At 71.4% G+C, this 55272-nt stretch carries 59 protein-coding genes and 1 pseudogene (2 of these 60 cut by a window edge); 37 read left to right on the top strand and 23 right to left on the bottom strand.

Going from position 1 to position 55272, the window contains the following annotated elements:
• Positions 1-724, top strand: the 3' portion of a protein-coding gene (gene larC / locus Aiant_RS40680; protein WP_229829960.1) for a nickel pincer cofactor biosynthesis protein LarC. The gene continues 746 nt to the left of window position 1, outside the view; only the last 724 of its 1470 coding nucleotides appear in the window; the start codon falls outside the window, past its left edge; the stop codon is at positions 722-724.
• A gap of 647 nt (positions 725-1371) precedes the next feature.
• On the opposite strand, the gene Aiant_RS40675 is transcribed toward larC, so the two are convergent.
• Entirely contained in the window at positions 1372-1905 is a 534-nt protein-coding gene (locus tag Aiant_RS40675) for a VHL beta domain-containing protein (protein ID WP_189329972.1), read from the bottom strand.
• Positions 1906-2442: 537 nt separating this feature from the next.
• Between Aiant_RS40675 and Aiant_RS40670 the strand changes: the two genes are divergently transcribed.
• The 9 genes from Aiant_RS40670 to pabB all read left to right on the top strand — a co-directional run bounded on the left by Aiant_RS40670 (position 2443) and on the right by pabB (position 11327).
• Positions 2443-3117: a DivIVA domain-containing protein gene (locus Aiant_RS40670; protein WP_189329971.1), complete on the top strand. Its 675-nt coding sequence runs from the start codon at positions 2443-2445 to the stop codon at positions 3115-3117.
• A 223-nt stretch (positions 3118-3340) separates the two neighbouring features.
• Positions 3341-4114, top strand: a complete 774-nt coding sequence (locus tag Aiant_RS40665) for an AbfB domain-containing protein (protein WP_212846733.1) — start codon at positions 3341-3343, stop codon at positions 4112-4114.
• Between the two features lie 71 nt (positions 4115-4185).
• Positions 4186-4800, top strand: a complete 615-nt coding sequence (locus Aiant_RS40660) for a DivIVA domain-containing protein (RefSeq protein ID WP_189329970.1) — start codon at positions 4186-4188, stop codon at positions 4798-4800.
• A 123-nt stretch (positions 4801-4923) separates the two neighbouring features.
• Positions 4924-6525, top strand: coding sequence for a cellulase family glycosylhydrolase (locus Aiant_RS40655; RefSeq protein WP_189329969.1), 1602 nt, complete (start codon positions 4924-4926; stop codon positions 6523-6525).
• 295 nt (positions 6526-6820) lie between these two features.
• The gene (locus tag Aiant_RS46780) at positions 6821-7891 is read left to right on the top strand and encodes an AraC family transcriptional regulator (protein WP_189329968.1); all 1071 of its coding nucleotides are present in this window, start codon (positions 6821-6823) and stop codon (positions 7889-7891) included.
• Complete coding sequence (locus Aiant_RS40645; RefSeq protein ID WP_189329967.1) at positions 7822-8757, top strand: helix-turn-helix transcriptional regulator; 936 nt, start codon at positions 7822-7824, stop codon at positions 8755-8757. The genes Aiant_RS46780 and Aiant_RS40645 overlap by 70 nt, the downstream gene beginning before the upstream one ends.
• A 442-nt stretch (positions 8758-9199) precedes the next feature.
• The gene (locus Aiant_RS46250; protein ID WP_229829958.1) at positions 9200-9319 is read left to right on the top strand and encodes an SDR family oxidoreductase; all 120 of its coding nucleotides are present in this window, start codon (positions 9200-9202) and stop codon (positions 9317-9319) included.
• Between the two features lie 11 nt (positions 9320-9330).
• Positions 9331-9909: an anthranilate synthase component II gene (locus Aiant_RS40635; RefSeq protein WP_189329966.1), complete on the top strand. Its 579-nt coding sequence runs from the start codon at positions 9331-9333 to the stop codon at positions 9907-9909.
• Between the two features lie 5 nt (positions 9910-9914).
• On the top strand, positions 9915-11327 hold the full coding sequence (pabB, locus tag Aiant_RS40630; protein ID WP_212846732.1) for an aminodeoxychorismate synthase component I: 1413 nt from the start codon (positions 9915-9917) through the stop codon (positions 11325-11327).
• 44 nt (positions 11328-11371) lie between these two features.
• On the opposite strand, the pseudogene Aiant_RS40625 reads toward pabB, so the two are convergent.
• A pseudogene (locus tag Aiant_RS40625) lies at positions 11372-12289 on the bottom strand (Ppx/GppA family phosphatase); the annotation flags it as partial.
• Positions 12290-12420: 131 nt separating this feature from the next.
• Between Aiant_RS40625 and Aiant_RS40620 the strand changes: the two are divergent.
• Together Aiant_RS40620 and Aiant_RS40615 are read left to right on the top strand one after the other, a co-directional pair.
• On the top strand, positions 12421-12921 hold the full coding sequence (locus Aiant_RS40620) for a P-loop nucleotide/nucleoside kinase family protein (protein ID WP_189329963.1): 501 nt from the start codon (positions 12421-12423) through the stop codon (positions 12919-12921).
• A 55-nt stretch (positions 12922-12976) separates the two neighbouring features.
• Positions 12977-13162, top strand: coding sequence for a hypothetical protein (locus tag Aiant_RS40615; RefSeq protein WP_189329962.1), 186 nt, complete (start codon positions 12977-12979; stop codon positions 13160-13162).
• Between the two features lie 21 nt (positions 13163-13183).
• On the opposite strand, the gene Aiant_RS40610 is transcribed toward Aiant_RS40615, so the two are convergent.
• From Aiant_RS40610 to Aiant_RS40595, 4 genes are read right to left on the bottom strand one after another with little or no spacing between them, the layout of a single operon-like run.
• Positions 13184-14122, bottom strand: coding sequence for a PfkB family carbohydrate kinase (locus Aiant_RS40610; protein ID WP_189329961.1), 939 nt, complete (start codon positions 14120-14122; stop codon positions 13184-13186).
• Between the two features lie 7 nt (positions 14123-14129).
• Complete coding sequence (locus tag Aiant_RS40605; protein ID WP_212847326.1) at positions 14130-14900, bottom strand: ATP-binding cassette domain-containing protein; 771 nt, start codon at positions 14898-14900, stop codon at positions 14130-14132.
• A gap of 5 nt (positions 14901-14905) precedes the next feature.
• The gene (locus Aiant_RS40600) at positions 14906-15967 is read right to left on the bottom strand and encodes an ABC transporter permease (protein ID WP_189329959.1); all 1062 of its coding nucleotides are present in this window, start codon (positions 15965-15967) and stop codon (positions 14906-14908) included.
• 39 nt (positions 15968-16006) lie between these two features.
• Positions 16007-17083, bottom strand: a complete 1077-nt coding sequence (locus Aiant_RS40595; RefSeq protein ID WP_229829957.1) for a sugar ABC transporter substrate-binding protein — start codon at positions 17081-17083, stop codon at positions 16007-16009.
• Between the two features lie 210 nt (positions 17084-17293).
• On the opposite strand from Aiant_RS40595, the gene Aiant_RS40590 reads away from it, so the two are divergent.
• The 4 genes from Aiant_RS40590 (at position 17294) to Aiant_RS40575 (ending at position 21694) form a co-directional block, all read left to right on the top strand.
• Complete coding sequence (locus tag Aiant_RS40590) at positions 17294-18358, top strand: LacI family DNA-binding transcriptional regulator (RefSeq protein WP_229829956.1); 1065 nt, start codon at positions 17294-17296, stop codon at positions 18356-18358.
• 50 nt (positions 18359-18408) lie between these two features.
• The gene (locus Aiant_RS40585; RefSeq protein WP_189329958.1) at positions 18409-19488 is read left to right on the top strand and encodes a tetratricopeptide repeat protein; all 1080 of its coding nucleotides are present in this window, start codon (positions 18409-18411) and stop codon (positions 19486-19488) included.
• Positions 19489-19571: 83 nt separating this feature from the next.
• Positions 19572-21002, top strand: coding sequence for a hypothetical protein (locus tag Aiant_RS40580; protein WP_189329957.1), 1431 nt, complete (start codon positions 19572-19574; stop codon positions 21000-21002).
• 83 nt (positions 21003-21085) lie between these two features.
• Entirely contained in the window at positions 21086-21694 is a 609-nt protein-coding gene (locus tag Aiant_RS40575; protein ID WP_189329956.1) for a response regulator transcription factor, read from the top strand.
• Positions 21695-21760: 66 nt separating this feature from the next.
• Here the strand turns inward: Aiant_RS40575 and Aiant_RS40570 are convergent, their stop codons facing one another.
• On the bottom strand, positions 21761-22309 hold the full coding sequence (locus Aiant_RS40570) for a hypothetical protein (protein ID WP_189329955.1): 549 nt from the start codon (positions 22307-22309) through the stop codon (positions 21761-21763).
• 243 nt (positions 22310-22552) lie between these two features.
• Here Aiant_RS40570 and Aiant_RS40565 point away from each other — a divergent pair, with 243 nt between their 5' ends.
• The 5 genes from Aiant_RS40565 to Aiant_RS40545 all read left to right on the top strand — a co-directional run bounded on the left by Aiant_RS40565 (position 22553) and on the right by Aiant_RS40545 (position 26368).
• On the top strand, positions 22553-23464 hold the full coding sequence (locus Aiant_RS40565) for a LysR family transcriptional regulator (RefSeq protein ID WP_189329954.1): 912 nt from the start codon (positions 22553-22555) through the stop codon (positions 23462-23464).
• Positions 23465-23568: 104 nt separating this feature from the next.
• Positions 23569-24708 (top strand): LLM class flavin-dependent oxidoreductase, encoded by a 1140-nt coding sequence (locus Aiant_RS40560; RefSeq protein WP_189329953.1) that lies wholly within the window; start codon positions 23569-23571, stop codon positions 24706-24708.
• A 2-nt stretch (positions 24709-24710) separates the two neighbouring features.
• Complete coding sequence (gene sfnG, locus Aiant_RS40555; protein WP_212846731.1) at positions 24711-25490, top strand: dimethylsulfone monooxygenase SfnG; 780 nt, start codon at positions 24711-24713, stop codon at positions 25488-25490.
• 102 nt (positions 25491-25592) lie between these two features.
• Positions 25593-25859, top strand: a complete 267-nt coding sequence (locus Aiant_RS40550) for a hypothetical protein (RefSeq protein ID WP_212846730.1) — start codon at positions 25593-25595, stop codon at positions 25857-25859.
• Between the two features lie 2 nt (positions 25860-25861).
• Positions 25862-26368: a flavin reductase family protein gene (locus Aiant_RS40545; RefSeq protein ID WP_212846729.1), complete on the top strand. Its 507-nt coding sequence runs from the start codon at positions 25862-25864 to the stop codon at positions 26366-26368.
• On the opposite strand, the gene Aiant_RS40540 is transcribed toward Aiant_RS40545, so the two are convergent.
• Positions 26349-27047, bottom strand: a complete 699-nt coding sequence (locus Aiant_RS40540; protein ID WP_189329952.1) for a carbonic anhydrase family protein — start codon at positions 27045-27047, stop codon at positions 26349-26351. The genes Aiant_RS40545 and Aiant_RS40540 overlap by 20 nt on opposite strands.
• A gap of 112 nt (positions 27048-27159) precedes the next feature.
• On the opposite strand from Aiant_RS40540, the gene Aiant_RS40535 reads away from it, so the two are divergent.
• Positions 27160-28623 (top strand): DUF2252 domain-containing protein, encoded by a 1464-nt coding sequence (locus tag Aiant_RS40535; RefSeq protein WP_189329951.1) that lies wholly within the window; start codon positions 27160-27162, stop codon positions 28621-28623.
• Positions 28624-28700: 77 nt separating this feature from the next.
• Entirely contained in the window at positions 28701-29684 is a 984-nt protein-coding gene (gene ligD / locus Aiant_RS40530) for a non-homologous end-joining DNA ligase (RefSeq protein WP_189329950.1), read from the top strand.
• A gap of 1 nt (position 29685) precedes the next feature.
• Here the strand turns inward: ligD and Aiant_RS40525 are convergent, their stop codons facing one another.
• Positions 29686-30285, bottom strand: coding sequence for a chemotaxis protein CheB (locus Aiant_RS40525; protein ID WP_212846728.1), 600 nt, complete (start codon positions 30283-30285; stop codon positions 29686-29688).
• 240 nt (positions 30286-30525) lie between these two features.
• On the opposite strand from Aiant_RS40525, the gene Aiant_RS40520 reads away from it, so the two are divergent.
• Positions 30526-30987, top strand: a complete 462-nt coding sequence (locus Aiant_RS40520; protein WP_189329949.1) for a DUF6232 family protein — start codon at positions 30526-30528, stop codon at positions 30985-30987.
• 6 nt (positions 30988-30993) lie between these two features.
• On the opposite strand, the gene Aiant_RS40515 is transcribed toward Aiant_RS40520, so the two are convergent.
• Together Aiant_RS40515 and Aiant_RS40510 are read right to left on the bottom strand one after the other, a co-directional pair.
• Entirely contained in the window at positions 30994-32403 is a 1410-nt protein-coding gene (locus Aiant_RS40515; protein ID WP_189329948.1) for a hypothetical protein, read from the bottom strand.
• Positions 32400-32747 carry a PadR family transcriptional regulator gene (locus tag Aiant_RS40510; protein ID WP_189329947.1) on the bottom strand — a complete coding sequence of 116 codons (348 nt, stop codon included), beginning with the start codon at positions 32745-32747 and terminating at the stop codon, positions 32400-32402. Before Aiant_RS40510 ends, Aiant_RS40515 begins: the two co-directional genes overlap by 4 nt.
• A 127-nt stretch (positions 32748-32874) precedes the next feature.
• On the opposite strand from Aiant_RS40510, the gene Aiant_RS40505 reads away from it, so the two are divergent.
• On the top strand, positions 32875-33300 hold the full coding sequence (locus Aiant_RS40505) for a VOC family protein (RefSeq protein ID WP_189329946.1): 426 nt from the start codon (positions 32875-32877) through the stop codon (positions 33298-33300).
• Here Aiant_RS40505 and Aiant_RS40500 read toward each other — a convergent pair.
• Genes Aiant_RS40500 through Aiant_RS40485 form a run of 4 tightly spaced genes read right to left on the bottom strand, consistent with a single transcriptional unit; the run spans position 33272 to position 35300 of the window.
• Entirely contained in the window at positions 33272-33742 is a 471-nt protein-coding gene (locus Aiant_RS40500) for an MmyB family transcriptional regulator (protein WP_189329945.1), read from the bottom strand. The genes Aiant_RS40505 and Aiant_RS40500 overlap by 29 nt on opposite strands.
• Positions 33739-33885 carry a hypothetical protein gene (locus Aiant_RS40495; RefSeq protein WP_212846727.1) on the bottom strand — a complete coding sequence of 49 codons (147 nt, stop codon included), beginning with the start codon at positions 33883-33885 and terminating at the stop codon, positions 33739-33741. The genes Aiant_RS40500 and Aiant_RS40495 overlap by 4 nt, the downstream gene beginning before the upstream one ends.
• Before the next feature lie 42 nt (positions 33886-33927).
• The gene (locus Aiant_RS40490; RefSeq protein ID WP_212846726.1) at positions 33928-34728 is read right to left on the bottom strand and encodes a hypothetical protein; all 801 of its coding nucleotides are present in this window, start codon (positions 34726-34728) and stop codon (positions 33928-33930) included.
• Positions 34725-35300 carry a potassium channel family protein gene (locus Aiant_RS40485; RefSeq protein ID WP_189329944.1) on the bottom strand — a complete coding sequence of 192 codons (576 nt, stop codon included), beginning with the start codon at positions 35298-35300 and terminating at the stop codon, positions 34725-34727. Before Aiant_RS40485 ends, Aiant_RS40490 begins: the two co-directional genes overlap by 4 nt.
• A 220-nt stretch (positions 35301-35520) precedes the next feature.
• Between Aiant_RS40485 and Aiant_RS40480 the strand changes: the two genes are divergently transcribed.
• The 3 genes from Aiant_RS40480 to Aiant_RS40470 are packed head-to-tail and all read left to right on the top strand — an operon-like array spanning position 35521 to position 37604.
• Positions 35521-36537 carry an LLM class flavin-dependent oxidoreductase gene (locus tag Aiant_RS40480; RefSeq protein WP_189329943.1) on the top strand — a complete coding sequence of 339 codons (1017 nt, stop codon included), beginning with the start codon at positions 35521-35523 and terminating at the stop codon, positions 36535-36537.
• 54 nt (positions 36538-36591) lie between these two features.
• Positions 36592-37080 carry a hypothetical protein gene (locus Aiant_RS40475; RefSeq protein WP_189329942.1) on the top strand — a complete coding sequence of 163 codons (489 nt, stop codon included), beginning with the start codon at positions 36592-36594 and terminating at the stop codon, positions 37078-37080.
• A 56-nt stretch (positions 37081-37136) separates the two neighbouring features.
• Positions 37137-37604, top strand: coding sequence for a hypothetical protein (locus Aiant_RS40470; protein WP_189329941.1), 468 nt, complete (start codon positions 37137-37139; stop codon positions 37602-37604).
• 164 nt (positions 37605-37768) lie between these two features.
• Here Aiant_RS40470 and Aiant_RS40465 read toward each other — a convergent pair whose 3' ends face one another.
• Positions 37769-38407 carry a DUF6301 family protein gene (locus tag Aiant_RS40465; protein WP_229829955.1) on the bottom strand — a complete coding sequence of 213 codons (639 nt, stop codon included), beginning with the start codon at positions 38405-38407 and terminating at the stop codon, positions 37769-37771.
• A 263-nt stretch (positions 38408-38670) separates the two neighbouring features.
• Between Aiant_RS40465 and Aiant_RS40460 the strand changes: the two genes are divergently transcribed.
• Positions 38671-39318 (top strand): redoxin domain-containing protein, encoded by a 648-nt coding sequence (locus Aiant_RS40460; protein WP_189329940.1) that lies wholly within the window; start codon positions 38671-38673, stop codon positions 39316-39318.
• A gap of 171 nt (positions 39319-39489) precedes the next feature.
• Positions 39490-39972 carry an NADPH-dependent FMN reductase gene (locus tag Aiant_RS40455; protein WP_189329939.1) on the top strand — a complete coding sequence of 161 codons (483 nt, stop codon included), beginning with the start codon at positions 39490-39492 and terminating at the stop codon, positions 39970-39972.
• 3 nt (positions 39973-39975) lie between these two features.
• On the opposite strand, the gene Aiant_RS40450 is transcribed toward Aiant_RS40455, so the two are convergent.
• Genes Aiant_RS40450 through Aiant_RS40430 form a run of 5 tightly spaced genes read right to left on the bottom strand, consistent with a single transcriptional unit; the run spans position 39976 to position 42463 of the window.
• Entirely contained in the window at positions 39976-41064 is a 1089-nt protein-coding gene (locus tag Aiant_RS40450; protein ID WP_189329938.1) for an acyl-CoA dehydrogenase family protein, read from the bottom strand.
• Between the two features lie 57 nt (positions 41065-41121).
• The gene (locus Aiant_RS40445; RefSeq protein WP_189329937.1) at positions 41122-41460 is read right to left on the bottom strand and encodes a YnfA family protein; all 339 of its coding nucleotides are present in this window, start codon (positions 41458-41460) and stop codon (positions 41122-41124) included.
• Between the two features lie 16 nt (positions 41461-41476).
• Entirely contained in the window at positions 41477-41728 is a 252-nt protein-coding gene (locus Aiant_RS40440; RefSeq protein ID WP_189329936.1) for a hypothetical protein, read from the bottom strand.
• A complete protein-coding gene (locus tag Aiant_RS40435) occupies positions 41712-42152 on the bottom strand; it encodes a MerR family transcriptional regulator (RefSeq protein WP_189329935.1) in 441 nt (146 codons plus the stop codon). Before Aiant_RS40435 ends, Aiant_RS40440 begins: the two co-directional genes overlap by 17 nt.
• Positions 42149-42463, bottom strand: coding sequence for a hypothetical protein (locus Aiant_RS40430; RefSeq protein WP_189329934.1), 315 nt, complete (start codon positions 42461-42463; stop codon positions 42149-42151). The genes Aiant_RS40435 and Aiant_RS40430 overlap by 4 nt, the downstream gene beginning before the upstream one ends.
• Before the next feature lie 136 nt (positions 42464-42599).
• On the opposite strand from Aiant_RS40430, the gene Aiant_RS40425 reads away from it, so the two are divergent.
• Entirely contained in the window at positions 42600-44201 is a 1602-nt protein-coding gene (locus Aiant_RS40425) for a sensor histidine kinase (RefSeq protein ID WP_189329933.1), read from the top strand.
• Here Aiant_RS40425 and Aiant_RS40420 read toward each other — a convergent pair.
• Positions 44182-46455 carry a putative bifunctional diguanylate cyclase/phosphodiesterase gene (locus tag Aiant_RS40420; protein WP_189329932.1) on the bottom strand — a complete coding sequence of 758 codons (2274 nt, stop codon included), beginning with the start codon at positions 46453-46455 and terminating at the stop codon, positions 44182-44184. The genes Aiant_RS40425 and Aiant_RS40420 overlap by 20 nt on opposite strands.
• A 195-nt stretch (positions 46456-46650) precedes the next feature.
• On the opposite strand from Aiant_RS40420, the gene Aiant_RS40415 reads away from it, so the two are divergent.
• Positions 46651-47718 carry an ATP-binding protein gene (locus tag Aiant_RS40415; RefSeq protein WP_189329931.1) on the top strand — a complete coding sequence of 356 codons (1068 nt, stop codon included), beginning with the start codon at positions 46651-46653 and terminating at the stop codon, positions 47716-47718.
• On the opposite strand, the gene Aiant_RS40410 is transcribed toward Aiant_RS40415, so the two are convergent.
• The gene (locus tag Aiant_RS40410) at positions 47711-49735 is read right to left on the bottom strand and encodes a SpoIIE family protein phosphatase (RefSeq protein WP_189329930.1); all 2025 of its coding nucleotides are present in this window, start codon (positions 49733-49735) and stop codon (positions 47711-47713) included. The two genes, Aiant_RS40415 and Aiant_RS40410, sit on opposite strands and share 8 nt — an antisense overlap.
• A gap of 122 nt (positions 49736-49857) precedes the next feature.
• Between Aiant_RS40410 and Aiant_RS40405 the strand changes: the two genes are divergently transcribed.
• The 5 genes from Aiant_RS40405 to Aiant_RS40385 all read left to right on the top strand — a co-directional run.
• The gene (locus tag Aiant_RS40405; RefSeq protein ID WP_189329929.1) at positions 49858-50697 is read left to right on the top strand and encodes an MEDS domain-containing protein; all 840 of its coding nucleotides are present in this window, start codon (positions 49858-49860) and stop codon (positions 50695-50697) included.
• Entirely contained in the window at positions 50694-51662 is a 969-nt protein-coding gene (locus Aiant_RS40400) for an anti-sigma factor RsbA family regulatory protein (protein WP_189329928.1), read from the top strand. The genes Aiant_RS40405 and Aiant_RS40400 overlap by 4 nt, the downstream gene beginning before the upstream one ends.
• Positions 51663-51727: 65 nt before the next feature.
• Entirely contained in the window at positions 51728-54244 is a 2517-nt protein-coding gene (locus tag Aiant_RS46770) for a helix-turn-helix transcriptional regulator (protein WP_280528244.1), read from the top strand.
• A 65-nt stretch (positions 54245-54309) separates the two neighbouring features.
• Positions 54310-54756, top strand: a complete 447-nt coding sequence (locus Aiant_RS40390) for a cupin domain-containing protein (protein WP_189329926.1) — start codon at positions 54310-54312, stop codon at positions 54754-54756.
• Between the two features lie 87 nt (positions 54757-54843).
• Positions 54844-55272 carry the 5' end (the start) of a chemotaxis protein CheB gene (locus Aiant_RS40385; protein WP_212846725.1) on the top strand. It continues 3936 nt past the right edge of the window, so only the first 429 of its 4365 coding nucleotides appear in the window; it begins with the start codon at positions 54844-54846; its stop codon lies beyond the right edge, outside the window.

Here is a 55272-nt window from a genome sequence, read left to right as displayed (position 1 = left end):
GGGCGCGCACGGCCGGCTCCCGGTCCCGGTCCCGGCCGTCACCGAACTCGCGCTCGGCTGGACGGTGCTCGCGGGCGGCCCCGGCGAGCTGGCCACCCCGACCGGCATGGCGCTGATCCGGAGCCTGGCCGCCACCTGCGAGGATCTGCCACCGACGACGCTCCACGCGGTCGGGGTCGGCGCGGGTGGGCGCGACCGGCCGGACCGCGCCAACGTCGTCCGGGTACTGATCGGCGCCGCCCGGGCCACGACCACCCAGGACGCCCTGCTGCTGGAGGCAAACGTCGACGACCTCGACCCGCGGCTGTGGCCGGGCGTGCTGACCGGCCTCCTGGAGCTCGGCGCCGACGATGCCTGGCTGGTACCGATCCTGATGAAGAAGGGCCGCCCGGCACACACCCTGAGCGTGCTGTGCGCCCCGGACCGCGCCCCAGCGCTGCGCACGTTCGTCTTCGAGCACACCAGCACACTGGGCGTCCGGGAGTCCCCGCGGCGCAAGACCCCGCTCGACCGCCAATTCGTGCCGGTCACCGTTGACGGCGTCCGGGTCAGTTTCAAGATCGGCTGCCACGAGGGCAGGATCGTGCAGGTCATGCCCGAGTTCGAGGAGGTCGCGGCCCTGGCCCGCCGTCTCGGCCGCCCGGAGCGGGTGGTGCTTCAGGAGGCGCTGTCGGCCGCAGCCGCCGCCGGCCTGGTGCCCGGCCGCCGCAAGCCGACGAACTGAGCCCGACCACCCCAAGCCGACGAACCGCACGGGCCAGCGAGATCCGCCGGCCAAGTCCGGTGGCGTGGAGTCTGAGGTGGCCGGTCAGGTTCCCAGGGGCTCGCCGGATGCCGTCGTCAGGCCGGCGGTCCTCGGCCCGATCAGGCCCCGCAGGGCCAGCTGTGGTTGTCGGGCTGGCGTCCACGGCCCTGTCCCGGGCTCGGATAGGGCCACCAGAGCCAGCTGCGATCGTCGGGCTGGCGCCCACCGCCCTGTACCCGGCACGGATAGGGCCACCAGGGCCAGCTGCGATCGACGGGCTGGCACCCACGGCCCTGTACCAGGCTCGGATAGGGCCACCAGGGCCAGCTGCGATCGTCGGGCTGGCGCCCACGGCCCCGTACCGGGCCCGGATAGGGCCACCAGAGCCAGCTGCGGTTGTCGGGCTGGCGCCCACGGCCCTGTCCCGGGCTCGGATAGGGCCACCAGGGCCAGCTGGAGAGTGGTCGGCGGACCGGAAACCCTCGACAGTCCGCAGGGGCTGTGGCGACGGGCTGGTCAGCGACGCGGAGATTCCGCCGGGGGCGACAGCTGAGATCGTCTTCCCGGACGGCCGGCGGATCGCGGCAGGCACCGGCCGCCATCGCGGGTGGCAGCGTCCGCGTCCCTCACGTGATCGTCGCCCGGGCGGGCCGGCTCGCGGGCAGGAAGATCGTCAGGGCGCGGCCGGCCAGGTCGGTGATCACCCACGGGTGGCTGACGAAGGTCGGCTGCTGACGTGTGCCTCCGCTGTGGAGGACCGCATAACGTCGTCGCGCGCCGCGATAGTCGAGCCAGTAGATGACGACGGGTTCGCGCCGGTCGTTGACGAACTGGATCTCGGTGCTGCGATCGTCGGCGAGTGACTTCACCTGTCCCTCTCGCTGAGCGGGGACGACGACGACCCGCGGAGCACCGGCCGGGGAGGGCCGGGTGCCGGCGGTCGGTGACGAGGACGTGTGAGGCGACTGCTCCGACCGGCGGGTGGTGGCCGAGGACGCGGGGGCCGTGCCGGCGGGACTCCGGTCCACTCCGGCCGGAGCGGGGAGTGCGGCATCGGCGCGAGACGCGGTCGAACGGGTGCCCGGCCGCACCAGCACCGCCGAGGTCAGGGCGACGGCGAGGCTGATGCTGCCCGCGGCGAACAGTCGCCGTCGCGACACCCGGAGAGTCCGGCGCCCGTGCCTGGCCGGCCGGCATTCACCTCGCGGCTCCCGGGCGGAGACCGGTTCGCGGTGAGCGGGGGCGGCCGGATCGGCCCGGTGCCGCGCCACGGCGTCTGGCGTCGTGTCGGGCAGGTCGGGCAGGTCGGGCAACCATCGGCCGATACGCAGGCCGGGCTCAGGCACTGAATCGTCGACGGGAGTCACGACGCGTACTCGAACAATGGGAACCTCGGGCCGGTGTCTCGGGGGAAGGGACTTCGCATTAAGGCACACGAATGACGACACCGTCAACGCCGGATAATGGATTGTCACCGCCTGAGCAGAAGGGGCTTCAACGTACCTTTTAATCGATTCAATCCGACGCCGGCTGACCGCATTCCTGGCCGCGAAACAATGCTTGATGTTGCGGCGCTTGCGCCGGCGACGTCCTTGATCCGAAGCGGGATGCACCACGTATGCCCTGTCGAAATCCCTGGTGCAGGCACCGCCCAGGGACCTGACGACCATTCCGCATACGAGCTGGGAGCCGCCACGGTGAAGCTGAGGAGTGACAATGGCAACAGCGACAAAGAAAAGAAAGCTTCATTTAGTGAGTGGCATTTTCGGCACGCGGTCTTCAGCCCTTCGACCTCACGCCGGCGCAGTTACGACGGCGACGAGGTCGACGCATTCCTGACCGTGGCGGAGGCGGAGTTCGCGCGCTTGCAGGCGGAGAACCGGAGGATGCGCGAGCAGCTGCACGAGCCCGTTCCCACGGTCGGGGATCTCGAGGAACAGCTCGCACGGCTCACCGTGGAGCTGACGCGAAGCGAGCAGCACACTCGTGAGGTCCGGCTGGCGCTGGACCACGCCACAGCAGCGGCGGCGCCGGCAACCGGGCCGTTCGTCACCATGGCGCAGCGATTCGCCGACTCTTACATCCGCGACGCCGAGCGGGACGCGCAAGCGCTGCTGAGCACGGCCCGCGGCACAGCGGAGAAGATCGTCAGCGAGGCGCACCTGCTGGCCTCGACCATCGACAGCGACGCCCGCGCACGCCATCACCAGGCGATCGGCAGGCTCTCCGGTGAGCGAGCCGCCACGCTGGAGGAGATCGCGCGACTCAGCGGACGGGTGGACGCCCTCCGCCATGCGCTGCACGAGCAGATGTCGCGGAAGGTCCCCCGGATCATCACCGCTCCGGGCAGCGTGGAGCACCTGCCGGACTGAGGCGCGGCGGCACGACAGTCCACAGAGGATTTCTTCGTGCGCGAAGTAATGGCAATAAACCTACGAGATACTTGACTTGACAAATTGTTTTCCGCCGCGTTCACTCCCTTCACCACACGATCTTGAACGTTCGCACACCTTTCAACACGATCCCCCCGTACGCGGACTCGCGTCGCGCACCAGCGCCGGCGCGCGCTGCGTCGTTCGTCAGGAGTCATCAGCAATGCCGGAGACCAGGGGTCCCGAAAGACCAGGCCGGCCGCTGCTGGTGCTCGCCGCGACGTCCGTGTTCGGCGTGCTGGGTTACGCCACCATGGCGACGGTGCTGCTGACCGACTCGCGGTCCCTACCCAACCCGCCGGCTCCCCCGCTGACCTGGGCACTGCCGGTGGTATCGGCACCGGTGTCGATCGAGCCGGCGCCCAGCACCACTCCCCTCGCTTCCCGGCCGCGACTGACCGCGCCTCGAACGAACCAGGCCGGGGCCGGCACGCACCACGGATCCCCGACCCGCCACGCCGTCGCCCCCACCCGGAGTTCCGCGACGCCCGCGCCTCAGGGCACACCCATCGGCCTCGCCATCGGCACCACGGTCGGGCTCGGCCTGCCGGCCATGCCCGGATACCGGCTCCGGCATCGGGATTTCGTCGCCCGCGTCGACGCCATCACGGCGGCGAGCAGCCTGACGGACCGGATGGACACCAGGTTCGTCGTCAGGGCGGGACGGGCGGACCCCGGCTGCGTGTCGTTCGAGTCGGACAACTTCCCGGGCTTCTTCCTGCGGCACCGCGACTTCGCACTGCGCCTGGACCAGGCTTCCGGAACGGCTCTTTTCGATCGGGATGCCACCTTCTGCCCGGTGGCGGTGAACGGCGGAACAGCACTGCGGTCGGTCAACTACCCCGACCGTTACCTGGTGGTGGCCGCCGGCCGCATCCGGCTCGAGCAAACCCCGGTTCAGCAAGCGACCGTGTTCCAGGTGCTTGCCCCGCTGTGAGATCCAGACCCGCGTTGCGGGCGAGAGAAACGGGAACCCACGTGCCCCTCACCCCATCGGACGTCCGTGACATGGCGTTCCGCCGGCCTCCGCTGGGCAAGCGCGGCTACGACGAGACTCAGGTCGATGACTTCCTGGACGCGATCCAGCAGACCTTCACCGAACTGGCCATGCAGAACAAGAGCCTGCGGCGACAGCTGCGGTACGCCAGCGGCACCCTGGAGCCGCGCCTCGCCGCCCTCACCCGGCGGCTGCGCAGTCTGGAGAGCGAGCACGCGGCGGCGGAGCAGCACGCCCGGCACCTTCGGATCGAGTTGGACCGCGCCCGGGCGGAGCTGGTCCCCCACCCGGCCGCGGAGGCCGCCGGGATGGCCGCGATGGCCCGGCGCACCGCGGACGAACACCTGCGCGACGCCGAGCGTGCGGCCGAGGAACTGATGACCGCGGCCCGCGCCGAAGCGGACCGGCTGACCAGCGAGGCGGCGATCAAGGCATCGACCATCGACAGCGACGCCCGCCACCGGCACCGGGAGGCGATGAACAGCCTCGCCGCCTTGCGTGCCGCCACGCTGGAGGACATCGATCGCCTGGAGGCGGCCGCGGCGACGCTCAAGAAGAAGCTGTACGACCAGGTCAGCCAGCGGCTGCTCGGCCTGCTCCAGCCGCCTGGCCCGGCCCGTTCGTGAGGTGACAAAACATCGATGAGCCGTGATGATGGGAGCGCTCCCGAACTGACCCCGCGATCCGGCTCTCCCCCGCGCTCCCAGCGTGAGCCGGCGCTCGCGCCCGAGAACCACGGAGGACCATCGATGAGCTCGCGACCAAGAAAGGCCCGGTTCGCACTGCTGGCCGCCGCCCTGGCCGTCACCGGAGCGGCGTACGGCGTGACCTCGGCGTCGGCCGAAGTCACCACCCAGCTGACCGCCGCTCAGCTGGTGACCGACATGGGCGCCGGCTGGAATCTCGGCAACCAGCTGGAGGCGAGCAACAACGGCATCCCCAGCGAGACGGCCTGGGGCAACCCGGTCATCACGCAGGCATTGATCAACAAGGTGAAGGCGTCGGGCTTCAAGACGATCCGGATCCCGGTCTCCTACCTCGGCAAGATCGGAGCCGGCCCGAACTACACGGTGGACGCCGCCTGGCTGAACCGGATCCAGGAGGTCGTGAACTACGCGTACAACCAGGGCCTGTACGTCGTGGTCAACATGCACGGCGACGGCTACAAGTCCGTCGGCGGCTCCTGGCTGATCTGCGACGCGGCCGACCAGACCACCGTCAAGGCGAAGTATCAGAAGGTGTGGCAGCAGGTCGCGACCAAGTTCGCGAACTACAACGACCACCTCATCCTCGAGTCGATGAACGAGGAGTTCGACGGCCAGTACGGCAACCCGACCCAGCCGTGTTACTCGAACATCAACGCCTACAACCAGATCTTCGTCGACACCGTACGCCAGACCGGCGGCACCAACGCCTCCCGCTGGCTGCTCGTCCCCGGCTGGAACACCAACATCGACTACACCGTCGGCAACTACGGGTTCACGCTGCCGACCGACCGGTATCGAGCGTCGTCGGTCCCCAGCACCGAACAGCGAATCATGATCTCCGTCCACTACTACGACCCGTGGGACTTCACCGGCCAGGAGGACGGCGCCGTCACCCAGTGGGGCCCGAACGCGACCAACGCCGCGAAGAAGTCGACCTGGGGACAGGAGGACTACCTGGACGGCCAGCTGAAGAAGGTCCGCGACACCTTCATCGCACGCGGATACCCGGTCCTCGTCGGTGAGTACGGCTCGATCGACAAGACGGCGTACGACTCGGCCAGCAACAGGTACCGCGCGGACTACGCCCGCGCCCTGGTGTCCGCCGCGAAGAAGTACGGCGCGGCCACCGCGTACTGGGACAACGGCTACAACGGCCAGCACGGTTTCGGCCTGTTCGACCGCGGCTCCGCCACGGTGACCCAGCAGGGCATCATCGACGCCATCATGACCGCTGCCGGCGGCAGCCAGCCGTCCAGCTCACCGACGACGTCACCGTCCACCTCGCCGTCCGCGTCACCCTCCACGTCCCCGTCGACCGGTCCCGGCGGCACCGCGAGCTGCCGGGTGACCAGTGCGGTCAACGCGTGGAACACCGGGCTGACCACGACCGTCACCATCACCAACACCGGCGCCACCGCCGTCAACGGCTGGACGCTGACCTTCACCCTGGCATCCGGGCAGAGCATCGTCTCGGGCTGGAACGCCACCTACTCACCGGCCGGCGGCAGGGTCACCGCGACCAACGTCAGCTACAACGGCACCCTCGCGCCGGGTGGCTCGGCCGGCATCGGATACCAGGCGAGCCACACCGGCAACGCGGCCGCCCCGACCGGCTTCACACTCAACGGCGCCGCTTGCAGCTGACCTGGGTCAGCTCGTCCCGGGGGACCCGGAACTCGACCTCGGTGTGCTGGGTCCCCCAACCGGCCGGCCGGGCCGCCTCCTCCAGGCGCCCGGGCCGGAACCGTCCGCGTCGGAGCCGGATCGATGAGCGGCTTGCCGGCGAGCGACCGGGCAGGTGCGCGGTCACCGGGTCGGCGTAACCGGCATGCTGTTCTCTTCCGATGTTCGCGGCGTGCGGTATAGCGTTCGCAAAACGCACCGTCACACCCCGCACGATCCCGCGGCGGCTGCCGGGCGGTGCCCCGAGGGGGTCGTCATGACGCCCACACCAGCGCTGGTGCCCGTCGAGCGGGCCGTGTTGCGCTCGATCGACCCGGGCGAGGTGCACGAGATACAGCGTCGGCGCTACGTCGAATACCGGTCCCGCGTGGTGAACGGCGCCGACAGGTTCGTGTTCCGATCCCAGTCGGCAAGCGCCGGGCTGCTGACCGTCGATCAGATCACCTATGCCGCGACCATGGCCAACGTGGCGGAACCGTTCACGACCATGCTGATCGTCAGCGTGCTGGACGGCCGGTTCGACGTGACCGCCGGGCGCCGGCATGCCCGCGTGGTCCGCGGTGACTCCCTGCTCTACCCGGCCCACGTCAGGTTGCGGCTGCTGATGGACCGGATGACCTTCCAGGTGGCCCGGTTCCCGATCGCGGCGGTGAGCCGGGGCGCCGAACGCGCCGGTGTGCCGGCACCGGACTTGCGGTTCGAGGCGATGACGGCCGTGTCGCCGGCCGCCGGCCGGCAGTGGCTGGCCACCGTCGCCTACCTCACCCGGCTGCTGTCCGGCCCGCAGATCACGGTGCCTGCGCTGCTGCTGGCCGCGGCGATGGACACCGCGGCGGCCGCGGCGCTGAGCGTGTTCCCGAACACCACCATGACCCTGGACTACACGCCCGGCCCCGGCCAGGCACCACCCGCCGTGGTACGCCGGGCGATCGCCTACATCGACGCGCACGCCGCCCGGCCGATCACCGTCGAGGACATCGCCACGGCCGCCGGCATCGGCGTCCGCGGCCTGCAGGCCGCGTTCGCCCGCCACCGCGACACCACCCCCACCGGCTACCTGCGCCAGGTACGCCTCGAGCACGCCCACCACGACCTGCAAGCCGCCGACCCCACCCGCGGCGACACCGTCACCACCATCGCCCGCAAATGGGGCTTTACCACCCCCAGCCGATTCGCCACCACCTACCACACCGCCTACGGCAGCCGCCCAGCCACACGCTACGCGCTTGAACAGGGGTGCCCATGGTGCACACGGACGTGTATGAGACCCGCGACGCCGAGGCCGCCGAACAGGTGCTCACGAACCTCTACGCCCGCATGTGGCTGAACGTGAGCGGCCCCGCGGTCTCCCTGCGCATCGTCACGACCGGCCTCGATCCTCAGGTCATGCTGGGCCGGTTGACCTTCGGGATGCGGTTCACCGCGCAGGGCATCCCCCTCGGGACCATCCCGATCGGGCGGGTGCGCGCGGGCACCGCCTCCTGGACCACCGGCGAGCCGGGGTCCACCACCGGGCCCGGCGACGTGCTGGTCGCCATGCCACCCGACCGCGACTGGCGCAGCACCCTCGACGGCCTCGACATGGAGCTCGCCTACCTGGACCCGGCCCTGCTCGCCCAGGTCGCCGACGGCCCGCCGCGCAGCGGGCCGGCCCTGCGATTCACCGACTGCCGGCCGGTGCCCCCGGCCGCCGCGCGCCGCTGGACCGACACCCACGACTACGTCACGAGGACGGTCGCGGACCTGCCCCCGGACACGGTGCCGCTGCTCACCGGCAGCCTGGCCCGGCTGCTGGCCGCCACCGCCCTGACCGTCTTCCCCAACAACGTGCTCACCGACCCGACCATCGAGGACCGGCACGACGCCCACCCCGCGACCCTGCGCCGCGCGGTCGCGTTCATCGACGACAACTGCCACCGCGACCTCAGCGCCGCCGACATCGCCGCGGCCTGTCACGTCACGATCCGCACCGTGCAGCTGGCATTCCGCCGCCATCTGGACACCACCCCGATGGCCTACCTGCGACGCGTCCGGCTGGCCGCCGCCCACCAAGACCTCCGTAACGCCCAGCCCGGCACCACCACCGTCAGCGCGATCGCCGCGACCCGGGGCTTCCACGACCACAGCCGCTTCGCCGCCACCTACCGCGCCGCTTACGGCGTCACCCCTTCCCACACCCTGCGACGCGACTGACCGCACCCACGACTCCGACGTGGCCGCGCTGCTGGCGCGTGCTGATCGCGTACCGGAAACCGAAGTTGATTTGCGGTCTTTCGCCGAACGGCTCGACGCGCGGGTGCGGCGGGCGCCGGAGGCGGCTTGAGGAGATCGAAGAACAAGAAGCAGACCCGATTTCGGTACGCCCGGAGTCGCTCGCCTACGTCATGTACACCTCCGGGTCCACCGGTATGCCGAAGGGCGTGCGGATCCCCCATCGGCCTGCCGGAGCGGCCCGTGCCGGTGGCGGAGCTGCGCGCGTTCCTCCAGGACCGGCTGCCCGTCCATATGGCGCCGGACACGTTCGTCCGCCTCGACGCGATGCCCCTGCTGCCGAACGGCAAGATGAACCGCCGGGCGCTGCTGGAAAACCGCGGCGACGTGCAGCGAACCGGCTCCGATCGCGGCCCGCAGCCCGATGCGCCGCAGCGGGGTGCCCGAGGACATGGCCGGCGCCGTGGCCTTCCCGGTCAGCGGCCTGTCCCGCTTCATGACCGGCACCCACCTGCCGGTCGACGGCGGCTTCACCACGTTGTAGAGGTTCACCGCATGCGTCCCAAGCTCCTGGTCATCGACAACTACGACTCCTTCACCTTCAACCTCGTGCAGATGTTCCAGGTCCACGACCTGGAGATCTCGGTGGTCCGGGCCGACCAGATCCCGGTCGGCGACGTCGCGCCCGAGCGGCCCGACTACGTGCTGATCAGCCCCGGGCCCAAGAGCCCGGGCGCGGCCGGGATCTCGACCGAGCTGATCCGCCGCTACCACGGGACGTTCCCGATCCTGGGCGTCTGCCTGGGCATGCAGTGCATCAACGAGGCGTTCGGCGGGCGTACCGTGCACGCGCCGGTCCCGATGCACGGCAAGACGAGCCCGGTGTACCACGACGGGTCGGGGCTGTTCGCGGGGGTTCCCGCGCCGGTCACGGTGGCGCGCTACCACTCGCTGGCCATCACCGGGATCAGCGGCGACCTGCGGGTCACCGCCCGCTCGGACGACGGCGTGGTGATGGGCGTCCAGCACCTCCGGCACCCGCTGTTCGGCGTCCAGTTCCACCCCGAGAGCTTCCTCACCGAGCATGGAGCCACGATGATCGACAATTTCCTGCGTACCGGGCCGCTGTCGTGAGGCGGGTGACCGGGGTGCACACCGAGGCCGTCGAGCTGACCGAGCCGTTCGTCGACGTGGTGCGCCGTTTCGCCCACGAGGCGGGGACGGTGGCGCTGCTCAGCGGGGGGACGCTCGACTGCGCGCGGTTCCATCTGCTGGGCGTACGTCCATGGTTGTCGCTGAGCGGGCAGCGGACCCGGACCACGGTCACCGACGGCGGCCGGCGGTTCGACCTGGAGGAGGATCCGTTCACCGCGCTGCAACGGGTGCTGCGGCAGGGCGCGACGCCGCTGGGCGGCGGGCTGTTCGGTTACCTCGCGTACGACTTGAAGGACTGCCTGGAGCAGCTGCCGGGAACGAGCGTCGACGACCTCGGGCTGCCCCTGATGCACCTGGTGGCTCCGACGATCATCCTCGTCCAGGACCGGGTCACCGGGACGACGACGCTCCGTGCGATGCAGGTGGACGGCGAGGACACCCCGGTGGCGTGGTTCAAGCAGGCGCTGCGTGCTCCGGCGGCACCCCGCGAGTGGGAGCCGGAGGCCACCGGCCAGGCGGTGTCGGCCTTCTCCCGCGACGAGTACCTGTCCGCCGTCGCGGCGATCCGGCGGTACATCGTCGAGGGTGACGTCTACCAGGTGAACATGTCGCAGCGTTTCCGGGCGCCGTTCGCCGGTGATCCGTTCGACTGCTTCGCCAGCATGTTCGCGGAGAACCCGGCGCCGTTCTTCGCCTACGTCAACGCGGGCGACCACCAGATCGTCTCGACCTCCCCGGAACGATTCCTCGAGCTCCGGAACGGCACGGTGGAGACCCGGCCGATCAAGGGCACCCGGCCCCGCGGGCGGACCCCGGCCGAGGACGACGCGCTGCGGACCGAGCTGCGGGAGAGCACCAAGGAGGACGCCGAGCTGTCGATGATCGTCGACCTGCTCCGCAACGACATCGGCAAGGTGTGCCGGCCCGGCTCGGTACGCGTGCTCGACCACAAGCGTCTGGAGACGTACCAGAACGTCCACCACCTCGTGTCGACCGTGACCGGGTCGCTCGCGCCGGGGCGGGATGCCGTCGATCTGCTCCGGGCGGCCTTCCCCGGCGGCTCGATCACCGGCTGCCCCAAGATCCGGGCGATGGAGGTGATCGACGAGCTGGAACCGGTCCGCCGGCACGTCTACACCGGCAGCATCGGCTACCTCGGGTTCGACGGCTCGATGGACCTGTCGATCGCGATCCGGACGGCGACGTTCACCGGCGGCGCCGCGGTCTTCTCCGTGGGCGGCGGCATCGTGTACGACTCGGACGCCGCGAGCGAGTACGAGGAGACGCTGCACAAGGGGCGCACGCTGCTGAACGCCCTGCACGCGGAGAACCCGGTGGGCGCGTTCCAGGCCGGTCAGCCCGCGGACCACCTGCTGACCGCGGCGCGGTGCGGGTAACGGTCGGTCAGGGGCCACGGCCGCTGCGACGCCGCGGGTACGCCGAGGGTGTCCAGCCGGTGCAGGATCACGCCCTCGCGCAGCGCCCAGGGGCAGATGTGCAGCTCGCTGACGTCCAGCGCCCGCATCGCGGCCCCGGCCACCAGCGCGCCCGCCACCAGCTGGTGGGCGCGGCCGGGGCTGACCCCGTCGAGGGCGGCCAGGTCGGGCGAGGCCATCCGGCTGATGAAGCCGAACAGCTGACGCAGCCCGGCCTCGGTGAGCACGCGCCGCGGGCGCGTCCCGGTGCCGGACGGGCTGGTGTCGGCGAGCCGGGCCAGCGAACGGAACGTCTTCGACGTGCCCACGGCCAGGTCGTGCGGCCCGGCCTCGCCCAATTGGCGGGCGATCGGTGCGAGGGCCTCGTCGAGGTCGGCGGCGAGCGCCTCGACGTCGCGGCGCGCGGGTGGGTCGCCGGGCAGCCGCTGCCGGGTGAGCCGCCCGGCGCCGAGCGGCAGCGACAGCGCCACGTCAGGATCCTCGTCGCGGCCGGCCGCCAGCTCCAGGGAACCGCCGCCGATGTCGAGCACCAGCAGCCGGCCGGCCGACCAGCCGTGCCAGCGGCGGACGGCGAGGAACGTGTACCGGGCCTCGTCCTCGCCGGAGAGCACCTCCAGGTCGATGCCGGTCTCGGTGCGCACCCGGGTCAGCACGGCCGCCGCGTTGGTCGCGTCGCGCAGCGCCGAGGTCGCGAAGGCGAGCAACTCCTCGCAGCCGGCGATCGTCGCGGCCGCTTTCGCCCGCTTCACCGCTCGCACCAGCCGGTCGGCTCCCGCGGTGGTCAGCCGCCCCGCCTCCAGGTGCTCGGCGAGCCGCAACTGCGTCTTCTCCGAGCACATCGGATCGGGGTGGCCGCCGCGGTGCGCGTCGACGACCAGCAGATGCACGGTGTTCGATCCGACATCCAGCACACCGAGCCGCATGTCTCGACGTTAACGCCCTGGCCGGGAAGGGCCACCCGGGCGCGGGCCGGTTCATCGACCGTTCAGTCAACGTTCGTTCCCCGCCCATGATCCCCGCGGGGCCGTCGGCTGATCGGGGTACTGGACGAAGCATGCGGGGATACGTACTGGTCGGCGGATGGCCGGGGTCCGGGAAGACGACGCTGGCCCGGGCCCTGGCACCGGAGCTGGGCTTCGCTTACCTGTCCAAGGACGAGGTGAAGGAAGCCCTGATGGACGCTCTCGGCACGCCGGCGAGCGTCCAGGAGTCCCGGGCGCTGGGCACGGCAGCGGTGCATGCGGTGCTGCGGACCGCGCGCGGCTGTCCGGCCGCTGTCATCGACAGCACCTGGTTTCCGTACGCGGTGCCGCTCGTGCTCGCCCTGCCCGGTCCGTTCGTCGAGGTCCGCTGCGTCCTGCCGGTCGACGTCGCCCGGCGCCGGTACCGCAGCCGGGTCCGGGACGGGCGGCATCTGGACCGGGCCCGGACGGCGGACGAGTTGTGGGGCCGGGAGGTCGCGCCGCTGGGCGTCGGCCCGCTCGTACAGGTCGGCACCGACCACGCGGTGGACGTCGCCGACGTTGCCGCGGCGGTCCGCGCCGCGCTCGGCTGAGCGGTCGGACAGGATGTCCGTGGCGCGGACCATCGACCGGGTTTCCATCAGCGGCATGAGGATCTCCGGTTACATGGCCTGCATGCCGTGCCGCACCGACAAGGTGGCCATCATGGACGTCTACCCGAAGGACCTGGGTCGCGGGGTGAAGCGGCTGTTCGCCTCGGGCAATTGCCCGACCTGCGGCGATCTGGTGGAGGCGCGGGTCGACACCCTGGCGGCCGTCGCCCCGGCCGAGTAGGCCCTCCGCGCACGGCCGGCGTCACGGCAACTCGCCCCAGCGGGACCGCAGTTCGTCGAGCGTCGGCATCGCCACCGCGCCGCCGGGGCGTTCGCAGACCAGCGCGGCGACGGCGAGTGCGAATGCCAGGTCGGCCTTCCAGCGGGCGGGTCCCCCGGGCGGCCCGGCGGTCAGCCACCGGTGGATCAGGGCGGCCATGACCGAGTCGCCCGCGCCGGTGGCGTCGATCGCGGCGACGACCGGCGCGGGTATCTGCGCCACCCCGGCCGGGCCGTCGAGCCAGGCGCCGTGGGGCCCCTGCGTGACCACCACGGCGCGGGCGCCGATCGTCCGCAACCGGGCCGCGGCCTGCGCGACGGTCGCCCCGCCGTACAGCACGGCCACGTCGGCGGAGCTGAGTTTCACCAGGTCGGCGGTGGCGGCGAACTCCTCGGCCAGGCGCCGCAGCCGGTCCACGGCGGCGGTGTCCGGCAGCAGGCTCGGACGCACGTTGGGGTCGAAGACCTTCAGCGGGCCCGGCGTGGTCCAGGCCCGCACGGCCGTCCCGCGGAACGGCTCGCGCAGCAGGCTGATCGAGCCGGTGTAGAGCACGGCCGCGCCGGCCACCAGATCCGTGTCGAGGTCGGCCTGCTCCAGCAGCGCGTACGACGGCGGCTCGCCGTAGAACCGGAACTGCGGTTCGGCGCCGGTGAACGTGGTCATGGCCAGCGTCGTCGCCGTTCCCGAGCGGCGCACGCCGCCCACGCCGACCCCGGCGGCGGCGAGGAACCGCTCCGCCCGGTCGGCCCAGACGTCGTCGCCGAGCGACCCGACGAACTCGGCATGGCCGCCGAGGCGGGCCACGCCCACGGCGACGTTGAACGGCGCCCCGCCGAGCACCGGCCGGTAGGTCCGCTCGTCACCGGTCCCCGTCTCCAGCAGATCCACCAGCGCCTCACCCATCACGACGGCATGAGCCACGGCGGCCTCAGCCCGCCTCGGGCGCCGGCGCCGCACCGGTCATGATCGCGACTGCCTCGGACATGGTGTGTGACTTCGGGGTGATCACCGCGGCGCGGCGGCCGAGGCGCTGGATGTGGATCCGATCGGCCACCTCGAAGACGTGCGGCATGTTGTGGCTGATCAGGATGACCGGCAGGCCCCGGTCGCGGACGTCGCGGATCAGTTGGAGCACCCGGTTGCCCTCCTTGACGCCGAGCGCGGCGGTCGGCTCGTCGAGGATGACCACCTTGCTGCCGAACGCGGCCGACCGGGCCACGGCGACGGCCTGGCGCTGGCCGCCGGAGAGCGACTCGACGGCCTGGCCGATGTTCTGGAGGGTGGCCACGCCCAGTTCGCTCATGTGCCGCCGGGCCTCGGTACGCATGCGGGGCTTGTCGAGCATGCGGAACACCGTGCCGAGCGGACCCTTGCGGCGCACCTCGCGACCGAGGAACAGGTTGTCGGCGATGTCCAGGCCGGGCGCGACGGCCAGGGTCTGGTAGACGGTCTCGATGCCGGCCGCGCGCGCGTCCATCGGCGTACGGAAATGGACTTGCTCGCCGTCCAGGAAGATCTCCCCGCTGTCCGGCACGAGCGCGCCGGACAGCGCCTTGATCAGGCTCGACTTCCCGGCGCCGTTGTCACCGATCACGGCGAGGATCTCACCCGGGTAGAGCTCCAGGTCGGCGCCGTCGATCGCCACGACCCTGCCGTACCGTTTGGTCAGGCCTCTGGCCCGCAGGACCGGCGTGCCCACGGTGGTCATGCCTTCACCTTCCTGATCCACTGGTCGAGGGAGACGGCGATCAGGACCAGCAGGCCGATCGCGAAACCTTGCCAGACCACCTCGACGCCGGCCAGTTGCAGGCCGTTGCGGAAGACTCCGACGATCAGCGCGCCGATCAGCGTGCCGATCACGCTGCCGCGACCGCCGAACAGGCTGGCGCCGCCGAGCACGACCGCGGTGATCGAGTCGAGGTTGTAGTCGGTGCCCACGTTCGGACTCGCCGAGGCGAGCCGGCCGATGAGGATCCAGCCGGCCACGGCGTAGAGCAGGCCGGCGACGGTGTAGACGGAGAACAGCACCCGCCCGGTCCGGATGCCGGCCAGCCGGGCCGCCTCGGTGTCGTCACCGGTGGCGTAGACGTGCTTGCCCCACGCGGTGGAACCGAGCGCGTAGAAGAAGACGGCGAACAGCAGCAGCATGATGACGCTGCCGTAGGTGAGCCGGAACGCGCCGATGGGGAACGTGGTGCCGGTCCAGGTCATCAGGTCGGGCATGTCCGCGCCGCGCACGGTCGCACTGCCGCTGACCACCGCGTTGAGGGAGAAGAAGATCGTCAGCGTGCCGAGGGTGACGATGAACGGTGGCAGCTTGAGCCGGGTCACCAGCAGTCCGTTGATCGCGCCCATGGCGGTGCCGCAGGCCAGCCCGGTGAGCAGGGCGAGCAGGCCCGGCATGCCGGCTTTGACGCAGAAGTTGGCCATCAGGATCGAGGAGAAGACCGCGATGGCTCCGGCCGACAGGTCGATGCCGGCGGTCAGGATGATCAGGGTCTGGCCGAGGGCGAGCGCCGCGATCACGGTGACCTGGGCCAGGACGAGGGAGAGGTTCGGCGCGGAGAAGAACCGGGGGTTCACGATCGAGAACCCGATCACCGCGACGATCAGCACGGCCAGCGGGCCGAGGACCGGGTTCGCGTGCAGTGCGTGCTGCACGCGCAGGCCGAGCGAGTCGTGGCGCCGTATCTCGAAGTCGGGTGTCCGATCGGCCGGCGGCGGTTCCGCCGCGAGCGCGGCGCCGGAGGACGGGTGATTACTCATCGGCATTCCTCAGGATCGATGTAGGCAGGTGTGGCCGGGTCAGCCCCAGCAGTTCTGCTTGCCCCAGGCGGAGTCCTTGGCGTCGACGCCGGTCTGCGGGGCGTCGGTGATCAGCTGCACGCCGGTGTCGACGAAGTCCTTGCCGGCGGTGGCCTGCGGCTTGGTGCCGTCCTTCGCGTAAGCGGCGATGGCGTCCACGCCCATCTGCGCCATCTTCAGCGGGAACTGCATCGACGTCGCGCCGATGACGCCCTTCGTCACGTTGTCCACGCCGGGGCAGCCACCGTCGACCGACACGATGGTGACGTCCTTCTCCTTGCCCGCGGCCTTGAGCGCCAGGTACGCGCCGGCCGCCGCGGGCTCGTTGATCGTGTAGACCAGGTTGATCGACGGATCCTTCTGGAGCAGGTTCTCCATCGCGGTGCGGCCGCCGTCCTCCGCCCCGTTGGTCACGTCGTGCCCGGCGATGCGCGGGTCCGCCTCGTCCCCGATCTTCGTCTTGTCCTTGACGTCCACCCCGAAGCCCTCCAGGAAGCCCTGGTCACGCTGGACGTCGACGGAGACCTGGTTGGGGTTGAGGTCCAGCATGGCGATCTTGGCGGTCTTGCCGTCCTTGGCGAACTTCGCCTTCGCCCACTGGCCGATCAGCAGCCCGGCATGGTAGTTGTCGGTGGCGAAGGTGGCGTCGACGGCGGTGGCCGGGTCGGTCGGCGTGTCCAGGGCGATGACCAGCATGCCCGCCTGCCGCGCCTTGTCGATCGAGGGCACGATCGCCTTCGAGTCGTTCGGCGTGATGAGGAAGCCCTTGGCGCCGGCGGAGATCAGGTTCTCGATCGCCTGCACCTGGGCCTCGTTGTCGCCGTCCTGCTTGCCGGCGAAGGTCTGCAACTCCAGGCCCTGGTCCGCGGCCGCGGCCTGGGCGCCCTCCTTCATCTTGACGAAGAACGGGTTGGTGTCGGTCTTGGTGATCAGCCCGACCGTGGTCTTGCCACCCGAGCCGCCGTCCGAGCTGTTCGAGCCGCCGCACGCGGCGAGCGAGAGGGCCAGGGTCATGGCGGCGCCGATCGCGAGAGCGGGGCGGGCCGGGACGCGGCCGAAAGAGAACGAGGGGAGCACCGTGCCTCCTGAATTCGTCGACGGGAGCGTTGCTCGCTGTGTCCGAGACAACGTTGTCCGGCAGTAAACGCGTCGATGGACGGGGCTGTCAACAGCAGGTTTCGCGGACATTTCCGTCGATTGCGTGAGCTAAGCGTGCCGCGTTCGCCGAAACGGGGTACCGATTGAGACAACGTTGTCTCGGTGGAGGCGGTGTGGGAGCCTGTAGCGGTGTCCGAAGAGCCAAGAGTCAGCGCCGGCCGGCCGACGATGCGCGACGTGGCCAGTGCGGCCGGCGTCAGCATCAAGACCGTGTCCAGGGTGGTCAACGGCGAGACCACCGTGTCTCCCGTGCTGGCCGGCAAGGTGCAGGACGCGATCGACCGCCTGCGCTACCGCCCCGACATCGGGGCCAGCACGTTGCGGCGCAGCGATCGCCGGACCGAGACCATCGCGCTGCTCCTGGAGGACGTGGGCAACCCGTTCTCCGCGGCCCTGCATCGCGCGGTCGAGGACGAGGCGCGGGCGCGCGGCGTCCAGGTGCTCACCGCCAGCCTCGACGAGGACCCGCACCGCGAGCGGGAGCTGATCCGGACCTTCACGATGCGACGGGTGGACGGGCTCATCATCGCGCCGGTCAGCACCGACCAGGGCACCCTGCACAGCGAGTTGCAGACCGACGTGCCGATGGTCTTTGTGGACCGTCCCGGCCACGGCGTGCCCGCCGACTCGGTGCTCGCCACCAACGTCACCGGCGCGTCCGAAGCCGTACGCCACCTCGTCGCGCACGGCCACCGCGCCATCGCCTACCTGGGCGACTACACGCGGATTCCCACAGCCCGGCTGCGCCACGAGGGCTACCTCGCCGCCCTGGGCGAGGCCGGCATCCCGGCCGATCCGCGGCTGATCGTGCACGACCTGCACACCGACACGGCCGCCGAGAGCATGGTGATGTCCCTGCTGCGCCGCCCGCAGCCGCCCACCGCCCTGTTCACCAGCCAGAACCTGGTGACGATCGGGGCCGTTCGCGCGTTGCGCCGGCTACAGCTGCACCGGGAGATCGCGCTGATCGGCTTCGACGACTTCCCGATGGCCGACCTGCTGGAACCGGCCGTCACCGTGGTGGCCCAGGACCCGGCGATGATGGGCCGGATCGCGGCGCAGGCGCTGTTCCGCCGCATCGACGGCGACACCGGCGCCCCCGAGGAGTTCTGGATCCCCACCACGTTCGTACGCCGCGGCTCCGGCGAGCTGCCGCCGAGCCCACCGTCACCGCGCGCCACGACCGCCCTCTGAGCCGGCGCTGAGGCCCCGGGCGGCTGGTGCGTGCCTGACAAGATCTGCCCATGGGTCTCAAGCGTTTCTTCAGCGGCAACCAGCGGTCCGAACCCGCGGAGGTCGTCCCTCAGGACACCCCCGATGACCTGCTGGCGATGCTGGCGTTGCTGGACCGGGACGGGTTCAGTCCCGACATCGTGGCCTGGCTGGACCCGGCCCGGGGCCGCGAGGACTTCCAGGCCCTGGCCCGGAAAGGGCTGGTGAGGGAGAACATCCCGACACTGTGGGCGGTCGATCCGGCGGCCGCGACGGCCGCGAAGAACAAGGATGTCAGCGCGGGCGTGATCGACCGGCGCATCGCGCACGTGGTCGAGGCGCTCCAGCTGATCCTCGAGGCGCAGCGCCGGGGCAGCGCGAGCGTGGCCTCGCTGTTCGAGCTGATGCGGCACGCCTCGTCCCTCTTCGAGGCGTTCACGCTGGTCTCGGGTCGCGGGCTGGCCCGGGAGTCGATCTGGCCGGTGGGTCAGATCATGATCTGGACGACCCTGGAGCTCCAGGCGCACACCGGCGCCGCGGAGGCGAACGAGCTCGCCGCGTCGGTCATCGCCACGTTCCGCACGAATATCGGCGAGCAGAACGAGTACGCGTTGAGCGTGGCCGCGGCCCTGAGCAGCGTCCACGAGGACGCCGAGGACTGGGCGCGAACGGTGGACGTGCTGGAATGGGTCTGCGCCGGGTTCGCCCACGAGCTCGGCCCCGACGCCGAGCAGACCGTGACCGCCGAGGTGAACCTCGCGAACGCATACACCAATCTGGGTCGCCCCGGGCAGGCCGTAGACCTGCTCACCGGGACACTGGCCCGGCACCTGCGCTCCCACCCGGACAGCGACGGCCAGGGCCCGGCGATCCTGAACCAGCTGGCGCGTGCGTATCGTGCGGACGGTCGCGACAAAGAGGCAATTCCGATTTTCGTACGCGCGATGGCCGCGCTCGGCGACCCGGACGAGGTCTGGCTGGGCCTGGGCGTGGAGCTGATCAAGGCTTACCGTGCGACCGGCGACGATGAGCGGGCCGATGCCCTCTACGCCCGGGTGATGGCCGCCGCGAAGGCGAAGTGGGGAGACTTCGACCCGGACGCGCTGCCGTAGGTAATTCATCGACATGTGTCAGCGTCCCGAGACTGGGTATGCCCATCGGAATGCGGGCCGTACCTGTGCGCGGAGCGGACCGCGTGCCCGGGCTCACCCGGCGCGCGGTCCGGCTGCTGGTCCTGCTCGGCTTGGCCGTCGCGGCCTACCTGATGCTGATGGTCTTCGACCGGGCGGCGCACGCCGACCCCGGATCGGACGATGGACCGCTGGATCACGCCGTCACGGCAGTCCCGATCGACTCGGCCCCGGCCAAGGCAGCCGCCGCCAAGGCCGTCTCCCATGCGAAGTCCACCGCGGCCGCCACAAAGACCCATGCAACGAAGAGCCGCCAGCTGACCGGCAAGGTGCCCCCGATCCGCAGGCCGAAGGCTCCCACCGCCGCACCCCGCACGCCGAAAGCCCACGTCAGCGCGCCCCGCACACCGAAGGCCCACGCTGCCGAGCCCCGGACACTGCGCAAGAATCAGACGCCGCGCCTCCGGCTGAGCGAGACAGTCCGCCAGGCACGCACCACGACAAAGCAGGCGCACCAGCTGACCTCCAAGGCCGACCGCCGGGCGCGCGCCACAACGCAGCAGGCCCCCCAACTCGCCGCGACCGACCGCCGGGTGCGCGCCACTGCGGGAAACGCTCACCAGCTCACCGCCAAGACGGACCGCCGGGTGCGCGCCACAACGCGGCAGGTCCACCAGCTCGCATCCGAGACCGACCTCCAAGTGCGAGTCACGGCGAAGACCGCTCACCAGCTCACCGCCGAGACGAACCGCCAGGTGCGGGTTGCGGCCACGCAGGTTCACCAGCTCGCCGCCGAGACCGACCGCCGGGTGCGCGCCACAACGCAGCAGACCTACCAGCTCACGTCCGTGGCGGACCGCCAAGTGCGAACCAGCACGGACCAGATCCTTCGGGTCGCTTCCGAGGCCGACCGCCACCTGCGCGCCACGACGAAGCAGGTCCAGCAGCTCGTGTCTGAGACGAGCCGGGACGCGCTCGCGCTCGTGGAGACGACCGTCGCCCGGCAGCCCCTGCCGCACCCAGGCATGCTTCCCCCGCTTCCCGAGCCGGGCATATCCCCCGCTCTCCCGGACATGCCGCAGCCCAGCCTGCCGCAGGCACCGCCGCCCGCGCCCACCCTGCCTTCAGAGGTCTCCGGCGTCGCGGTCGCCCACCAGCCGCCCGCAGTCGCCCACCCGCCGCTCGCCCGGGCCACCGCCCCGCAGATGGTCTATCAGTTCCGAGCGTCGGTGTTCGGAACCTCGTCCAGGGTGACCGAGCAACCCGCGCGCCACTCCGGACCGCGCTCAGCGCCGCCCGCAGCCCCGTCGCGACAACCCGCCGACCAGCCGACGACGAGCGGGCAAGGAGCACGCGACTCCGGCAGCGGCGCCGCGTCCACCACGGGCATCGTCTCGTCGCCGTGGCGGCCCGAGGTCACGACCTCCGGCGGATGCTCCTCCACTCACCTCCTCCCCCACGGGCGCACCGTCTGCCACCCGGGTCCGCCCCGCTGACCCGACCTCCCTTCAGGGATCCCGGAAACCGACCGGCTCCAGGCCGGCCATCCCGAAGCTTTCGCCCTGGCTGGGAGGCCATCGTGATCCGCATTCTGCTCGTCGAACCGCTGACCATGCTCCGCGGCGCCCTCGCCGCGACCCTGACCCAGGAGGACGACCTCGACGTGGTCGCCGACCTGGACACGCTCGATGCCGCACTGGACATGGCCCGCGCCGTGTCACCCGATGTCGCCGTCATCAACATCGCGCTCCTCGCCGGTGCGGGCCTGACGACGTTCGCCCGTTTCACCGCCGGGCATCCGGGCTGCGCCACCCTGGCGCTGGCCGGCCCGGACGAGCCGGTCCTGCTGAACCGGGCCCTCGACCGGCGGGTCGACGGCGTCGTCAGCACCCAGGCCGCCCCCGGTGAGCTGATCCGCGGCATCCGCCGGCTCGTGCGGGGGGAACGCGTCGTCGACGCGACCCTCGCCGTGGCGATGGTGACGGCGCCGCGCAGTCCCCTGTCGGCGCGCGAGGTCAGCGTGCTCAGCGCGGCCGCGTCCGGGGTGCCGTCCACCGAGGTCGCCGCCGAGCTGCACCTGAGTCCCGGCACCGTGCGCAACTACATCTCCGCGATCCTGCGCAAGACCGGCGCCCGCAACCGCCTGGAGGCGGTCCGCCTCGCCGAGAGCTGTGGGTGGCTGTCGTGAGCGACGGGCCGCAGCCGCACCTGGCGGGGTGCGGCTGCGGCGGCCGTTGCGGTGCATGCTCGAGGGTCAGCCCTGGCCGAGCAGCGCCAGGATGGCGTTGAGCAGTGCGGCCAGGCCACCCGCGGTCGGGGTGCCGTCGAGCAGGTGGGTGATCGCGCACAGCAGGTTGCCGAGCAGGTTGCCGGGCGCCTGGACCGCGGTGATCAGCAGATGCACCTGGTTCAGATCGATCACCAGGCCGAGCAGATCGAGGTGCAGCGGCCCGAGCACGAGATTGAGCACCTGACAGGTCGCCGCGGCGATGGACACCGGCAAGCTGACCGTCCGTGAGACGGTGCCGACCGTGTCGCCGGACGCGTCGCGGACCGTGCCGGCCAGCACGCCGGTGGCCACCACGTTTCCGTCCCGCGTCGCGAACGTGGTGGGTGTGAAGGTGCCCGCGAAGGATCCGCCGTCGGCGGACGTGCCGGTGATCGGTGTGGCGAGGGCGGTCACGGGCGGTGCGGCGGCCCGGGCGCGCGGAGCGGCGCCGGCCACCCCCGCACTCGTGAAGGTGAATCCCAGGGCCGTGATCACCAGGACGGCGAGCATCGAGAGCCGTTGCCGATGTGTCATGGTTCCTCCTGCCGAGAACGGTTGCGCTGTCATCGGCAAGCCTCGTCCCCGGCGGGAGATCAACCCAGTGAGCGCTGTCATCAACTGACGGTGAGCACAGTCAGCAGTTCCCGCTGACATTTGTCACGGTGAGGCCCGGAGACACCGAGCCAGGATCCCTATCAAGCAAGTAGGCGGTATAGGTTAAGGCCGCACCGGTGAGAGGCGCTGCCGATCATCCGCCGACCGCCGCCCGGAGTCCCCATGCGTCTGGAACAGCTCGAATACCTCGTCGCCGTCAGCAAGCACGGCTCGCTGCGCCGCGCGAGCGAGCACCTGCACATCTCGCAGCCCGCGCTCAGCGAGGCCATCGTCAAGCTGGAACGCGAACTCGGCGTCACGCTGCTCGACCGGCGGCGCTCCGGCGCCCAGATCAGTCACGCCGGCCGTGACCTGCTGCAACCCATGGGTGAGGTGCTCGACGCGGTCGCCCGGCTGCGCGCCGCCGCCGGCGACCAGCTCGCCTCGCGCCGGCTGCTGCGCGTCGGGACGGTCAACGCCGGCACGGCCACCCTGCTGCTCCCGGCGCTGCGCGCGTTCCAGACGCAGCATCCCAGCTCGCTCGTCGAGGTGTGCAACCTCCAGCAGGACGACATCTACCGCCGCGTCACCGAGGGCACGCTGGAGGTCGGACTGGTCAACCTGCTCGACGGCGACGACGTCCCACCGGAGCTCGATCACACCACGCTGACGACCGGTCGCCCGGTGGCGGTCATCCCGGCCGGGCACCCGCTCGCCGACCGCGGCGAGGTCAGCGCCGACGATCTCCGCGGCGAGCACTTCGTGGCGATGCGCGCCGGGTATCTGATGCACCGCTTCGCGCACCGGCTCTTCGGCGACGACCTGCCGCTGGAATGGTACGCCGCGGACGGCGCGGAGATGGGCAAGATAATGGTCGCGCAAGGCATCGGCATCACCCTGCTGCCGGATTACAGCGTGACCGGCGACCCGCTGGAACGCGCCGGGCTCCTCGTCGCCCGCCCGCTCACCGGCGACCGTACGTCGGTGACCATGGTTGCGGTCCGGCGCCGGCAGTCGCGGGTCCCGGCCGTGGTCCAGGACATGATCCACCACTTACGGCACGGCCGACGTAGCATACAAGGCCTACCTGCGTGATAGGTTTTGGTGATCGCCGGTAAGGCAATCGGTATTGGACGTCCGCGCCGCCGGCGGCACATCCTGATGTCCGATCATCAATTTCCTTCCGAAGGGCGTTCCTCATGGGAATCGTTCTGCACTGGTTCCTGCCCACCAACGGCGACTCCCGCACCGACCTCAGCCTCGGCAACGCGGTCGGCGTCGAGGGCAGCCGGGTGACCGGTGACGGCGGCACCGAGCGTGCGCCCGGCATCTCGTACATCGGCCAGATCGCCCGCTCCGCCGAACTGCTCGGTTTCGCCGGCGCACTGACCCCGACCAGTTCCTGGTGCGAGGACGCCTGGGTGATGACCGCCGGGCTGACCCAGGTCACCGAGCGGTTCACGTTCCTGGTCGCGGCCCGCCCGGGCCTGATGTCGCCCACCCTCGCGGCCCACATGGCGGCGACCTACCAGCGGATCTCCGGCGGCCGGCTGCTGCTCAACATCGTGACCGGTGGCGACGACGCCGAACAGCGCCGGTTCGGCGACCACCTGAGCAAGGTCGAGCGCTACACCCGGGCCGGCGAGTTCCTGCACGTGTTCCGCGAGCTGTGGAGCGGCGAGAGCGTCGACTTCAGCGGTGAGCACTACGACATCCGGGATGCCCGGATCATCCCGTCGGCGGTCCGGCCGGACATCTACCTGGGCGGCTCCTCCCCCGCGGCGGTCGACGTCGCCGCCGCGTACGCCGATGTCTATCTGACCTGGGGTGAACCGCCCGCCGCGGTCGCCGAGAAGATCGACCTGGTCCGCCGGCGGGCCAAGGAGGCCGGCCGGGATCTGCGGTTCGGCATCCGTCTGCACGTCATCGCCCGGGAGACCGCCGACGAGGCGTGGGCGCAGGCTGACCGGCTGCTCGCCGGGCTCGACGAGGCCGCGATCGAGCGCGCCCAGGCGATCCAGCGGGCGTCCGGGTCCGAGGGCCAGCGCCGGATGACCGCGCTGCACGGCGGACGCACCGACGCGCTGGTGGTCTCGCCCAACCTGTGGGCCGGCGTCGGGCTGGTCCGCGGCGGCGCCGGGACCGCGCTGGTCGGCAGCCACGAGGAGGTCGCCGACCGGATCGCCGAGTACCACGACCTCGGCATCGACGAGTTCATCCTGTCCGGCTACCCGCACCTGGAAGAGGCCTACCGCGTCGGCGAGGGGGTGATCCCGGTGCTGCGAGGCCGGGGATTGCTGGCCGCGCCGCGGTCCGATCACCGATTCACGGAGGTTTGAGCATGCCCACCGATCCGACGACCGAGCCGCTGCGGTTCGCGTACTGGGTGCCCAACGTCAGCGGCGGGCTCGTCACCAGCACGATCGAGCAGCGCACCGACTGGTCCTACGACTACAACCTGAAGCTCGCACGGCTCGCCGAACAGGCCGGATTCGAGTACGCGCTCAGCCAGGTCCGCTACACCGCCAGCTACGGCGCCGAGTTCCAGCACGAGTCGACCAGCTTCAGCCTGGCCCTGCTGCTGGGTACCGAGCGGCTCAAGCTGATCGCCGCCGTGCACCCCGGGCTGTGGCACCCGGCGGTGCTGGCCAAGTGGGTCGCCACCGCCGATCACCTGTCCCACGGCCGGGTGGCGGTCAACGTCGTCTCCGGCTGGTTCGCCGACGAGTTCCGGCAGCTGGGCGAGCCGTGGCTGGAGCACGACGAGCGGTACCGTCGCAGCGCCGAGTTCATCACCGCGCTCAAGCGCATCTGGACCGAGGACGAGGCGAACCTGGCCGGCGACTTCTACCGGATCCGTGACTTCAGCCTCAAGCCCAAGCCGCTGTCGTGGCCGGGGCGCCCGCACCCGGAGATCTTCCAGGGCGGCAACTCCAGCGCCGCGCGCCGCAACGGCGGACGGCTCTCGGACTGGTACTTCTCCAACGGCAAGGACTTCGACGGCGTACGGGAACAGCTCACCGACCTGGAGAAGCACGCCGCCGCGGCAGGGCGTACCGACGGGCCCCGGTTCGGCCTCAACGGCTTCGTGATCGTTCGCGACACCGAGAAGGAGGCCTAGGACCAGCTACGCGAGATCATCGCCAACGCGCACGTCGAGGCCGTCGAGGGCTTCGGCTCGGCGGTCAAGCAGGCCGGCCAGTCGACCGGTGACAAGAAGGGCATGTGGGCCGACTCCTCGTTCGAGGACCTGGTGCAGTACAACGACGGATTCCGGACCCAATTGATCGGTACGCCGGAGCAGGTCGCCACCCGCATCGTGGAGTACCGCAAGCTCGGCGTGGACCTGATCCTGGCCGGCTTCCTGCACTACCACGAGGAGATCGAGCGGTTCGGCCGCGACGTGCTCCCGATCGTCCGCGAGCTGGAGGTCGCCGCCGGCCTCGACCCGTCCGCCCTGCCCGCACTCCCTGACGACGGGCAGGTGTAGCCGTGTCAGCTTCCGAATTCCGCCGTGCCATGGGCCACTTCGCCACCGGCGTCACCGTGGTCACCTCGGTGAACGCCGCCGGTGAGCCGGTCGGCACGACCGCCAGCGCGGTCAGCTCACTGTCGCTGGACCCGCCGCTGGTCCTGGTCTGTTTCGACCGGGCGAGCCAGACTCTGGAGGCCATCCGCGGGCACGGCGCCTTCGTGGTCAACGTGCTGGCGGCCCCGCAGCGTCACCTGTCGGCCGCCTTCGCCCGGCGCGGATCCGCCAGTGCGTGGGACGGCGTCGGTCACCGGCCGGGCACGAGCGGCAGCCCCCACCTGCACGACGTGCTCGCCTCCCTGGAGTGCACGGTCGAGCACCGGCTGCCCGGTGGCGATCACGAGATCGTGGTCGGCCGCGTCGGCGAGGTCGAGGTGACCGACAGCGACGCCACGCCGCTGCTGTACTGGCGCGGCGCGTACGCGGACCTCGGCGTGCCCGCATGTCTCAGCCGCGCCGCAGGCTGACGAGCCGGCCGTTGAGAGGTTGCCGGGGGCGGTTGTTGTCCGGGTAGCCGCGATAACCGGGGAATCGGGCGATCACGTCGTGCAGGTGGGTCACCGCGTCGGGTGCGACGTGGCCCCCGTCAGCGAGCACCGTCCAGCGCACGCCCTCGGTACAGCCGGGCGTGGTGAGCGACCCGCTGTACGTGTAGAACGAGTCGACTCGCGTCGGGCCGCCGGAGTTCGTGCTGACGCCTGCGATGCACCGGAACAGCGCCGCCGGGCTGGCTTCACCGGCGTCGGCCTCCTCGCCGGCGGTTTCCGGCGCCGAGCGGAGAATCCTGTCGAGCACCGCGTTGGAGTCCGGGCCGCGGCGATAGAAGACGCCGACGACGGCGGTGGCGCCCTGGGCGTTCTGGTGGACGAAGTGCGCCTCCACATCGGCCCGCCGCCCGTCGACGGCGTGCTCCGACGGCGCATGGAAGTGGTACTGCGTCAGGTGGTATTGATCGCCGCCGAGCCGCATCGTGCTCACGACACCGTCCGGGATCGGCACCTCCACCACATGCCCGGTGTTCTCGACGACGAGTCCGGACGGCCGGTAGTCGAGCACCAACGGCGAGCCGCGGTAGGCGCCCACCCGATCGGTCCGGATGTCGATCGGGGACTGACTCGTGCCCTGCGTCTGGTTTTCACCTGACACTGTGCGCTCCGTGCGGCGGGGCCCACATCACCCGGTCGGGAGGAGGCCGCTCCGGTGCGGTGCGTGGTGGGGTTGTCCCAGGGCGCCGCGAAAAGATCGGGAGGTGGGTGGGATGACAGCGCAGCAGATCCCTCATCCAAGCATCGGTGACCGTAAGGCGAGAGGCCGGGAGGCGCGGGACCGGGCGCCCCTGTCGAGCCACGTGAAGTGGCAGCCCGCCGCCGATCGTCCCGGCCTGATCGGCTTGCTGGAGCAGCAGAACGCCACCCGGGAGCCGGACCTGGTGCCGGTCCGGCACGGCCGGATGATGGTCTCGCCGTTCACGTTCTACCGGGGCGGTGCCGGGATCATGGCGGCTGACCTGGCGGGCACCCCGACGGCCGGCCTCGACGTCCAGCTGTGCGGGGACGCGCATCTGTCGAACTTCGGCGTGTTCGCCTCGCCCGAGCGGCGGCTGTTGTTCGACCTGAACGACTTCGACGAGACGCTGCCGGGGCCGTTCGAGTACGACGTCAAGCGGATGGCGGCGAGCTTCACGATCGCGGCCCGCAACAACGGGTTCGCCCCGGCGGACACGCGGCAGGCGGCACTGGCGTCGGTGCTCGCCTACCGGCAGGCGATGGCCTCGTTCGCGCAGATGCGGACGATGGACATCTGGTACGCCCACCTGGACGAGAACCAGCTGATGGACGGTGTCCGCAACGCCGTGGCCGGGGCCGCGAAGACATCGAGGAAGACCAAGAAGGGTTCCAAGTCCTCGGACAAGGCGGCCCGGAACGCGCTGGCACGGGCGGAGAAGAATCAGGCCAGGACGCACACTCGCGACAGCCTCCAGGCGCTGTCGAAGCTGGGCACGCTGACCGACGGAAGGTACCGGATCGTCAGCCAGCCGCCGATCGTCGTCCCGGCGCGCGAGCTGGCCGCGACCTACGGCATGTCGCCCGACGAGACCGATCACGTGATCCGGGACCAGTTCCGCGCCTACCGCGCCACCCTGCAGGACGACCGCCGCCGCCTGCTGGAGAACTTCCAGATCGTGGACTGGGCCCGCAAGGTCGTCGGCGTGGGCAGTGTCGGCACCCGGGCGTTCATCGTGCTGTTGCAGGGCCGCGACACCGACGACCCGCTGTTCTTGCAGGTCAAGGAGGCCACCGCGTCAGTGCTGGAGGCCCACCTGCCGAAAAGCGCTTACCGCCAGCACGGCGAGCGGGTGGTGCAGGGCCAGCGGATGATGCAGGCCGCCAGCGACATCTTCCTCGGCTGGACCAAAGGACTGGACGTGCGCCGCGACTACTACTGGCGGCAACTGCGCGACATGAAGGGCTCGATCCTGGTCGAGGCGTTGCAGCCGTTCGGGCTCAACTTTTACGCCGGTGTCTGCGGCTGGACGCTGGCACGGGCGCATGCCAGGTCGGGTGACCCCGTCGCCATCGCCGAATACCTCGGCGACAGCGACGCGTTCGACGACTCGATAGCCGATTTCTCCGAGCGTTACGCCGACCAGAACGAGCGCGACTACCAGCAGTTCGTCGCCGCCATCAGGGCCGGACAGCTGGCCGCCACCGAGGGCATCTGAAAGGGAGACACGATCGCCGCCGGTGAAATTCGTCCGTTCGCCTGCGCCGTGGTCCGGGAGCGGCCGAAGATCACGCCATGGGTGCGGGTCTGGCGATGCCGCCGGCGATCGATCCGATGCTGGCGACGCCGGGGCCGGTGCCGGCCGGTGCGGGCTGGGCGGCCGAGGCCAAGCACGACGGCATGCGAGCCGCCATCACCTGCGCCGGCGGCCGGTGGCGGGTCCGCAGCCGCAACGGCCGGGACGTCACCAGCTCCTATCCCGAGCTGTCGGTGCTGCCGGAGTTGCTCGGCGGGCGCCGGGCGGCCCTGGACGGCGAACTGGTGGTCCTGAACGAGGCGGGCGTCTCGGACTTCTCCCTCCTCCAGCAGCGCATCGGCGTGCGCGACCCCGGCTCGTCGCTGCTGCGCGCGGCGCCGGCCACCCTGTACGTGTTCGACCTGCTGATCCTCGACCAGCAGGACGTCATGGCCGCGCCCTACACCGAACGCCGGGCGATGCTCGAAGACCTGGAAGTACGCGGCCCCGGCATCGACACGCCACCGTTCTTCCCCGACGCCGCCGCCGATCTGTACGCCGCCGCGCAGGAACACGGCCTCGAAGGCATCGTCTGCAAGCGGCTCACCTCCCCCTACACCCCCGGTCAGCGAGCCAGAACCTGGGTCAAGACGGTGATCCCGCACGAGGCCGACGTCGTGGTCTGCGGCTGGGTCCCAGGACGGGGACAGCTCCGCGACACGATCGGCGCCCTGCTGGTCGGCGCCTACGACCGTGCCGGCCGGCTGCACCTGGTCGGCCGGGTCGGCAGTGGCCTGTCCGGCGCCTCCCGCCAGCAGCTCCAGCAGCAGCTCGCCCCGCTGCGCCGCAGCAACCCACCCACCGGGCACGCCGAGAGCCTGGCCATGGCCGAGACCACCTGGGTCGACCCGCAGGTCGTCGCCCGGGTCGCCTACCGGTCCTGGACCAGTGACACACAGCTACGACACCCGGTGTACCGCGGCGTGCTCGACGACCGGGACGCGTCCGCCGCGCGGATGCCGATCACGGCTGAACAGCAATGAGTCACCGGCTGGCCCTGGTGGCGTGCGTGACGATCGCGGCGGCCAGGTCGTCGAGAGGCAGGGTTTCGCGCACCGTGCCGGTGGCGACCGCGGCGGCCGGCATCGCGGTGTAGGCGGCGCTGGCCTCGTCCTGTGCCAGGACCGTGCCGCCGCAGTGTGCGATGGCACGCACTCCGGCCTGCCCGTCGTGGCCGAGCCCGGTCATCACGACGGCCAGCGAGCGCGGCCCGCAGGTCACCGCCAGCGTCGAGAGCAGCAGGTCGGCCGAGGGCCGCGACGGCGGCAGTGCTCCGGTGTCGATCAGGCCGATGCGGGCCTCCGAGGTCACCAGCAGATGCCGGCCCGGCGGTACGACAAGCGCGACTCCCGGCTGGAGCAGCACCCGGTCCTGCGCGGTGTGAACCGGTAGCCGGGTCCGCCGGGCGAGGATCTGCACGAGGTGGCTGGTCTTGTCCGGGGAGATGTGCACGGCGATGAGGACAGCGGCGGGCAGGCTCGCAGGCAGTCCCGAGAGCACACGGGACATCGCCTCGACACCGCCGGCCGACGCGATCAACGCGACCACCGGCCATGACACCGCATACCGTCTGCTGTCGTCCACCGCTCTCCTCACCGACGCTGGTGGCAGTGGGTGGATTACCGGTCATGTTCAGTATGCGCCCAAACCGGCTGTCGTCGGACGCCCGTCAGGCTCACCGGCGATGTCGAGACGCTGCCCCGGGCGGTCACCACGTTCCCCGAAAGCGCACAGGTGCCCGCTGTGGGCGTACCAAAAATGACAATTTCGACCGGTGAACTGATCTCCATCCGGGCGCATCCTGGAACGGATGGGTGGTGCGGGATGCGGATCTATTACCAGGATGCGGACGTCACGGTGGCCACGTCCGGCGTCGTGCTGCGCGGGCGGGCCTATGCGCTGGCCGACATCGAGGACGCCTGGCGCGGCGCGCGGCGGACCGCGAGCCGCAAGTCGATGATCGCCTGGGCGGTGCTGATCGCCGCGATCGTCGTGGAGGCCGCGGTCTGGTGGAGCACGCGGTGGATCTGGGCCGGTCGCGGTCTGCTGGTGATCGCGGCCATTCTTTTCGTACGCGTGATCGCCCATTTCGTGGCCGGCTCGACCGGCCTGCAAGCGCTGGAGGACATCCGCCGGTACGGCCGGCGCCAGGAACTGTGGATCACCGTGGGCGGCACCCCCGTCCGCGTGCTGTGCACCGACGACGCGATCCGTTACGGACAGGTGTGCCGCGCGTTGACCCGGGCGTTGAACGATCACGAGACCGTGCTGCGCGACTCCGCCTGATCGGGGTCAGGGAGCGGCATGCCGGACAGCCGCCACCCCGGGCAGATGGCTCACCTCGACCACCAGGCCCTCGAACGCGCCGGGGCTGCTCAGCTCGAGCAGCCAGAACCCGGGCAGCGTCGCCCGCGAGGCGCCGTGGATCGGGCCGCCGCCGCAGTAAGCGTCCCGGTAGTCCTGGTCCGTCACATAACCGGACCAGGCCATGGTCCGCACGGACGGCACGTGCCAGATCGCGGCCTCGGCGATGTTGCGCTGCTCGGCGGTGGCATCCGCGGTCACGTAGACGCGGGCCACCAGGCTCATGGCGACCTCGGCGGCCGGGAGGTCGGCCGGCGGCCCGGACGGGGTGCACCCGGGGCGTACCCACCCCGGCCAGCCGGCCATGGCGCCCACCGTGACCAGCACGAGGGCTGCCGCCGCGAAGACCCGCGGGCGGCCCGGCAGGACGGCCACCGCCAGGGCGAGCAGGCCGAGGCCGAGCGCCAGCGTGGCGGGCCCCTGAGACAGTTGGTCCAGGGTCGTCCACAGGGAATCGCCCTCCAGCGGCTCGGGTTGCGAGTACCACTGGCTGATGAAGAACAGGCTCACCGCGACCACCACGATCGCCGGCCAGACGAGCGCGACCGCGCCCACGGTTCGTCCCGGATGGCCCTCGCTGCGGCGGCTCGCCCAGCCGAACACCAGCCAGCCGAAGCACGCGGCCAGCAACCCGCCGGGGATGGCGAACCGGGCCGGCCAGGGTGGCGTCGTGCGGGACAGCTGGAAGCCGGCCGAGCCGTCGGAGTCGTACCAGGGATGATCCTTCACGTAATAGGCGCTGTAGCTCAGGATCAGCCCGTCCCGGCTGGCCGAGAACTCGGCGCTCCACGACGGCTGCTCGTGGTCCTCCTCGTAGGAGATGTCGTCGCGGATCTCCCAGCCGGCCCCGGCCAGCCGATCGCGGACACCCTTCGTGTACGCCAGCACCTCCCGGGTCTCCGGGGTGTTCCGCACCCAGTACTCGGCGAAGCCGTAGATCTCCCCGCCGTCCGCGCCGAAGGCCGGCACGAACGGCGGCGCGTCGCCACCGCCCAGCACCGTGAGCCCGGGGAAGGCGGTCGCCTCGAGCCGTTCCGCCTCCGCGCCGGAGGGCAGCGGCTCCTGCAACGCCCAGCCGAGCCGGGCACTGGCGGCCGCGCCGAGCAGGCCGCAGACCAGGGTGACCAGCAGGGACAGGACGACCACGCTGGTGCTGGCCGGCCGGCCGAGGCGGGCGCGCAGCCCGAAGCGGGTCAGGTTCACGACCTCCTTGACGGTCGGCCGGACCCGGTCGGGCGGCGCGCACTCCAGCAGGGTGCCGAGCATCTCGGCGCGGCGCGGGCCGGGTGGATAGAAGCGGAGCAGGCGGGTGTACCGGCGGGCGAGGCGGTCGCTCACGACGCGCCCAGGTTCAGCCCGAGCCGGCGGCGGGCCGACAGCTGCGCGGTCGCGGCGGCGACGGCTGCCCGCCGCCGCTCGGTCTCGGCGTCGAGCGCGGCGGCGCCGTCGGTGGTGAGCCGGTAGTACCGTCGCGGCCGGCCGTCCACGGTTTCCTCCCGGTCCGCCTCGATGAGGCCGAGCGCGGTGAGCCGGTCGAGGGCCGCGTACAGGGTCCCGGCCTGCAAGGTCACCTGCCCGCCGGAGAGCCGGTCCACCTCGCGGATCACCCCGTAGCCGTGTCGCGGCTCGGGTGCCAGGGCGGTGAGGACCCAGAAGCTGGGGTCGCGCATCGGTTCGGCCATGCGGCCCAATATAGAGATGATCTTTATATGGGGCAAGCGCCGAGATCCGTGACGCTGCCTGGGAACGGCAGACCTAGGGTGACACCGACCGCTCCCGCGCGGCATCGCGCGCTGCTGTACTCGGGGCATGACCTCCGGATTGCAGTTCGACCACGTCGGCATCACCCTCGCCGCCGCGCACCTCGACCAGACCGTCGCGTGGTACCGCGACCACCTCGACTTCTCGGTGATCGAGCAGTTCGAGGTCGGCGGATCGGTGTTCACCTTCATCGGCCGCGACGACGTCACGATCGAGATCATCTCGGCCGGCGCCGCCGCGAACCCGGCTCCGGCCGCCACGAGCCTGCCGGCCAGCCACGACGTCGAGCGTCTGCACCACCTCTGCCTGCGGGTTCCCGACCTGGAGGCGACCCTCGCCGAACTCGACCGGCGCGGGGTGAGCCTGTTCGCCGGTCCCCTGACGGTCGAGAAGATCGGTCAGCGGTTCGCTTTCATCCGGGACAACCTCGGCACGATCATCGAGCTCACCGATGGGGTGCGGCCGGCCGCCTGAGCGCATCGGCGACCACGTCACGCAGCCGTTGGAGGGCCGGCTCGGCACCGGTGCCCGGGTCGGCCCAATAGAGATGAAGCCAGACGTCGTCCGACAGCTGCGCGGCCACCTGCCGCAGCGCCAGCGAACCGATCAGCGGATGACGGTAGACCTTGACACCGGGCGCCGGGCTTGCGACGTCGTGCTCGTCCCACAACTTGCGGAAGTCGGGGCTCGTCCCGTTCAGGCTCTCGACCAGGCGGTGGAGCCGGCGGTCCTCCGGGAACCGGGTGACGGCGGCCCGGAGCACCCCGACGGTCTCGCGGGCGGAGTGCTCCCACTCCACCATCACCTCACGAGCGTCCGGAACGGCGAACAGCCAGTACGCGTAGTAGCGCCGCTCGGGCGGGAACGCGGCGAAGTCGGTCGTCAGTTCCCGATGCAGCCCGTTCGCGCCGATCACCTCGCGCCGGCCAGGGCCGCCACCTCCTCCCGTCGCAGCCCGGGCACCCGGCGTCCGGAGCCGTCGGCCAGGCCGGCCTCCGCCGGGCTCACCTGCGCCCGCCGTGCGCGGAGGAAGTCACGCAGAGCGGTGTTTCGTTCCACCGCACGATCCTGTCAGACACGCATCGGGATCCGGCTGCCCGGCTACGGCGCCGTTGCCTGGTGGCGGGCTTCCTCGGTGCGTTCCGGAAAGAGCAGCAGGGCGCCGATGAGGAAGCAGATCGCGCCGATGAAGGTCTGGGTGTTGGCCCGCGCCAGATCGAGCACCTCGCCGGTGAGCGGGTTGACGTAACCGGCCACGGCGGAGATACCGAACGCGACGGATCCGATCAGGTTGACCAGCGTGATCCACCACGCCCAGGACCTCGGGCGCCAGGCGGCCCAGCCGTGGCAGGCTTCGTACCAGGCGAGGACGCTGGAGACCAGGAAGCAGATCGAGCCGATCGCGTCCGGCCGCCAGACGTGCTCGTGCGCCGTGCTCGCGGACAGGTTCTGCGCCATGGCGACGCCGGTGCTGACGTTGAAGTAGACGGTTCCGACCAGCTGCACCGCGGTGGCCCACCAGTCGATCCGCCGCGGCTGGAAGGTGAAGAACCGCCGGTGCGCCGGGTTGACCATGGGTGGGGCGGCGTCGACCGCCTCGCGGTAGGACAGGAACGACGCCGTGGTGAAGAACAACGACCCGATGAAGTACGTGACGGTGTCCCACCGGGATCCGACCGCGTCGGCGTAGGCGGGCACCGATCCGACGGCGAACAGCACCGATCCGATCGCGAACAGGACGGCGATCCACCAGCCACGTGCCCGGGGCGCCCACCAGGTCGAGCCCGCGGCCGGCTTCTGATGCTTGCGGTGGAAGCGAGACTCCAGCCGCACGATCACGCCGTCCGAGCGCACGTGGTCCACGAACGTCGCCGGCGTGCCGAGCTCCGGACCGCGCGTCATTCGTCCCCGCTCCCGGTGCGGGCCGTGTCCCTCTTGCGCTGATGCCCGCGCCGGAACGCACCCAGAATCACCTTGATGCCGATGCCGAGAACGATCAGATCGGTGATCATCTGCCCGGTGACCAGCAGCCGGGCCGCCTGGGTCTTGGCCGTGATGTCGCCGAAGCCGACGGTGGAGAACACGGTGACGGTGAAATAGAGGCCGTCGGTGTGCGACAGGCGACCGCCGAAGTTGCTGTCCGACGCCGCGGCCAGCGCCACGTAGCTGGCCGCGAACAGCAGCAGAAACAGCACGATGCTGGTGGCCAGCGACTCGGCGGCCCGCAAACCTGGGAACGGAGACCGGACGATCTGCCAGACCTGGAAAGCGACCAGCCCCATGAACCCGACCAGCCCGATGAGCAGCATCGTGACGGCGGCCGGCGTGGAGGCACGGTCCAGGGGCAGCAGGAAGTACAGGAACACCAGCGCGACGACCGATCCGACCACCCGCAGCACGGTCCAGGCGATTCTGCGGAAGGACGGTCGGGCGTCAGCTTGGTCCTGGCCCGCCGCGCCGGCGGAGGCGGTCATGCGGTCATCATCAACGCCGCCCGGTCGCGCCACATCATCCCCGACGGAGGACGGCCGCACGCCTCCGGCAGGTCAGGACTTTTCGGTACGCCCGTGCGCCGGAACCGCCGCCGGCCGCCGGCTGCGCGTGCTCTGGGCGTACCCGAATCGGGTGTTGATCTTTGGTGTGTTCTGGGGCACGGCGGGAACGATCGGGGCCGGCCGGGTGTTGGTAGTTCGCATGAGCAGCACCTTTTCGGCCGAGCCGCGCCTCTCGATCCTGGATCTTGCGCCGATCACGCCCGGTGGGACCGTCGGGCAGGCCTTCGAGAATTCCGTTCTTCTGGCGCAGGCGGCTGAGCGGAACGGTTATCAGCGGGTTTGGTATGCGGAGCATCACAACATGGCTCGGATCGCGTCGAGCGCCACGAGCCTGCTGATCGGGCACATTGCCGGTAAGACGTCGACGATTCGGCTCGGGGCGGGTGGAATCATGCTGCCCAATCACGCTCCGCTGACGATTGCCGAGCAATTCGGGACGCTTGCCACGCTGTATCCGGGGCGCATCGATCTGGGTCTGGGGCGAGCGCCGGGCAGTGACCAGGTGACCATGCGGGCGATGCGCCGGGATCCGATGTCCGCGGAGAGCTTTCCGCAGGACGTCCTCGAATTGCAGGGATACCTGGGGGACGAGTCCCGGGTCGCGGGGGTGCGGGCGACTCCGGGCGCCGGGACGCATGTGCCGCTGTACATTCTCGGATCGTCGATGTTCGGGGCCCGGCTCGCCGCGGCATACGGTTTGCCCTACGCTTTCGCCTCGCACTTCTCCCCCGGCCTGCTGCATCAGGCGGTCGCGGCCTATCGGGCGGAGTTCAGGCCGTCGGCTCAGCTGTCCGAGCCGTATGTGATCGCCGGGGTGAATGTGGTTGCCGCGGCCTCGTCCGAGGACGCGCAGCGGCAGTTCGAGACGACTCGCCGCACGCTGGTGCGGGGGTTGATCACTCGGTCCACCGGGCCGGTCGATTACACCGACGAGGAGATCGACGAATTCCTGACCACACCGAACGGCCGGCAGCTCGCCTCGATGCTGACCTATGCGGCGGTGGGCACTCCGGACGAGGTGAGTGCCTATCTCACGAAGTTCGCCGAGGAGGCGCAGGCCGACGAGCTGATCACGGCCCACCAGTCGACGCTGATCGAGGATCGGGTGGAGTCGGTGCGGCTGACGGCTGCCGCGGTACTCGGCGATTCCGCCTAGACACCCGGGGTCGCTCGCCCATACGGGTTTGCGGCGGCAGGCGATCATGGGCCGATGAGCGGGAATGGCTTCACGGCGCGCAAGGCGTTGCTGGTGCTGGCCGGTTTCTGGGCGGTCGGCGTGGTGCTGCTGGTGGGCGCGTCGTTCGGCTCGGTCGGCGTGGAGCGGCTCCGGGACGCACCCGCCTGCCCGGCCGACCAGGTTTTCACGCCGGCCTATTGCCGGATCACGGTTGACGCGACAGTGACCGCGCTGACGAGCGATCAGATCACGATGGACGTCGGCGGGCGCCGGGTGGCGCCGGAGGTGTACCTGCACGGGACGCTTCCCGACAGGGTGGCGGGTCTGCCGGTGCGGGTGACGATCTATCGGGGTGCTGCCGTTCATGTCCAGGGCGGCACGTTGAACTTCGACACGGCGGACGCGCCCGCCGACCATGTCGACGAGCTCCGCGCGGCCGGCTTGTTCTTTCTGATCGGCGGTGCGGTCCTGGTCGGTGTCAACGCACTGGTCCGGACCCGCCGTCGCGCCGACCTCCGGTAGACCTGTGGTTGAGGCAGGATGCGTCACAATGCGTCGATCAGACGCGAGGAGGCAGGGTGGGTTATTCGGGAACGATCGTCGTCGCGCGGTTCGAGAATCCGATCAGCGCCTCACCGCTGAGCCTAGAGTTACCCGTCCTCGACGAGCTGGTCTTCGAGGACGGCTGGCGCTGCATGTGGCTGGACAGGGACTCACCACTGGATCCGCAGGAGGTGGTCGCAGTCACCAACGCACCGGCACTGTGCGCATATGTCTTCGACAGCGATGTCGCGGATGTGGAAGCCACCAGCCCGCAGGGCAACTACTGGCATGTCTATCTGCACCCGGACTTCGCGAAGGAATTGGGTGCTCCAGCACTGCCGCAATCTCTTGCGGAGGTTGTTTCTCGTGCTACCGCATGGGCTGGGGAAATCGGCACCACGGTCGAGCCGATGGTGGTGACGCAAGCACTCACTGCCAAGCAAACCTTCGTTGAAGACACGCTTGTGAGTCTTATCGAGGTACTGGGCATAGCGGCGGCGTGAGCCACGTGCTCCTAGCGGGGCGTCTTGCTGGCGTGCTGGGGCGAGTGGGCCTCTTCGCCGCCCGGAGCTGTCGCTCAGCTCACGCCCGCCGATCGACGCGGAACGGGATGCCGAGCCGGGGCATCCGAACAGCATCGCCGCTGGGGCTCACCAACGGCCGCCGGTCATTGCCACGGGCCGAGCATCAGCTCTGCGGGCGTCAGCTGAAGGGAGATCCCGTCGTCGTCGGTGATCAGACCGAACCAGGTCGCGGGCCGTTCCCACCACAGCTGCGGTTTCTCACCGGCCCTGGGTCGGGTTGGCCGCCCCAACGCACCGGTCAACGCGGACGACGCGTCGGCGAACAGGGCCAGCTTGAACATCGCGCCCTCGGCGCCGCCGTCCACGACGCTCTCGGTGAGACTCACCAGGATTGACGTCACGCGGCCTTCGTCATCGGTGTTGAAGAAGGCGCTGCGCGGGCCCAGCCCGTGTCCGGTGTCCAGGAACGCGCCCATGTCCGGCCATTCCGGGTCGAACTGAGTCACCGTCCAGCCGAACGCCGCCGCCGCCTCGGGCACGGACGCGGAGTGCAGCAACGGTTCCGCCGCCAGCAGCGTCCGCGCCTGCCGCACCACGGCCTCTTCGCCGAGGGCCCGCCACCGCGCCACTACCAGCCTCCGTCGCTCATCCTCGTAACCGCCATACGGTACGCACAAGAAGACCGAGCGACTGCGCGAGCGGTTCGCGTCGAGCGCCAGCGCCCGGAAACGCGCCTCGCTCTCGCGCAGGGCCGCTTCGGCGCGGGAGCGCTCGAACTGCACAGACGCCCGTCCCGCCGTCTCCTCGGCGAGGGCGATCTCCTCCGGGGTCCACGTGTGCGGGGTCCGCTGGTGCACCGACAGGGCGACGTTCGCGCCGCTCTTGCCGCCGAGCGGCAGGAACAGCAGTGCGCCGATCTCCAGGTGGGTGGCCGCCCCGGGGCAGCCCTGGCCGATCTGAGAGCGCGGCCACTCCGCAGCGCCTATTATTCCTACAGGTTAGGTATGTATTATGGGCAGCGGAGTTTCCCACCGAGGAGGGCACGATGAGGGCTTCCGTCCGCAACCCGGGCACCGCCACGCGCCACACCGGCCCGTCAGTCCAGCCCTGGGCCGACGACCAGGCATTCCGGCTTCAGCTGGAGCACGACGGGTTCTGGAACCGGATGGTCGCCGCCGGCGACCGGGTGCCGGACATGCCCCTGATCGAGGTCGACCTCGGCCCGATCCACCTGAACCGGCTGCGTGACACCGGACCGCTCGTGCTCGTCTTCTTCCAGCATGCGGGCTCCCCGCAGTGCGGCGCCGCCCTGCGGATCTATCGGGACATCCTGGCCCCGGGCCTGTCGGCGCTCGACGCGCACCTGGTGGCGGTCAGCCCCCAGGTGCCGGACCGGCTGGAGGCGGTCAAGCGTCGTCACGAGCTCGACTTCCTCGTCGCCTCCGATCCGCGGCACACGCTCATCGACGCATTCAACATCGGCTACAGCAGCCCGGGCGCCGTCGAGTCCCTCGGCACGGGACGGTCGGTGCTGCCGTTCGCCACCGTCGTCGTCGCCGATCGGGCCGGCGTCGTCCACTTCACCGACGTGCACGCGAACTGGTCGACCCGGACCGATCCGGAGCGGATCCTCACGGCGGTCCGCGGAATCGTCCGCGCCCCTGGCCGGGAGCCGGGCCTGGCAGCCGCGTAAGCTGCCGCGTTCGCGAAGAAAGTACATCCTGTTCGATCACGACGGCGTCCCGGTGGACACCGAAGTGATGATGAATCGATCCATGACCGGCCACTCAGCGCAGTTGCACCTTCGACGGATAGCGCTGTTGATGTTGCGGAGAGGAGGATACGGGCCGGAAGGGAGCGCACTATGGCGGAAGTTGTCGTGGTCTCCGGTCACCCGGACCCAGCATCGAGCACTCTGAAGCTGGCCACGGCCCTGGGCGAGCGGCTGGCGGCGAGCCGCGGCGAGGGCTCGTTCACCACGGTCGATGTGGCCGAGCTCAGGCCGGGACTGCTGGTGCCCGCGGACCCGGACACCTCGGAGGCGCTGCTGAACGTGCAGGACGCCGCGGTGCTGATCGTCGCGACACCGGCCTGGCGCAGCACCTTCTCCGGCGCGCTCAAGGTGCTGCTCGACCAGTTGCCGGCCAACGCGCTGGCCGGGGTGCTGGCGATCCCGGTCGTGACCGCCGACCTCCAGGAGCAGGCCGACGCGGCCGAGGCCGCCCTGGCCCGGCTGCTCAGCGAGCTGGGAGCCGACGTGGTCGACTTCGGCCTCACCGCGGTCGGCACGGAACTCACCGACCCGGGCACGGTCGCCGACCTCTACGCGAGCGCGATCATCCGCTGAGGCTCATTCCGCGAGGCCCGCGAGGCCCGCGAGGCCGTCGAGGCCGGCGAGGTGGGCGAGGTGGGCCCGGCGGACGTCCGCGCTCTGGCCCTGCACCAGCAGGAACAGGGCGGACCGGGCGTGCAGCTGTGCCGTGTCCTGCCCGGTCAGCCCACGGCCGGCACGGGCCACGACCAACGCTCGCGTGAGCGTGGTGAGAGCCGACAAGATGGCCACCTTGGTGGCGAGCCGCTCGTCGAGGCGGTGCGGGCCTCCCCCGACGGCGGCCGCCTCGTCGGCCAGGGCGTACGCCGACTCGCGGAGCCCGGACACCCGCGGACCCCACGCCCGCGCAACGGCCCGGACCTCCGGGTCCGGGGTTTCCGCCAGCTCACGGAGCACCGTGGCGGCCAGCCCGAAGTGGTGGCCGCGGGCATCGCCGGCCGTGGCGAGGTCGTCGAAGCGGGTCTTCTCCAGCGTCTGCCGGGAGAGCACGTGCTCGTCCGGGACGACGACCTCGTCGAGCATGACACGCTCGGTCCGGCTGCCGGTCACCGCGGCCAGGTCGAGCGGGGCACCGGCGCGGACACCGGCGCCGATCTCGACCAGGGCGGTCACCACCGTCTCGGTGTCCTTCTCGACGGCCGCGACGGCCAGTGCCTCGTTGAGGCCCCAGCCGCTGACCCAGGAGATCGTGCCGGTGAAGATCCAGCCACCGGCGGTGCGGGTGGCCTCGATGTAGCGGCGGGGAAAGCTGCGGACGTCGCTGACGCCCGCGCCGAGCAGCACCTGCCCGGTGAGAACCCGGCGGGCCAGGGCCGGCAGCGGCCCGGCCGTGCGCGCCAGCCGGCCGATCAGCGGGACGTGCTGGGCCCAGACCAGCCAGGTGTTGAAGCAGGCGCCGGCGATGATCTCGTGGATCCGCCGCTCGGCGGCCGGGCCGAGGGCCAGACCGCCGTACTCGACGGGTGCCGGATGGTTGAGCAGGCCGATCTCACGCAGCTCGCCGATCCGGGCGGCGGTGACGCCCTCGCGGTCGGTGCGCAGCGCGGTCGGGCGCAGCACCCGCTCGGCGTACTCGTCGACGGTGCGGATGAACGGATGGACGGACATTCCACCTCCAGGACCGGCCGCCAAGACGCCATCGACATTGTTCAGGGCGGTTGCCGGTCAGGCGGTGGCGCGCGGGGCGTACATGATCACGGCGACGCCGAGCAGGCAGATCGCGGCGCCGATGAGGTCCCACCGGTCGGGCCGGAACTTGTCGACGACCATCCCCCACGCCAGCGACCCGGCGACGAAGACGCCGCCGTAGGCGGCCAGGATGCGACCGAAGTTCGCATCCGGCTGCAGGGTCGCGACGAACCCGTAGGCACCCAGAGCGACGACACCCGCGGCGACCCACCACAGCCCACGGTTCTCCCGCCAGCCCTGCCAGACGAGCCACGCCCCGCCGATCTCGGCCAGCGCGGCCAGGGCGAACAGCAGCAGCGACCGGACGATGACCATGGAGGCAACATACCGGTCATCGCGCCGCGCAGGCGCAGTCACCTCCGCCGCAGCCGGTGCGGTGGCGCCGCCGCGACGCCCACCACCACGCGCCGCCCGCCGCCGCGGCGAGGGCGACGGCGACGCCCGGCATCCAGTCCACGGCGACGGCCCAGCCCGCGCCGGACACCACACCCGCGGCGAGCAGCATCGGGATGACACAGCAGGCGGCGCAGGCAAGCCCGGCGAGGCCGGTCAGCCAGGACGAGGGTTCAGCGAGCTTCGGCATCAGGCGCTCCTACCGCGATGGTGGCGAACGGGATCGGGCAGCACGGCTGGCCGGCGCAGGCCACCAGGTCGTCGCAGCCGGCGTCGACGGCCGCCCGCAGCGTCGAGGCGATCACCCGCAAGTCGGCGATCTTCGCCTCCACCTCGGCGAGCTTGGCCCTCGCCCGTTCCTGGAGCCCGGCGTCGCGGCGGCCGTGCCGGTGACCGGCGGTGGTGAGCAGCTCGGCGACCTCGTCGAGGGTGAACCCGAGCCGCTGCGCGGCCTTGATCACCTTCAGCACGGTGACCGCCTCCGCCGGATACAGCCGGTGCCCGCCGAGGCTGCGCTCCGGCTCGGCGAGCAACCCGCGCCGTTCGTAGTAACGCAGGGTTTGCAGGTTCACCCCGGCCGCGTCCGCGACCTGGCTGCTGCGCAGGCCGGTCACGACGGCATCCGGCCGGTGGCCCGCCGCTCCAGCGCGTCCAGGACGTCGACCCGGGCCTCCGGCACCGCGACCTCCAGCCGCAGCAGCGCGCCGGGCGTACCGAAAGAGAAGGTGAAGAACGAGCAGCAGGCGCTCTCCCGGGCGGTGAGGTCCCGGGCCGTCGCCTCGCCGGCCGGATCGAGATCCCAGCGCAGCGTCGTGGGCGACAGGCGCCGCTGGCCGCGCAGCGCGGTGGCGAACAGGTCGTCGAACTCGGCCAGCCGCAACGGCTGCTCCGCGGTGGGGAGGGTGCAGGCCTCGAAGGTGTTCATGCTCAGACGGTAAGCCTGTACCTGGGTACCGGATGCAACTGTCGGGCATCGCCCGTTCCCGGTATTGCCCGTCTCCGGAACGGATCGACGGGTAGCGTGATCCGGGTGCGGCCGCTTCGCATCCAGGGGAAAGGCGATGTCAGCAGGGTCTGGGCAGATCAATGACGCGGGCGCGGTGCTGTCTGCGGCGTTGGAGGCCTACCTTGCCTTCGACGGCACCGGGCGTGTGGTCGCGTGGAACCCCGCCGCGGAGACGACCTTCGGCTATACCCATGATCAAGCGTACGGCCGGTCGGTCGAGGACCTGATCGTCCCGCCGGAGTCCCGGGAAGCGGGACAGGCCGAGTTGGCGGCGCTGGCGGCCGGCCGGTCAGGGCACACGCAAGGTCAACGGCGGCAGTGGCTCGCCTGGCACGCCGACGGTCACCGCATCCCCATCGAGATGACGCTGGCCACCACCGACGAGGCCGGCGGCCGGCTGTTCCATGTCTTCGCCCACGACATCACGACCGCGCACCGGGCGAGCCGGTTCGCCGCGGCGGAGGCCGCCGTCGCCCGCGGCCTGGCCGAAGCCGACTCGGTGGGCACCGCGGCGCAGCGGGTCGTCGATGCCCTCGGGCTGAAGATGAACTGGCCGGTGACCGAGCTGTGGATGATCGACGAAGATCGGCAACTGCTGGTCTGCGCCGCCCGCCACTCCCAGCCGGGCTGGCGGCTGCGGACCTTCGCCGTCAACACCCTGGAACCGGGTGTCGCACTACCCGGCCGGGTGTGTGCCGATGCCGCGCCGCACTGGATCCCCGATCTCAGCGCGGACACCGGGTCCCTGCGCAGTCGCGCCGGCGCCCGGATCGGGCTGCACGTGGCCGTCGGGGTACCCGTCTGCACCGGCCGGCACCTGCTCGGCGCCCTGTGCGTTTACGGAGACCGCGTCGAAGACCCCGAGGACACCCTGCTCGGCCTGCTCAGCGGTCTCGCCGCGCAGATCGGCCAGTATCTGGAGCGGCGGCGCGCCGAGGAGTTGACCGTCGAGCTGGCCCGCACCAAGGACGAGTTCCTCGCCATGGTCACCCACGAGCTGCGCAACCCGCTGGCCGCGATCGCCGGAACGGCGAGCCTGCTCACCGAGGAGCTCGACGATCTGACGCCCGACGAGCAACGGCATTACCTGCGCATCATCACCCGCAACGCCGAGCGCCTCGGCGTCATGGCCGAGGATCTGCTCGACCTGGCCCGCCTGGAATCCGGGCACCTGGCCATCAACCCCACCGCCAGCGATCTGTCCGAGATCATCCGCCAGGCGTTGCAGGCCGCGCCCGACAAGAATCTCACCGTCACCGCGATCCTGCCGGAGCGCCTGGAGCTGTATGCCGACCCGATCCGGCTTCGCCAGGTCGCCGACAACCTCATCTCGAACGCCATCAAATACACACCCAGCGGCGGCAGCGTCACCATCACCGCCACGGCCGACGCCGGCGGCGACAAGATCACCTGGACGGTCGCCGACACCGGCATCGGCATCCCCGCCGCCGAGCGACCCCGCCTGTTCCGCCGTTTCTACCGTGCGTCCACCGCCGTCGACCGGCGCATTCCCGGCACCGGTCTGGGCCTGGTGATCACCCGCGCCATCATCGAACGGCACCAGGGCACGATCAACCTGGCCGATGACGCCGGGTCCGGCACGACGTTCGTCGTCGAGCTGCCCGTCAAACCATCGATCACGTCGCCGGGATCGTGACCGCCCGCGTGACATCCGCGTGCCACCGATCGAAGTCGCCGGCCGGCATCGGCCGCGCGTAGTAGTAGCCCTGCGCGGTGTCACAGTTGATCTCGCGCAGCGCGGCGGCGGTGGCCTCGTCCTCCACGCCCTCGGCCACCACCTCGAGGCCGAGGCTGTGCGCCAGGCTGACAGCGGTCCGCACGAGTACCGCGTCACCGTGGCTGCCGGTCATGCCCTGCACGAACGACTTGTCGATCTTCAGCTCGCCGACCGGAAGGCGCTGGAGGTAGCTCATCGAGCAGTAGCCGGTGCCGAAGTCGTCGATCGACAGGCGGATGCCGCCGTCGTGCAGCGCGTGCAGGACGGACAGGCAGCGCTCCGGGTCGGCCATCACCAGGCTCTCGGTGACCTCCAGCTTGAGCAGCGACGCGGGCAGGCCGTGGTGGCGCAGCAGGTCGAAGACGTGCCCGGCGAAGCCCGCGTCGAGCAGGCACCGCGTGGACAGGTTGACGGCGACCGGGATATCTGCGCCCTCCCGCTGCCAGGCTGCCGCCTGCCGCAGGGCGATCTCCAGGACGCGGGTGGTGAGGGGGTGGATGAGACTGGTGCTCTCGGTGACCGGGATGAAAGCATCCGGGGCGATCCGGCCACGCACCGGATGGTCCCAGCGGATGAGCGCCTCGACACCCACCAGGCGACCGCTCCCGAGATCGATCTTGGGCTGGTAGTGCAGGCTGATCTGGTCGTCGGTCTCGAGCGCCCGGCTGAGGTCGGCGAGCAGCTCCAGCCGATGCGTCGCTCCGCGGTCGTGACCCGGCTCGTACTCGTGGACCTCGGTGACCTTCTCGACGGCCAGCTGGAGCGCGGCCTCCGCATGCCGCAGCAGCGTGCAGGGGTCGGTCCCGTGATCCGGACCGACGGCGATGCCGGCGTGAGCCTCCACCTTGAGGCTGACCTCACCGATCCGGAAGGCCGGAACCAGGCTTTGCAGCAGGTCGCCGGCGACTGCGCGAGCGGCGGCCGGCGCGGCGCCGGGCAACAGCACGGCGAAGTCGTCGGCGCCGATGCGCGCGATCGTGGCGCCGGCCGGCACGGCGGCCGACAGCCGCTGCGTGACCTGGGTCAGCAGCAGGTCGCCGAGACGGTGGCCGAGCAAGTCGTTGACGTCTTTGAAGCCGCGCAGGTCGACGATCAGCAGGGCGGCCGACCGGCCGTCACCGTGCAGGGCGGCACCCAGGCGCTCGGTCAGCAGGCTTCGATTCGGCAGGCCGGTCAGCGCGTCATAGGTGGCCGAGCGCCGCACCGAGGCGAGGTACCGCCAGCCGCTGACGGTGGACAGCAGCAGGGTCAGCAGCGCGCCCAGCAGCAGGGCGATGGAGCCGACGCTCAACCCCCGGGTCCAGCCGCGCCCGTAGGCGGGCGCGGACACGACGAGGTACCAGTCGTTGGCGTTGCCGCCGGTGGCCGCGACGCGCTGGTAGGCGGCCCGCCGGGCGCCCAGCGTCGTGATGCCGTGATCACGGGTGCCGTGCAGGACGGGCGCCAGCGTCTGATCGGTACGGCCGGCCAGCGTGGTCACCGTTCGGGTGTCGACGAGGACCCGGCCGGTGCCGGCGTCGACGATCGACGCGGACAGCCCGCCCGTGGTGGCGGTCATCCGGAAGGAGTCCAGGGCGATTTCGTAGTGCACGATGCCGGTGTGCCCGCCCGCCGTGACCACGGTCGAGTTGGAGATCACCACGTTGTGGGTGTCCGGCGATTCGTACTCTTTCGCCTGGTAGACCTGCCCCGGCGGCAGAGCCAGGGTGGGCGCGAAGAAGGCGTTGTCGTCCTCCTCCTGCGACAGGTCGGCCGGCGCGGCCGGCACCCCGTTGACGACCCGGGCGATCTCGGCGCCGCTGCTGTCGATGAAGCACGCCTCGCCGATCCGGCCCGGGAACAGGGTCTCCAGGTAGCCGAGGGACTGGTTCACCCGGCGCAGCAGCGGACCGCCCGCCTCGATCTTGGCTTGGTTCGTGCCGGGCGCCCGGTAGAAGTCGCTGAACGCCGGGCTGGCAGCGAGGACCGCATCGATCGCCCGGGCCCGCTCGAAGTAGTGCTCCAGCGACTCGGCCTGCCGTCCCAGCGTCACGTCCAGCGCGTGGTCCTGCGCCGCGATGCGCTCCCGTCGGGCGGTCCGCACACTGGCGGCAACGCTGCTGATCAGCACCAGCAGGCCGATCAGGAAGATCGCCGCGAAAGCGTGGCGCGAGATCCCCGCCCGTCTGGTCATTCCCGTCCTTTGCACGTTGCGCCGACGACTCAGGGAGGTAGATCGACCGGTGCACCCGGGACCTGAGCCGGTTCCCGGCAGCCGTACCCGTCGAGGCTGATTGACAGGTCGCCGGTGGCACATGTCAGCATGGAAGCCGCCAATCAGGCTGACGTCGCGCCGAACTTTTCGGTCGCCAGGGGAAAAGGGCGGCGCATGCATCGGGAAGACCCACCGGCGGACTCCGCCCCTGCAGGAGAAACGGGCCGTTGGGATCCCGGTTCTCGCATCCGGGCGGCGACCGACTGGTTCACCACCGCCGACGCGCTCGGCGACGAGGTGGTGTCCGCGATGGCGGACTGGTGCGCGGTTCACGTACGCACTGCCGTCGTGGACGCGTTACGGTCCGGAACGGCCGTCCCGCTGGCCGGCCTCGGTCTGGAGCACCCGGTCGACGGCGAGCCGCTGGAGATGATCACGCTGCGGCACCGCGACGCCGAGCGCGAGCCGGTGATCCGGCTCTGGGCCGCCGACGTGCCCGTACGCACGGGAGACGCCTACGGCGCCGGCCGGGTCACCGCCACCGGGGTCACCCGATACCTCCCGCACGTCCCACCCGGGCTGCTGCACGCCGCGATCACCAGCCGGCAGCTGGTGCCTCAGTTCGAGGCCCTGGGCGTCGCCAGCTCCATCGTCGTGCCGCTGTGCACCGCGACCGGCGCCGTGCTCGGAGCCGTCACCCTGATCCGCGACCTCGACCAGCACGACGCGTTCACCGAGCGCGACGTGCACGACGCCGAACGATTCGGCCGGTTGGCCGCCGACGCCCTCGACGCCTCCCGGATCGCCACCGTCACCGCTGATCGGCAACGCCCGCAGGCGCGGCACCACCGCCACGCGGTCTGGCAACCGGAGCACCCCCGCGACGCCGCGGTCGGCGCCGAAGGACGCGACTGGGCACGCCGCACGCTGCCGGAGATCCTCACCCGGACACCCCGGCCCGATCTGTACGACGAGGTGGACCTGGTGCTGACCGAACTGATCAGCAACGCGGTGCGGCACGGGGGTGGACTCCGCGAGGCACAGCTGGCCGACACCGGCGACCACCTGCGCCTGATCGCCGCCGACGACGACCCCCGCGGACCCGCCGTCCGCGCGCGGCAGACCGACCGGCCCAACGGGCGTGGCATCCACCTCATCCAGGCCATCGCCGATCGATGGGGTGTCGAGCGCCATCACACCGAGCCGGGCAAGCGCGTCTGGGCGGACCTGCGGTTCAGTTAGGTCCCGGCGCGGCGGCGCGACTGCGCATCAGACAGAGCAGGGCGACGTCGTCGTGACGCGTGCGCCGGCCGACCCGGCTGGCGACGATGTGATCGATCACGGCCTCCGGATCGCCGGCCGGGGCGGTGCGCAGGGCGTGGCACAGTTCGTCCAGACCGAGATCGATCGGGTTCCGCCGATCCTCGACCAGCCCGTCGGTGTAAAGCAGCAGTGTCGCCGCGGCTTCAAAGGCGAAAACCGCGTCACGGTACGCGTGAGCCCGCGAGGCACCCAGCGGCGGATCGGCGGGCAGCGGCACCAAGCGCACCTCGGCGCCCTCCCGGACCACCGGCAGGGGGTGACCGGCGTTGACGCCCGTACCCGCGCCGTTGACGATGTCGAGCTCCAGATAGCAGCAGGTCGCGATGGTGTCCAAGCGCAGATCGAAGATCAGCCGATTGGCCAGGCTGATCACCGCGGAGGGGCGATGGCCTTCGAGGGCGTAGGCGCGCAACGCACCGCGCACCTGTCCCATCGCCGCGGCCGCCGCGGTGTTGTGCCCGGCGACGTCACCGACGACGACTCCCACCAGGCCGTCGCGCAGAGCGATGACGTCGTACCAGTCGCCGCCGACCTCGGCGCCGCGGGTCCACGGCAGATAGCGGGTCGCGCAGGCCAAGCCGTCGATGCGGGGCGTCCCGACCGGCAGCAGCGCATGCTGTAGCTGCGCGGCGATGGACAGGCTGGTCTCGTACACCAGCGCCCGGTGCAACGCCTGCGCGCCGAGCGCGGCCAGCGCCATCAGGGTCGAGCGGGTGTCCTCGTCGAAGTCGCGCGGCTCGTGATACCCGACGACCAGCGCGCCGAGAATCTCGCCGGCAACGGCGAGTGGCAGGAAGGCCCAGGCGCGCCGGACACCCGGCGGCACCGCCGGGGCCGCGCCGTCCTGGGCCGCCTCGAACTCCTCGAGCGTCGAGAGGAAGCGAGCCCGCCCGGTGCGGGCCACACCGGTGGCCGGATAGGGATGCTCCATCGGCAGGCCGTCGAGACGAGCCAGCACCTCCGGCTCGTAACCGCAGTGATACCGCAGCCGCAAGCTGTCGTCGTCCCGCAGCAGCAGCGCCAGGCCTTCGCCCCCGGCGGAGGGCCGCAGCACGGAGCCGATGGCCGCGTACACCTGCTCGGTGGTGCTCGCGGCCACCAGGGCGGTGGTGACGCTCTCCAGCGCCCGGGCGCGCGCCGCGGACCGTTCGGCGCGGGCGACGCTGGCGGTCAGCTCCTGCTGCCGCAGCATCTGCTCGGTGATCTCCCGGAACGACACGGCGACCGACCCGGCGCCGTCCCGGCCCATCTTGATCTCCCACGCCTGACCGATCGCGGGATACTCCAGCTGCTGGCGCCACGGGTCTCCGGTCTCCGCCACGGCGCGATAGCGCTCGAACAGGCCGTCGTCCCAGCTCTCCGGTGCGATGGCGCTCAGCCGCCGGCCGATGACATCCTCGACCGTACGACCGGTCAGCTTGGCGCCGAGCTGATTGACGTAGTCACACACGAAGTCGACGATCCGGCCGTCAGCCTCGCGGACCGGCCGGAGGACGGTGAACCCGTCGAACGCCGCGTCCAGCATGTCGTAGAGCCGGGCGCCGCCGTCCGATCGGGGCGACACCGTCACCTGCCGCAGGTCGACGAACCGGACGATGAATCCGTCCCCGTACCGGCCGGCCCGTAGCTCGAAGTGCCCGGAGATGCTCGACCGGTCGTAGTACACCGTCCGGGTGACCGGCTCACCGCTGAGCACCACCGATCGATACAACGGCAGCGTCCCGTCATGGACCGTCTCCGGCCACAGGTGCCGATAGCGGCGCCCGATCAACTCCTCGCGGGGGCGGCCCACCAACCGGCATCCGGCCTCGTTGATGTACAGCAGCGTGAAGTCCACGATGGCACCGTGTTCACGCACCGATCCCGCCACCACCCAGCCCTGGGGATCGGCGTTCAGCATCGCCAGCAACTCGGCGTCCGGGAGCCCTCCGGCCACCAGGTCACCTCCTCGGCACGACAATCCGGACGAGAAAGCCATCATCCAGCACCGGCGAACCCGAGTCGATGGCAGCCGGACACCTGCTGCCCTTGGGGAACCCGCAGGCGTACGTTGAGCCCATGCGGCTTGCCGGAGTCATCGGCACACCCGACGACGCGGGTGTGCACGACCATGTCGGCTGGGCCTTCGACCAACCGGCCGACTTCCACACCCGCGCCGGCCGGTTCCTGTCCGCCGGGCTGGCCCGCCGGCAGCGGGTCGTCTACGTCGCGGGCACCGACGGTGCCGGCCCGGCCGGAATGCACGGCCTCGAGGCGGCACTGGCCACCGGCCAGGCACAACTGACGTCGGTGACGGCCATGTACAGCGACGGCGAACCGGTCGACCCGGACCGGCAGGTCGCCGCCTTCGCCGCAGCCGCCGGCCAGGCGCTGACGGACGGGTGGAGCGGGCTACGGGTCGCCGCCGACGTGACGTCCCTGGTCCGGACCGAACAGCAGCGAGCGGCGTGGGCGCGGTACGAATTCCTCATCGACCGGCACATCGCCCGCCACCCGCTCATCGGCATGTGCGGTTTCCAGCGCGGTGCCCTCGACCCTGCCGTGCTGGCGGAGGTGACCTGCGTTCATCCGGCGCTCAGCGCGGGATGCAGCGGCTTCCGTCTGTACGCCGCGGGTGACCCGGACACGCACGCGGTCCTGGCAGGCGAGATCGATCGAGCCAGCGGAGACCTGTTCGCCACCGCGCTGCGGCACGCCCGCCCCGAGCCCGCCGACGGCCGGCTGGTGATCGATGCGGCGGAGCTGGCCTTCGTCGACCATCACAGCCTCGCCGCGCTGGCCGATTACGCCACCGGACTCGGTGTCACCGCGGTGATGCACGCGGACCGGGACAGCGTTGCCGCCGCGATCGCGCGGATCGTCCCCATGGCTGGTCTGCGCGTGGTCGTGAAGGCATGAGAACCGGTGCCGCCACCGGCCACCCCGGCTACTTCCACGAGACCGCTTTCTACGGCTCCGACGAGGAGTTCCTGGGAGTGATCGTGCCCTTCTTCACCGGAGGGCTCGAGGCGGGTGAGCCCGTCGTGTCCGCCTTCGCCGCCCGCAACCAGCAGCTCGTCCGCGACGTCCTCGGCGAGGACAGCGGCATCCGTTACCTGGGTGGCGAGCAGCAGTACCTGCGGCCGGCCGCCGCGATCCGCGCCTATCGTGAGCTGTTCGGCGAGTACGTCGCGGGCGGCGCGAGGCAGATACGCGTCGCCGGTGACGTGCCGCACCCGGGTGTCGGCGCCCCGTGGGACGGCTGGGCGCGCTACGAGGCCGCCGTCAACGAGGCCTACGACGAGTTCCCGGTGTGGGGCGTCTGCCCGTACGACACCCGCACCGCACCGGCTCACGTGATCGCCGAGGTTCGCCGTGCCCACCCGTACCTCGCTCACGCGGGCGTACACGCTGCCAACCCCGGCTTCGAGGATCCGCTCGGGCTGCTCCGCGCGCCGCGTATCCACCACTGGCGCGACCCGCTCGAACAGGTGACGCCGGACGTCGAGCTGGTCGAGCCGACCAGCGCCCATGCGCGTACCGTGATCGCCGCGATCGCCGCCGGGAGCGACCTGCCTGCCGACAGCCACAGCGATCTGCTCATCGCGGTCAGTGAAATCGTCACCAACGCGATCGTGCACGGCCTGGCGCCGGTGGTGTTGCGCGCCTGGGCCGGACCGCACCGTGTGGTGGTCACTGTGAGCGACCGCGGCGCGGGGCCCACCGACCCTTACGCCGGGCTGCTACCGAGCCGGAAGGCGCCCCGTGGCGGCCTGGGCCTGTGGATCACCCATCAGACGTGCGGCTACGTCGGCCTGCAGAAGGGGCCGGGTGAATTCACCGTCCGGCTCGTCGCCGGCGAACTGTCCGCCGGCGGCGAGTAGTGCGTGCCGGCCAGGATCGCCGGCCTGGCCACGTCGAGCGGCCGTGGCCGTTCACCGGCCGGGACGTGGAGCTGCGCGCGGCCGCGGCGGCGATCCGGCCCGGTGCGGCGGGCATCGTGGTGGCGGGTCCGGCCGGGGTGGGCAAGACCCGGCTCGCCCGCGAGGTGCTGACGGCCGCGGCCGGTCGGCGTACGGACGTGGTGTGGGCGCACGGCAGCACGGCCGCCCGGCCGTTCCCGCTGGGCGCGTTCGCCGGACTGCTCACCGTCCCGCCCGGCGACGCGGCCGAGACCATCGGCCGGGCGCTCGGCGAACTCGCCCGGCGACGGCCGCTGGTGCTGGCCGTCGACGACGCGCACCTGCTCGACGAGCACTCCGCGATCGTGCTGCACCGCGTGGTGGTACGCCGGCTGGCGCCCGTCCTGGTCACCCTCCGCACCGGCGAGCCCGCTCCCGACACGGTGACGTCGCTGTGGAAGGACGACCATCTCCCCCGGCTGGACCTGGCCCCGCTGGACCCCGCCGGGACCGTGGGCCTCGTCGCCCGGGTGCTCGGGGGCCCGGTCGAGTCGGCCTCCGCGCACCGGTTGTGGACCCTGACCCAGGGCAGTCCCCTGTTCCTGCGGCATCTGCTGGCCGGGGAGGTGTCCGCGGGCCGGTTCACCCCGGCGTCCGGGATCTGGCGGTGGACCAGCGAGCCGGCGCTCTCCCCGGAGCTGACCGGCCTGCTGGAACGCGAGATCGGCGACCTCCCCGCCGGGTTACGCGACGTCGTGGACCTGGTCGCGCTGGCCGAACCGGTGACGATCCCGACCGTGTCCGCGCTGACCTCCCCCGCCGACCTGGAGGCGGCCGAGGACCGGGGGCTGGTGCGCACCGACGAGCGGGTCGTCCGGCTGGCGCACCCGCTGTACGGCGAGGTGCGCCGGGCCGCCATGGGCCGGCTGCGCGCCCGTCGTCTGCGCGGCCTCGTGGCGCGGACCCTGGAGGCGGCGCCGGACCCGATCCCGCGGGCGGTGCTGACCCTCGACTCCGACCTGGGTCCCGACCCCGCGCTGTTCCTGCGGGCCGCCGAGGCCGCCACCCGGATGTACGACCTGCCGCTGGCCGAGCGGCTGGCCCGCGCGGCCGCCGCCACCGGCGATCCGGTCGCCCGGCTGGTGCACGCCTCGGCACTGTCCTGGCTCAGCCGCGGCGAGGAGGCCGAGGCGATCCTCGTGGACCTCGCCGGGAACCCACCGGACATCGGGACGCGCGCGGTGGCGCACCTGCACCGCACCGGCAATCTGTTCTTCACGATGGCCCGGCCCGCCGAGGCGCGCGCCGCGCTCGCCGAGGCCGAGAGCACCGGCGCGGCCCCGATGCACGTCGCCGCGATGTCGCTCGCCCTGTCCGCCGCGACCGGCGAACTCCCGCTGGTCCTCGCCCGCGGTCCGCGGCTGCTGCACGATGACCTCCCCGACGACCTGGCTCGCATCCTGGTCGCCTCGGGCGTGTCCGCGGCGGCCGCCGTCACCGGGATGACCGGGCTGCTGGACGAGGCCGCGGTCGTCGGCGGGCTCACCGCCGACCGGGTGCCGACCGGCATTCCCGGATTCGGGCTGGCGGACTTCCAGGTGCTCGGGCACCGCCTGGCCGGCGCGCCGGAGCGGGCCGACGATCGGGCCCGGCGGATGCGGGCCGCGTCGGCCGACCTGCCGGGTCCGGCCCGGCTGATGGGGCTGGTCATCGCCGGGCACGCCGCCCTCGCCGCGGGCCGGGTCCGTGACGCGCTGCTGCCCCTGCGGGAGGCGTGGGCCGGGCTGGCGGACTCCGGGCACGAGTTCCGGTTCCGCTGCCGCACCCTGCTGGCGACCGCCCTGGCGCAGACCGGCCAGGCGACACCCGCCGCTCCCCTGCTCGCCGGCGTGGCCGCCGGACAGCATCCGGCCTACCGGCTCTATGCGCCCGACGATCTGCTCGCCCGGGCGTGGGGAGCGGCCGCCGAGGGCTCGACGACCGAAGCTCGGGGGCACGCCGTCGCCGCGGCGGGTCTCGCCCGGGAGACGGGCGCTCCCGCGTTCGAGGTGCTCGCCTGGCAGACCGCGGTCCAGTTCGGCGACGCGGGCGCGGCGCTGCCCCGTCTCACCGCGCTGGCCGGGCTCAGTCCGCGGGCCGCGGCCGCCTGCGCCCACGCCCGGGCCTGGGCGGACCAGGACGGGCAGGCGCTGTGTACGGCTGCCGACGCCTGGTCCCGGCTCGGTGACCTCGTCGCTGCGGGTGACGCCGCGGCCCAGGCCGCTGACGTGCACCGCGGGCAGAAGCGGCGGGGTTCGGCCCTCGCCGCCGCGGCCCTCGCCGGGAAGCTGGCCGAACGCTCCGGAGCCCGCACCCCGGCCCTGGCCGTCGCGGTCCGGCCGCTGCCGCTGACCGCCCGCGAGCGCGAGATCGTGGTGCTCGCCGCCCGGGGATGGTCGAACAAAGACATCGCCGAACGGCTGACCGTGTCGGTCCGGACCGTCGAAGGGCACCTGTACCGCGCCGGTCGCAAGCTCGGCGTCGCCGAACGCGGCGCGCTGGCCGGCGTCCTCGGGGTCGAGTAGCGCACTACTCGCATCGCCGGTGCCGCGCCGCGGCAGGCTGGCCTCAACCAGCCCGAGGAGGAGCCATGAACACCATCCACGTCCGGCCCGGCGAGGGACGGCACTACCCCATGATCGACGGGGACCACGTTCTCAAGGCGACCGTGGCGGACACCGCCGGGACCTTCGAGGTCTTCGAGATCGTCGCGCCCGCGGCGCCGATGGCGCCACCACACATCTCCCCCTGGACGGCCGTGCTGTTCCTGATCGAGGGCCGGGTGACCGCCCTGGTCGACGGCAAGGCGCACGACGTGGAGCCCGGCGGGCTGGTCGTCTTCCCGGCCGGGACGCCGAGCACGTTCGAGGTCGTCGGCGCATCCGCCCGCTTCGTGGCTATCACCTCCGGCGACGGTGCGGGACGCTTCTTCGCCGACTTCTCCCGCTCGGTTCCGGCGGACCGGCCCGCCGAGGAGTCGATGGCAGCGATCCTCTCGGTGACCCAGCGGCACGGCGTGGCCCTCGCCGGCGGCTGAGCCGGCGCGGCAGCCGCGTACCGGCCTCGACCCGGGCACGAACCGGGCCGGTGTCATCGACCACGGGTCGCGGTAGCGTGACAAGTTATGGCGCAGCCGCCGACCGGCTCGGGGAGCGCCGCGCAGGACATGCAGGGGCGCGGCGTCGAAGTCGTGGCATTGGTGACATCGGCGGGCGGCCTGGACGCGCTGTCAGCCGTCCTTCGTGGCCTGCCGCGGGACTTCCCTGCGGCGATCGTCCTCACCCAGCACCTCGGTGGACAGGGGAGCGCGCTGGTCGAGATCCTCGCTCGGCGAATCGCGCTTCCGATCCGATGGGCGCGCGGCGGTGACGGGATCGAGCCGGGGACGGTGACGGTGTGTCCGCCGCGGTCGGTGCTCGAAGTCCTGCCCGACTGCACGTGTGCGGTGCGCCCGGCCGAGAGCGTGCTCGCGGATCGGCCGCTCGACGCCTTGTTGACGTCGGTCGGGGACAGCTTCGGCGCTGCCTCGCTCGCAGTGGTGCTGACCGGGATG

This window comes from Actinoplanes ianthinogenes (assembly GCF_018324205.1).
Lineage (GTDB): Bacteria > Actinomycetota > Actinomycetes > Mycobacteriales > Micromonosporaceae > Actinoplanes > Actinoplanes ianthinogenes.
This window is presented reverse-complemented; position numbering and strand designations above follow the sequence as displayed.

Coding starts and splice junctions, on each gene's coding strand:
- Aiant_RS40665 (WP_212846733.1), top strand. CDS start 3,341: ATGCCGGAGACCAGGGGTCCCGAAAGACCAGGCCGGCCGCTGCTGGTG.
- Aiant_RS40660 (WP_189329970.1), top strand. CDS start 4,186: ATGGCGTTCCGCCGGCCTCCGCTGGGCAAGCGCGGCTACGACGAGACT.
- Aiant_RS40655 (WP_189329969.1), top strand. CDS start 4,924: ATGAGCTCGCGACCAAGAAAGGCCCGGTTCGCACTGCTGGCCGCCGCC.
- Aiant_RS46780 (WP_189329968.1), top strand. CDS start 6,821: ATGACGCCCACACCAGCGCTGGTGCCCGTCGAGCGGGCCGTGTTGCGC.
- Aiant_RS46250 (WP_229829958.1), top strand. CDS start 9,200: ATGCGCCGCAGCGGGGTGCCCGAGGACATGGCCGGCGCCGTGGCCTTC.
- Aiant_RS40635 (WP_189329966.1), top strand. CDS start 9,331: ATGCGTCCCAAGCTCCTGGTCATCGACAACTACGACTCCTTCACCTTC.
- Aiant_RS40620 (WP_189329963.1), top strand. CDS start 12,421: ATGCGGGGATACGTACTGGTCGGCGGATGGCCGGGGTCCGGGAAGACG.
- Aiant_RS40615 (WP_189329962.1), top strand. CDS start 12,977: ATGAGGATCTCCGGTTACATGGCCTGCATGCCGTGCCGCACCGACAAG.
- Aiant_RS40600 (WP_189329959.1), bottom strand. CDS start 15,967: ATGAGTAATCACCCGTCCTCCGGCGCCGCGCTCGCGGCGGAACCGCCG.
- Aiant_RS40585 (WP_189329958.1), top strand. CDS start 18,409: ATGGGTCTCAAGCGTTTCTTCAGCGGCAACCAGCGGTCCGAACCCGCG.
- Aiant_RS40570 (WP_189329955.1), bottom strand. CDS start 22,309: ATGACACATCGGCAACGGCTCTCGATGCTCGCCGTCCTGGTGATCACG.
- Aiant_RS40565 (WP_189329954.1), top strand. CDS start 22,553: ATGCGTCTGGAACAGCTCGAATACCTCGTCGCCGTCAGCAAGCACGGC.
- Aiant_RS40560 (WP_189329953.1), top strand. CDS start 23,569: ATGGGAATCGTTCTGCACTGGTTCCTGCCCACCAACGGCGACTCCCGC.
- sfnG (WP_212846731.1), top strand. CDS start 24,711: ATGCCCACCGATCCGACGACCGAGCCGCTGCGGTTCGCGTACTGGGTG.
- Aiant_RS40550 (WP_212846730.1), top strand. CDS start 25,593: ATGTGGGCCGACTCCTCGTTCGAGGACCTGGTGCAGTACAACGACGGA.
- Aiant_RS40535 (WP_189329951.1), top strand. CDS start 27,160: ATGACAGCGCAGCAGATCCCTCATCCAAGCATCGGTGACCGTAAGGCG.
- ligD (WP_189329950.1), top strand. CDS start 28,701: ATGGGTGCGGGTCTGGCGATGCCGCCGGCGATCGATCCGATGCTGGCG.
- Aiant_RS40520 (WP_189329949.1), top strand. CDS start 30,526: ATGCGGATCTATTACCAGGATGCGGACGTCACGGTGGCCACGTCCGGC.
- Aiant_RS40510 (WP_189329947.1), bottom strand. CDS start 32,747: ATGGCCGAACCGATGCGCGACCCCAGCTTCTGGGTCCTCACCGCCCTG.
- Aiant_RS40505 (WP_189329946.1), top strand. CDS start 32,875: ATGACCTCCGGATTGCAGTTCGACCACGTCGGCATCACCCTCGCCGCC.
- Aiant_RS40490 (WP_212846726.1), bottom strand. CDS start 34,728: ATGACGCGCGGTCCGGAGCTCGGCACGCCGGCGACGTTCGTGGACCAC.
- Aiant_RS40485 (WP_189329944.1), bottom strand. CDS start 35,300: ATGACCGCCTCCGCCGGCGCGGCGGGCCAGGACCAAGCTGACGCCCGA.
- Aiant_RS40480 (WP_189329943.1), top strand. CDS start 35,521: ATGAGCAGCACCTTTTCGGCCGAGCCGCGCCTCTCGATCCTGGATCTT.
- Aiant_RS40475 (WP_189329942.1), top strand. CDS start 36,592: ATGAGCGGGAATGGCTTCACGGCGCGCAAGGCGTTGCTGGTGCTGGCC.
- Aiant_RS40460 (WP_189329940.1), top strand. CDS start 38,671: ATGAGGGCTTCCGTCCGCAACCCGGGCACCGCCACGCGCCACACCGGC.
- Aiant_RS40455 (WP_189329939.1), top strand. CDS start 39,490: ATGGCGGAAGTTGTCGTGGTCTCCGGTCACCCGGACCCAGCATCGAGC.
- Aiant_RS40450 (WP_189329938.1), bottom strand. CDS start 41,064: ATGTCCGTCCATCCGTTCATCCGCACCGTCGACGAGTACGCCGAGCGG.
- Aiant_RS40445 (WP_189329937.1), bottom strand. CDS start 41,460: ATGGTCATCGTCCGGTCGCTGCTGCTGTTCGCCCTGGCCGCGCTGGCC.
- Aiant_RS40440 (WP_189329936.1), bottom strand. CDS start 41,728: ATGCCGAAGCTCGCTGAACCCTCGTCCTGGCTGACCGGCCTCGCCGGG.
- Aiant_RS40430 (WP_189329934.1), bottom strand. CDS start 42,463: ATGAACACCTTCGAGGCCTGCACCCTCCCCACCGCGGAGCAGCCGTTG.
- Aiant_RS40425 (WP_189329933.1), top strand. CDS start 42,600: ATGTCAGCAGGGTCTGGGCAGATCAATGACGCGGGCGCGGTGCTGTCT.
- Aiant_RS40420 (WP_189329932.1), bottom strand. CDS start 46,455: ATGACCAGACGGGCGGGGATCTCGCGCCACGCTTTCGCGGCGATCTTC.
- Aiant_RS40415 (WP_189329931.1), top strand. CDS start 46,651: ATGCATCGGGAAGACCCACCGGCGGACTCCGCCCCTGCAGGAGAAACG.
- Aiant_RS40405 (WP_189329929.1), top strand. CDS start 49,858: ATGCGGCTTGCCGGAGTCATCGGCACACCCGACGACGCGGGTGTGCAC.
- Aiant_RS40400 (WP_189329928.1), top strand. CDS start 50,694: ATGAGAACCGGTGCCGCCACCGGCCACCCCGGCTACTTCCACGAGACC.
- Aiant_RS40390 (WP_189329926.1), top strand. CDS start 54,310: ATGAACACCATCCACGTCCGGCCCGGCGAGGGACGGCACTACCCCATG.